Source organism: Chitinophaga sp. (genome assembly GCF_039596135.1).
Lineage (GTDB): Bacteria > Bacteroidota > Bacteroidia > Chitinophagales > Chitinophagaceae > Chitinophaga.
The window spans coordinates 57672-106345 of sequence record NZ_JBCNKH010000016.1; the positions used below are offsets into that span (position 1 = coordinate 57672).

At 46.4% G+C, this 48674-nt stretch carries 39 protein-coding genes (1 of these 39 only partly in view); 16 read left to right on the forward strand and 23 right to left on the reverse strand.

Annotated features, from left to right (window positions below):
• Both ABDW16_RS12625 and ABDW16_RS12630 read left to right on the forward strand, forming a co-directional pair.
• A protein-coding gene (locus ABDW16_RS12625) for a histidine kinase (RefSeq protein ID WP_343670162.1) crosses the window boundary here: on the forward strand, window positions 1-2477 show its 3' portion. 400 nt of this gene lie to the left of the window's left edge; only the last 2477 of its 2877 coding nucleotides appear in the window; its start codon lies off the left edge, out of view; it ends in the stop codon at window positions 2475-2477.
• A complete protein-coding gene (locus ABDW16_RS12630; protein ID WP_146967894.1) occupies window positions 2474-3235 on the forward strand; it encodes a LytTR family DNA-binding domain-containing protein in 762 nt (253 codons plus the stop codon). The genes ABDW16_RS12625 and ABDW16_RS12630 overlap by 4 nt, the downstream gene beginning before the upstream one ends.
• A 358-nt stretch (window positions 3236-3593) precedes the next feature.
• Here ABDW16_RS12630 and ABDW16_RS12635 read toward each other — a convergent pair whose 3' ends face one another.
• Together ABDW16_RS12635 and ABDW16_RS12640 are read right to left on the reverse strand one after the other, a co-directional pair.
• Window positions 3594-5132 carry a trypsin-like peptidase domain-containing protein gene (locus ABDW16_RS12635; protein WP_343670165.1) on the reverse strand — a complete coding sequence of 513 codons (1539 nt, stop codon included), beginning with the start codon at window positions 5130-5132 and terminating at the stop codon, window positions 3594-3596.
• A 651-nt stretch (window positions 5133-5783) separates the two neighbouring features.
• On the reverse strand, window positions 5784-6782 hold the full coding sequence (locus ABDW16_RS12640) for an acyl-CoA reductase (protein ID WP_343670166.1): 999 nt from the start codon (window positions 6780-6782) through the stop codon (window positions 5784-5786).
• A gap of 92 nt (window positions 6783-6874) precedes the next feature.
• Here ABDW16_RS12640 and ABDW16_RS12645 point away from each other — a divergent pair, with 92 nt between their 5' ends.
• From ABDW16_RS12645 to ABDW16_RS12660, 4 genes are all read left to right on the forward strand, one after another.
• A complete protein-coding gene (locus ABDW16_RS12645; RefSeq protein WP_343670167.1) occupies window positions 6875-7222 on the forward strand; it encodes a 4Fe-4S dicluster domain-containing protein in 348 nt (115 codons plus the stop codon).
• A 177-nt stretch (window positions 7223-7399) separates the two neighbouring features.
• Window positions 7400-8389, forward strand: coding sequence for a D-alanine--D-alanine ligase (locus ABDW16_RS12650; RefSeq protein WP_343670169.1), 990 nt, complete (start codon window positions 7400-7402; stop codon window positions 8387-8389).
• 45 nt (window positions 8390-8434) lie between these two features.
• Window positions 8435-9247 carry a PASTA domain-containing protein gene (locus ABDW16_RS12655; RefSeq protein WP_343670171.1) on the forward strand — a complete coding sequence of 271 codons (813 nt, stop codon included), beginning with the start codon at window positions 8435-8437 and terminating at the stop codon, window positions 9245-9247.
• A 43-nt stretch (window positions 9248-9290) separates the two neighbouring features.
• On the forward strand, window positions 9291-9599 hold the full coding sequence (locus ABDW16_RS12660; RefSeq protein ID WP_343670173.1) for a rhodanese-like domain-containing protein: 309 nt from the start codon (window positions 9291-9293) through the stop codon (window positions 9597-9599).
• Between the two features lie 72 nt (window positions 9600-9671).
• On the opposite strand, the gene ABDW16_RS12665 is transcribed toward ABDW16_RS12660, so the two are convergent.
• The 6 genes from ABDW16_RS12665 to ABDW16_RS12690 all read right to left on the reverse strand — a co-directional run bounded on the left by ABDW16_RS12665 (window position 9672) and on the right by ABDW16_RS12690 (window position 18211).
• Window positions 9672-10850, reverse strand: a complete 1179-nt coding sequence (locus tag ABDW16_RS12665; protein ID WP_343670174.1) for a hypothetical protein — start codon at window positions 10848-10850, stop codon at window positions 9672-9674.
• A complete protein-coding gene (locus ABDW16_RS12670; protein ID WP_343670175.1) occupies window positions 10847-11626 on the reverse strand; it encodes a GMP synthase in 780 nt (259 codons plus the stop codon). Before ABDW16_RS12670 ends, ABDW16_RS12665 begins: the two co-directional genes overlap by 4 nt.
• Before the next feature lie 3 nt (window positions 11627-11629).
• On the reverse strand, window positions 11630-12730 hold the full coding sequence (locus tag ABDW16_RS12675) for a carboxylate-amine ligase (RefSeq protein WP_343670177.1): 1101 nt from the start codon (window positions 12728-12730) through the stop codon (window positions 11630-11632).
• A gap of 315 nt (window positions 12731-13045) precedes the next feature.
• Entirely contained in the window at window positions 13046-14158 is a 1113-nt protein-coding gene (locus ABDW16_RS12680; protein ID WP_343670178.1) for a hypothetical protein, read from the reverse strand.
• 91 nt (window positions 14159-14249) lie between these two features.
• A complete protein-coding gene (locus tag ABDW16_RS12685; protein WP_343670179.1) occupies window positions 14250-14957 on the reverse strand; it encodes an alpha/beta hydrolase-fold protein in 708 nt (235 codons plus the stop codon).
• 71 nt (window positions 14958-15028) lie between these two features.
• Window positions 15029-18211 (reverse strand): TonB-dependent receptor, encoded by a 3183-nt coding sequence (locus ABDW16_RS12690; protein WP_343670180.1) that lies wholly within the window; start codon window positions 18209-18211, stop codon window positions 15029-15031.
• Between the two features lie 471 nt (window positions 18212-18682).
• Here ABDW16_RS12690 and ABDW16_RS12695 point away from each other — a divergent pair, with 471 nt between their 5' ends.
• The gene (locus tag ABDW16_RS12695; RefSeq protein ID WP_343670181.1) at window positions 18683-19885 is read left to right on the forward strand and encodes a bifunctional 3,4-dihydroxy-2-butanone-4-phosphate synthase/GTP cyclohydrolase II; all 1203 of its coding nucleotides are present in this window, start codon (window positions 18683-18685) and stop codon (window positions 19883-19885) included.
• A 67-nt stretch (window positions 19886-19952) separates the two neighbouring features.
• Here the strand turns inward: ABDW16_RS12695 and ABDW16_RS12700 are convergent, their stop codons facing one another.
• Window positions 19953-24704, reverse strand: a complete 4752-nt coding sequence (locus tag ABDW16_RS12700) for a translocation/assembly module TamB domain-containing protein (protein ID WP_343670183.1) — start codon at window positions 24702-24704, stop codon at window positions 19953-19955.
• A gap of 225 nt (window positions 24705-24929) precedes the next feature.
• Between ABDW16_RS12700 and ABDW16_RS12705 the strand changes: the two genes are divergently transcribed.
• From ABDW16_RS12705 to pstB, 4 genes are all read left to right on the forward strand, one after another.
• Window positions 24930-25757 carry a PstS family phosphate ABC transporter substrate-binding protein gene (locus ABDW16_RS12705; RefSeq protein ID WP_343670184.1) on the forward strand — a complete coding sequence of 276 codons (828 nt, stop codon included), beginning with the start codon at window positions 24930-24932 and terminating at the stop codon, window positions 25755-25757.
• A gap of 125 nt (window positions 25758-25882) precedes the next feature.
• The gene (pstC, locus tag ABDW16_RS12710) at window positions 25883-26770 is read left to right on the forward strand and encodes a phosphate ABC transporter permease subunit PstC (RefSeq protein WP_343670186.1); all 888 of its coding nucleotides are present in this window, start codon (window positions 25883-25885) and stop codon (window positions 26768-26770) included.
• The gene (pstA, locus tag ABDW16_RS12715) at window positions 26767-27600 is read left to right on the forward strand and encodes a phosphate ABC transporter permease PstA (RefSeq protein ID WP_343670188.1); all 834 of its coding nucleotides are present in this window, start codon (window positions 26767-26769) and stop codon (window positions 27598-27600) included. Before pstC ends, pstA begins: the two co-directional genes overlap by 4 nt.
• 2 nt (window positions 27601-27602) lie before the next feature.
• Window positions 27603-28358, forward strand: a complete 756-nt coding sequence (gene pstB / locus ABDW16_RS12720) for a phosphate ABC transporter ATP-binding protein PstB (RefSeq protein WP_343670190.1) — start codon at window positions 27603-27605, stop codon at window positions 28356-28358.
• A gap of 3 nt (window positions 28359-28361) precedes the next feature.
• On the opposite strand, the gene ABDW16_RS12725 is transcribed toward pstB, so the two are convergent.
• From ABDW16_RS12725 to ggt, 4 genes are all read right to left on the reverse strand, one after another.
• Window positions 28362-29213 (reverse strand): TraB/GumN family protein, encoded by an 852-nt coding sequence (locus tag ABDW16_RS12725; RefSeq protein WP_343670191.1) that lies wholly within the window; start codon window positions 29211-29213, stop codon window positions 28362-28364.
• Window positions 29214-29215: 2 nt separating this feature from the next.
• Entirely contained in the window at window positions 29216-30265 is a 1050-nt protein-coding gene (locus tag ABDW16_RS12730; RefSeq protein WP_343670193.1) for a hypothetical protein, read from the reverse strand.
• A complete protein-coding gene (locus ABDW16_RS12735) occupies window positions 30266-30670 on the reverse strand; it encodes a hypothetical protein (protein WP_343670196.1) in 405 nt (134 codons plus the stop codon).
• Window positions 30671-30745: 75 nt separating this feature from the next.
• Complete coding sequence (ggt, locus tag ABDW16_RS12740; protein ID WP_343670198.1) at window positions 30746-32431, reverse strand: gamma-glutamyltransferase; 1686 nt, start codon at window positions 32429-32431, stop codon at window positions 30746-30748.
• A 190-nt stretch (window positions 32432-32621) separates the two neighbouring features.
• Here ggt and ABDW16_RS12745 point away from each other — a divergent pair, with 190 nt between their 5' ends.
• The 4 genes from ABDW16_RS12745 to ABDW16_RS12760 are packed head-to-tail and all read left to right on the forward strand — an operon-like array spanning window position 32622 to window position 38508.
• A complete protein-coding gene (locus ABDW16_RS12745; RefSeq protein ID WP_343670199.1) occupies window positions 32622-35324 on the forward strand; it encodes a TonB-dependent receptor in 2703 nt (900 codons plus the stop codon).
• A 14-nt stretch (window positions 35325-35338) separates the two neighbouring features.
• A complete protein-coding gene (locus ABDW16_RS12750; protein WP_343670200.1) occupies window positions 35339-35515 on the forward strand; it encodes a hypothetical protein in 177 nt (58 codons plus the stop codon).
• Window positions 35516-35558: 43 nt separating this feature from the next.
• Window positions 35559-35945 carry a hypothetical protein gene (locus ABDW16_RS12755; RefSeq protein WP_343670201.1) on the forward strand — a complete coding sequence of 129 codons (387 nt, stop codon included), beginning with the start codon at window positions 35559-35561 and terminating at the stop codon, window positions 35943-35945.
• 40 nt (window positions 35946-35985) lie between these two features.
• Window positions 35986-38508, forward strand: a complete 2523-nt coding sequence (locus tag ABDW16_RS12760) for a M14 metallopeptidase family protein (RefSeq protein WP_343670202.1) — start codon at window positions 35986-35988, stop codon at window positions 38506-38508.
• 69 nt (window positions 38509-38577) lie between these two features.
• Here ABDW16_RS12760 and ABDW16_RS12765 read toward each other — a convergent pair whose 3' ends face one another.
• From ABDW16_RS12765 to ABDW16_RS12810, 10 genes are all read right to left on the reverse strand, one after another.
• Window positions 38578-39159: a redoxin domain-containing protein gene (locus ABDW16_RS12765; protein ID WP_343670204.1), complete on the reverse strand. Its 582-nt coding sequence runs from the start codon at window positions 39157-39159 to the stop codon at window positions 38578-38580.
• 55 nt (window positions 39160-39214) lie between these two features.
• Complete coding sequence (locus ABDW16_RS12770; protein ID WP_343670205.1) at window positions 39215-40138, reverse strand: YihY/virulence factor BrkB family protein; 924 nt, start codon at window positions 40136-40138, stop codon at window positions 39215-39217.
• Between the two features lie 42 nt (window positions 40139-40180).
• Window positions 40181-41245, reverse strand: a complete 1065-nt coding sequence (gene mltG, locus ABDW16_RS12775; protein WP_343670207.1) for an endolytic transglycosylase MltG — start codon at window positions 41243-41245, stop codon at window positions 40181-40183.
• A 65-nt stretch (window positions 41246-41310) separates the two neighbouring features.
• Window positions 41311-41661 (reverse strand): preprotein translocase subunit SecG, encoded by a 351-nt coding sequence (gene secG, locus ABDW16_RS12780; RefSeq protein ID WP_343670208.1) that lies wholly within the window; start codon window positions 41659-41661, stop codon window positions 41311-41313.
• 10 nt (window positions 41662-41671) lie between these two features.
• The gene (locus ABDW16_RS12785) at window positions 41672-42685 is read right to left on the reverse strand and encodes a hypothetical protein (protein ID WP_343670210.1); all 1014 of its coding nucleotides are present in this window, start codon (window positions 42683-42685) and stop codon (window positions 41672-41674) included.
• A gap of 45 nt (window positions 42686-42730) precedes the next feature.
• A complete protein-coding gene (lptE, locus tag ABDW16_RS12790; RefSeq protein ID WP_343670211.1) occupies window positions 42731-43246 on the reverse strand; it encodes an LPS assembly lipoprotein LptE in 516 nt (171 codons plus the stop codon).
• A 9-nt stretch (window positions 43247-43255) separates the two neighbouring features.
• On the reverse strand, window positions 43256-44512 hold the full coding sequence (locus ABDW16_RS12795; protein WP_343670213.1) for a sigma-54 dependent transcriptional regulator: 1257 nt from the start codon (window positions 44510-44512) through the stop codon (window positions 43256-43258).
• Between the two features lie 58 nt (window positions 44513-44570).
• Window positions 44571-45992: a tRNA (N6-isopentenyl adenosine(37)-C2)-methylthiotransferase MiaB gene (gene miaB, locus ABDW16_RS12800; protein ID WP_343670214.1), complete on the reverse strand. Its 1422-nt coding sequence runs from the start codon at window positions 45990-45992 to the stop codon at window positions 44571-44573.
• A 15-nt stretch (window positions 45993-46007) separates the two neighbouring features.
• Window positions 46008-46676 carry a response regulator transcription factor gene (locus ABDW16_RS12805; protein ID WP_343670215.1) on the reverse strand — a complete coding sequence of 223 codons (669 nt, stop codon included), beginning with the start codon at window positions 46674-46676 and terminating at the stop codon, window positions 46008-46010.
• Window positions 46666-47493 carry an ATP-binding protein gene (locus ABDW16_RS12810; RefSeq protein WP_343670216.1) on the reverse strand — a complete coding sequence of 276 codons (828 nt, stop codon included), beginning with the start codon at window positions 47491-47493 and terminating at the stop codon, window positions 46666-46668. Before ABDW16_RS12810 ends, ABDW16_RS12805 begins: the two co-directional genes overlap by 11 nt.
• A gap of 181 nt (window positions 47494-47674) precedes the next feature.
• Between ABDW16_RS12810 and ABDW16_RS12815 the strand changes: the two genes are divergently transcribed.
• The gene (locus ABDW16_RS12815) at window positions 47675-48475 is read left to right on the forward strand and encodes a helix-turn-helix transcriptional regulator (RefSeq protein ID WP_343670217.1); all 801 of its coding nucleotides are present in this window, start codon (window positions 47675-47677) and stop codon (window positions 48473-48475) included.
• The last annotated feature ends 199 nt before the right edge of the window (window positions 48476-48674 follow it).

A 48674-nucleotide genomic window follows, 5' to 3' on the forward strand; every position in this document is an offset into this window, starting at 1 on the left:
GGATCATCCAGTACAGCGGCAGGAAAACAGAATATAAGCAAGGCCATGTCGACCTTTTTCACTTGCTGCGCAACGATACTATCTACAGGCGCCTCCAGAATTACTTTAACCTCGGCAGCCTGACAGATATCAATAACCCCAATATAAAGATATTCCTTTCTTCTCCCTATCCCATAGACGATGATGTATTCATTGGCAGGATCCGGAAGAACCCGATCGTCATTCTCAAAAATACGGTCTATACCTATAGCTATAAAGAAGCCACCTGTTTCTTCAACGGTCCTGACTGGGGTATCAACGATGAAATCAGTAATGTATGCCTGGACAACGATGACCTGTGGATCGGCACTCCCCGTGCATTGTATTACCTGAAAGACTTTTTCAAAGGCGCCCGGCATATTAATAAGTTGCTCGATAATCACTATATCACTTCTGTACTGAAAGATCGTGATGGCAACATCTGGATTACCACCTTTGGTGATGGTGTGTACAACATCCCTTACAAAAACTTTTATTTTAATTACCTCGATAATACAAACGGGCTGTATTCCCACTCTATCTTTAGCATATGCAAAGACCGCAAAACCGGCATCCTGCTGGTAGGCCAGAATGCCGGTGTACTCAATACAATCGATAGTAACAACGTGATCCGGCGTTTTAACCTGGATAACACCAGTGGCCGGAACAGCATTCTCAGTATATTACCTTATAAAGACAATGAGATACTGATTGGTGCAGACAATGGACTGTTTACCTTCAATACCCTGCAGCAGCAGATATCCGTATTACTGCCTATCAGGAATATGAAGGATGTGGACGTAGGGCCAAATGGCAAAATCAGGGCAGTGTCGAAAGACCAGGTGATAGAAGAGAACTATTCAGTGGCGGTACCGGATGTACAGATTACTTCTATCGCCAGCGTAAGCGATTCATCTTACTATGTAGGTACAGGTTCCGGCTTGTTTTATGGCAAAGACGGATCGGCCAAAGTAGTGATTCCGGGCACAGAGGTAGAACTGCACCAACCTGTCAAAGACCTGAAATATATAGACGGCTACCTGTGGATAGGTACGGCAGATCAGGGATTGTACGTACTAAAGAACAATCGTGTGGTAAAGCATATTGGCTCTGCCGACAAACTGGTGAGCGACATCTGCCAGCAACTGTATTACGATGGAGTGGGCCGGTTGTATGTTTCTACTAACAAAGGTGTGTCAGTCATTGATGCACATACACAGACCCTGATCCGGAATATTACCAGCAACGATGGTTTGATGAGTGACGATACCAGGGGAGTATACTACCAGCATGGGGTATTGTACATTGCGACTTCCAACGGACTCAGTTATTTCAGTGATAACAATTTGCCGGTAGATACGGTGCCGCCTCCGGTGTACCTGAGCCATATCAGGTATGGCGACAGTACCTATCTGCCCTCTAAAAAGATTACCTTGCTGTACCAGCGCAAGGCTTCGTTCGAAGTGGAATTTGGTGCGATCGCCTACGATTTGCCGGACCTGGTCGAGTACCAATACAATTTTTCCAGCGATACGGGCAGTGGCTGGATCACGACAATGTCGAATATCGTACCTTTCCCCGACCTGCAGCCCGGTACCTATGAATTGCAGATCAGGGCCAGGAAGTATAAGAGCGAGTGGAGCCAGCCGGTGGCCATTACGATGACGATACTACCGCGGTGGTACCAGCAATGGTGGGCAAGGGGAATCGTGATCCTGCTGGCATTACTGCTGGTTGCGTTTATACTCCGGTATATCTTCCTGCGGTTCAAGGACGGGGAAAAACGAAAGACGGAATACAACAGGCGGATTGCAGAACTGGAGGCCAAAGCCCTGACCAACCAGATGAATCCACACTTTATATTCAACTCGCTGAACAGTGTGCAGCACCTGATCATGGAAAAAGAGGAGAAGCAGGCCCTGAATTTCTTAGCAGATTTCGCTACCTTGATGCGGCAAATGCTCAATAATTCCAGGAAGTCCTATATCTCGCTGGATGAAGAAATTGCCTTCCTCACCCGTTATATTGAGTTGGAGAAGATTAGATTTGCAAATGTCTTCACCTACCACTTTGCGATAGAAGATGCATTGAAGGATTATACGATCTATATACCCCCTATGATTATCCAGCCGATCGTGGAGAACGCGATCAAGCATGGCCTGGCACCTAAGAACGGCAGTGGGCACCTGGAGGTAAAACTGATGCTGAAAGGAGATATGCTTTACTGTTCTGTAGACGATGATGGAATAGGTTGGGACAGGGCAAATGAGCTGAAGAGCGGACGCCTGATAAAGCACGAATCTACGGCGCTGAGCGTGATCAGGGAGCGGTTGCAGATTATAAAATCTTTTAATGGAAATGTTGGAAAGTTAGAAATTATTGATAAATTTAAGTCAGGTTTCGGCAATAAAGAGGGTACGCTCGTTGAAATTCTGATTCCCATTGTTAAGATGTTATGAGTAATATAAAAGCTGCGATCGTAGACGATGAAGTCCGCAACATCCACATTTTGCGAAATATTCTTGAAAATTACTGTAAGGATGTTACGGTAGTCGGGGAGGCGCAGAACATTCATGACGCGGCGGAAATGATTAAAAATACCCAGATCGATGTACTGTTTCTGGATATTGAAATGCCGCCACATAATGGATTCCAGTTATTGGAAATGTTTCCTGTGTTGAACTTCGAAGTCATCTTCATCACTGCATTCCAGGAATATGCTTTGCAGGCAATTAAGTTTGCCGCGTTGGATTATCTGCTCAAGCCTATTAAGGTGAGTGAGGTGGAGGATGCATTGGAGAAGGTGAAGAAGAGTAAGAAAGGGAGGTTGAATGAGCTGGCGTCTATACTGAAGGATTATGTGAAGAATAATGACAATGCTTTTTCTAAGATAGTGATTCCGGTGAATGATGGGTACAATGTGATAGATCTGAAGGATATTATTTATTGTGAAGCGTTTGATAGTTATACGAAGATTCAGTTGATCAATAATGTATCGCATTTGATATCCAAGTCACTGAAGGAGTATGAGGAGATGTTGAGTGATAAAGGGTTTTATAGGGTGCATAAGTCTTTTTTGATTAATATTCATCATATTGTGAAGATTATAAAGGGGTTGGGAACGGCTGTGGTGATGAGCGATCAGAAGAATATACCGATTAGTTCGAGGAAGAAGGATGAGTTTTTTGCGCAGTTGAAGGGGGTGATTAATTTGTAAATTTGGTTTTTTAAAAGATATGAATGCCTGGCGGGAGCCGGGCATTTTTTTTATTGGCCTGCGGCAGCAAGGAAGTTTTCTCTTTTTTTCGGCTGCCGCCGATTTTAGGAACGTCTTATCTCTACAGGCCGATGCAGATGTTGGAAGTTTTACCTCTTTCGGTTGATGCCAATGTCAGGAAGTCCTACCTCTTTCGGCTGATGCCAATGTCACAAAGATCCCTTCTCCCCATCGGCGCCAGCCGAACAAATAAAGCTCTTCCTTGCTGCCGCAGGCCAATCTCAAAAAAAGAAAAGCCCCGGTCTTTCAACCAGAGCCCTTCTCTCCTTAACTTATAAACCTATATGAAAAACGATAACTAAAAATCAGTACTATTCGTCAAATCAATATTATAATAGTACACCCCATTCAACTCAGGATACACCCCTTCCAACTGCACCTTCTTCTGTTTCTCAAGAATCCCTCTCAGCTGCTCCACTGAAGTCACCGCCTGATCACCTGCTTTCATAATAATAAAAGAAGGTTTCATATTCGTTTGTTTCTTCAACACCCCACTACTGATATTATCTACATACACACCACCACGAATCCCAATCTTCGCCGCATCACTTTTTTCCAGTGTCACCAGGTCTGCGCCCAGCGCATCAATCACCGTTGCTTTCACAATATTGGTATTCCCATCTATATTCTTCAGCACTGCATTTGCTGTCCGCGCCTTATCTCCACGCAGGTAGTTGATGCTAATCTTATCACCAGGTTTAAACCTTGCAATCTGCTCCGTCATCTGCGGAATAGAAGGAGTATTGATACCATTAATACCAGTAATCACATCACCCTTCTGTATGCCTGCATCCGCCGCTGCACCACTTGCTACCACATCTGTCACTACCACACCATTCACATCTCTTCTTATACCATATTCTCCCCATTTCTCTTCAGGAATAGCATTCGGATCCTGGTACCTGATACCGAGGTAAGCACGTTGTACATTACCATACTTCATGATATCATTCACTACTTTCTTCACCAGGTTCACCGGAATCGCATAAGAGTAACCTGCATATGCACCGGTAGGAGAGGCGATGGCAGAGTTAATACCAATCAGTTCACCTGCGGTATTGATCAGTGCACCACCACTGTTACCCTGGTTCACAGCAGCATCTGTCTGAATAAAAGATTCGATCGCGTTTCTCTTCGCCTGCTTGTTGATACCGATAGAACGCGCTTTCGCACTCACGATACCTGCAGTCACGGTAGTTTCCAGGTTTAATGGATAACCGATAGCGAGTACCCACTGCCCGATTTCAACATCGTCAGAGCTGCCATACAGCAGGTAAGGCAGGTTCTTCGCATCTATTTTGATTACTGCGAGGTCGGTGTTAGGATCGGTACCGATCACTTTTGCTTTGTAAGTTTTGTAGTCATTGAGTGTAACGGTGATTTCGTCCGCGTCGTCAACAACGTGGTTGTTGGTTACGATATAACCATCGTCAGAGATGAGTACGCCGGAGCCGGAAGCCATCTGGCCGGGAACATAATATTTACGTCCGCCGCCGCCACCCTGGAATTCATCCCCAAAGAAGTCATCGCCGAAGAGGTCTTCGAGTACGCTTCTTCTCCTTTGCAGGTTGTTTGTGACCTGGCGGGGATTGATTTTCGTCTTAATGTGAACTACACCCGGAACGGCCAGTTTAGCTGCCGCTGAAAAGTCTGTAGGTGGAGTGAGGTTTCTGTGTTCTGTACCAGGCATGTAGCTGGTATAGTTTACTGGGATGTTGTCTGATCCATTTTGATAGGGACCTGCCTGCCGGGGCTGAAATTTGCTGTAAACAAATACGCTGGCAAAGGCAGTGGCCGCGCTGATTAGAACAGTTGCCGCAATTTGCCGGAATTTCATATTTTTTGTGTTTAGGTTTTTTTTGAACTTGATATAAGGAACATAACAATTTTAGTGCCTCTGATACAAATTTAAGGGGGGAGATGATTCATACAACCAGTGCTATTGTTACTTTAACAGTTTATTATATGAAAGGTTAATGCCATCTTAAAGGATGGGTGACAAAGTAACGGAGGTACTGACAAAATAACGATGGAATCGGACAAAATGTTATTTGAGGGGCATTCGCTTCGCGAAAGATGTAGGGGTTTTTTATTCAAAATAAGGGGCGGCTTTCTTTGAAACCGTAAGGTCAACGGTCTTTTCTCAAAATAAAAGGGTTACCTTCTTCGAAACGGTAGCGCCAATGGTCTTTTCTCAAAATAAAAGGGTTACCTTCTTGGAAACGGTAGCGCCGACGGTCTTTTCTCAAAATAAAAGGGTTACCTTCTTGGAAACGGTAGCGCCGACGGTCTTTTCTCAAAATAAAAAGGGTTACCTTCTTGGAAACGGTAGCGCCGACGGTCTTTTCTCAAAATAAAAAGGGTTACCTTCTTGGAAACGGTAACGCCGACGGTCTTTTCTTAAATAAAGAGGCTACTTTCTTCAAAAGATAGTCCCGCCCGCTCTTTCTCAAAACAAAGGGGCGACCTATCCGATCGCCCCCTCTATCTATAATTTACTCAAAAACTCCATCGTATCCACCCCATCCGCATAATCCGTCAACAACGGCTGCTGTGCCGTTCCAAACGGCGTAAACCCCCTTCCCACCAGGCACTGCAAATCCTCACTCACCTGCAACTCAGCCGCCAGCGCATCTTTATCAGTATAATACCCATAGTTCAGCACGCTCAGCGGGGAGAACAGCGGCGCTGCCTCCTGCAATAACACACTCTCATTCGTCATAAAAGGACTATTGTTGAGCAGGATCAAAGCCAGGTTATAATCGTAATTATTCTTATACTTATGATGATCGGCAAGATAACTATACTTGCGCAGCGCTTCCAGCAAAGCGGTGAAATCATACCCCTGGGGTACATACACCTTAGTTACATTGCGGCAACCCAGTCCAAAGTAAATACTAATATCATCCGCCAGCCCTTCCAGCTCTCCCTGGGTTTCTTCCCCCGTAAGGATAGCTACCGATGTCCGGTTCCGGCGAATAATGTGCGGATACTGCGCAAAGTAATACTGAAAATAACGGGAAGAATTGTTGCTACCCGTTGCAATATAGGCATCACAGTTCTTCAGCATATCCTGCACCGTAGTCTGCTCTGCCCATTCGGGGTGCCATTCATTCATCTTATCAAGCACATGCTGCATCAGTATTACATCTTTCGACGACAGCTTGAGGCGAACGTTGTGGCCGCTCACGAAACCGCAGAGCCAGTCATGAAAGCCAACGAGGGGGATGTTACCAGCGGTAACAATGCCCACTGTACGGGCAGGTTTGCCATTGTTCAATTCCGGATAGGCATTGATCCAGCTGTTGAGGCGCGCTGCATCCAGGAAATTGTCACTAATCTGGCGAAGCGCCAGGTCAATAAACTCCGGGGTGAACCAGCCATTCGCCTGAAAAGCCCTTTCCTTAACTGTTTCCAGCGCCGGATCATCGCTTGTCAGGTATTGACCTAAACGTACCAGGGCCGCTACTTTTTCTGTACTGCTCATGAATCTATATAAATAATTAACTTTTTAAAGCGAGATATTCTATTTTTGTCTGCAAAATTAATGGCTTACTTCTTAAACAAAAAGTTTATAACATGGCAATCAAAATAACAGATGAATGTATTAATTGTGGAGCTTGTGAACCTGAGTGCCCAAATAACGCAATCTACGAAGGTGGCGTTGAGTGGGCAATGGCAGATGGCACTACAATTAAAGGTTCTTATGTGCTGATGGATGGATCTTCTATCGATGCCGACCAGCGTAATGCTCCCCTGGCTGTTGACAGCTATTATATTGTTCCAAATAAATGTACTGAGTGTCAAGGCTTTCACGAGGAGCCACAATGTGCGGCAGTATGTCCGGTAGACTGTTGTGTACCAGACGAAATGTACCAGGAGTCTGAAGAAGAACTGCTGGCTAAGAAGAATAAATTACATATTTAATCAGGAAGCATAAGGAATTATCGGTAACTGGTCGTCAGCCTTAAATCGCTGGCACGCATACCGAACCTAAAAGGGGAGAAAGGGTAGAAATTGCCTTTTCTCCCCTTCTTTTTAGGGTAAAAAAGTTTACATCCCCCATTTTTCTATTAACTTTATCCGCTTATTATTAATTATCATATGAAAAAGAATATCGCCCTTGTTGCCGGCGGATACTCAGGAGAATATGTCATCTCCGTACAAAGTGCCGTAACAATTGAGAAAAACCTGGATAGCAGCAAATACAATGTGTATAAAATAGTTATTACAAAAGATGGCTGGAATTATACGGGGGACGATGGGCAGGCGATAGCAGTCGATAAGAACGATTTTTCATTGACTATCAAGGGGGAAAAGATAACTTTTGATGCAGTTTTCATCGGCATTCACGGTACACCTGGTGAAGATGGCCGCCTGCAGGGATATTTTGAAATGCTGGGAATTCCATTTACCAGCTGCGGCATGGTGACCTCCGCCCTGACCTTCAATAAGAGCTATTGCAATAAGGTAGTGGCCGCCCTGAATGTAGTGAATGTATCCAAATCTGTGCATATCTTCAGTAATCAGCCATACGATACCAAACAAATATTAGCACAACTCAGGCTGCCCGTATTTGTGAAACCTGCTGAAGGCGGTAGCAGCATCGGTATGTCTAAAGTAAATACCGCTGAAGAACTGCAACCTGCCATCGACAAGGCTTTCAAAGAAGATGTGCAGATCCTGATCGAAGAGTTTATCAAAGGCAGGGAAATTACCTGCGGTTTATATAAAGTAAATGGCGAACTCACTGTTTTGCCCCTCACAGAAATCGTGAGCAGCAAAGAATTCTTTGATTATGAGGCGAAATATACGCCCGGTATTACCAAAGAAATCACCCCTGCACCAGCACCAGACGATGTATGTGAGCTGATCAGGAATACTGCCAAAGAACTGTACAACAAGTTGAATTGCAGAGGTATTGTGCGTGCAGATTTCATTTACGAAGAAGCAAACAACCGCCTGTTCTTCCTGGAAGTAAATACCATGCCTGGTCAGAGCGAGAACAGCCTCGTGCCCCAGCAGGTAAGAGCTGCCGGTAAGACCCTGCAGGAGTTTTACGGCACATTAATTGAAGAGTGCCTGAGGAAATAACAAAGCGGTATAAGATAACGCTATCTTTAAGTTAAAATATAATCTGTGTTCAATCAAATTACAAAACGCTCCTTTGGGTTTAACCTGGCCGTAGCGGTAGGGTTATTCCTGGTATTGGGGCTGATTTTCTTCATGCTGCTGGGGGTGATTACTAAGCATGGAGAAACCCTGACTGTGCCTGACGTATATCGCAAGAGTGTGAAAGATGCTACCAAACAGCTGGAAGATGCCGGGTTCAACGTAGATGTAAGAGACTCCATTTTTATTGATAGCCTGCCTGCCCTGGCTGTATGGGAGCAAACCCCTGCCAAAGGTGCAGTAGTGAAAGTGGGAAGAACTATTTATCTGACTATCAATAAGGTAGTACCGCCAATGGTGGATATGCCCGACCTGGTAGGTCTCACTTTTCGTAGTGCTGAAATGACCCTGCATAGCCGCAGGCTGAATGTAGGAGATACGATTTATAAACCGGACTTTGCCACCAATACCGTATTGCAGCAGCTGCTGAATGGTAAACTGGTAAAAGCCGGCAGACAGGTTCCCGAAGGTAGCAGTATCACACTGGTACTGAGTAGCGGTACAGGCAGTATAGAGAACCCCGTACCGGACCTGATCGGGATGACCTTCCAGGAAGCCAAGGTAACCCTGAGTGGCAGAAACCTGAACCTGGGTACCGTCATGGTAGATCCTTCGGTGACAGATACCGCCAATGCATTTGTGGTCAAACAGGATCCAATGCCAAGAAATTCACTGCAGGAGCTGAGCATGGTGAGGGCAGGAGAAGTGGTGGACATCTGGTTGTCGCCCACCGCACCTGCGAAAGGTGGAAGCGATTCAACCCCTGAGCCGGAAAAATAAAGTAGTATACCCCATAATCGTTTAACATATAAAATTTACAGCGATGGAAAATATAACTGCTGAAGAACTGAAACAACGTATTGATAATGGTGAATCCCTGCACATCGTGGATGTAAGAGAACCACACGAGCATGCAGAGTTTAATATCGGTGGCATCCTGGTGCCACTGGGCGAAATAAGAGCCATGCAAGTAGATGAGCTGGAAGACTTGAAAAATGAAGAAGTGATTGTGTATTGCAGAAGCGGTGGCAGAAGCAGCCAGGCAGCCATGATCCTGGAAACAATGGGATTTCAGAATGTAAAGAACCTGACCGGTGGTATGTTGTACTGGCAGGATAAGTTCGGGAAATAAAAGAATTAAAGAGGCTGACCAGAACTGAAGTGCCCCAAAAAGTTAGGCACTTGAGTTCTGGTCAGCCTTTCTTTATTGTTCAAAATAGGCGCAGGTTCCGCCTACCCAGGTATGAGTTTTATCCTTCGTCACCCCAATCATTTTACTCTTACTAATCCGCGCCAGGTTATGCACCAATAATGGCCGGGGTGCGCCATCCTTCCACAAATACATCATCCTGATCTCGCAATAAGCAGGTCCATCCGGTGTTACAATTGCTGGTGCATATTGTACTTTGCGCTGTAAAATCCAGTTCTCAGGGTCTGTAATCCCGGCTATATCCGAAGGTGTCACATCAATCACTACCCCCTGACCTGCAAATGAAAAAAGTGGTTTCAGCACATAGTTCTCCAGGTCGGCTGGCAATTCCTTTGCATTCAGAAACCAGCTCTCCGGTGCAAATTCACTATGAATAAAAGGCAGCGTGTACTTACTGATCCGGTAAAACCAGTTCGGATGGGTAATCCACTCCACCTCAAAATCCTGGAACAAAGACACATGTGCAGGCAATGCAGCCGATTGTCTTTCCAGGTCATCAAAGATCACCCGGTTGTAAATGCGTTTAATTAAAGTATCCTTATAATATAATTGATTGCCCCTTTGTTCCAGGTCTGTAATACAGATCAGGGGTATTCCCAGCACCTTTTGGGTATAGTAAAAATCAATACGTGTCTTTTGCTCATGCGGCTTTACTTCCAGCAATACCACTTCTTCCGGCTGATAAGGGCCTACAATAATTTCTTTTAGCAAGGCTAAATAACTGCTGTCATCATACCCATTAAAATAGTTATTCACTGTATCCGGCACCTGGAAATGGCGTTTAAATTCCTTTGCCATCAGCTCCTGGAATGCATACAACGAAGGAAAGCCCTGCAACTCTATCAGCTGTGGCTGCAACACTCCCGCCGCATTTTGGCACACGGCAAAATCAATGATCACAAAATGTGCATGCTCATTTTCGCCCGGCACTTTCATACCCGGTGGAAAAGACGCTTCGCTACTGGCTTTAAAGTCAGGCTGCGTAATCACATCTATAATCGCTTCGCTGGTATCAATCAATTGCCTGGTCAGCGCAGCTGGCACAAATACAGGTGTTTCCGCTACTTTAAAAGCAGGTGCTTCGCCGGCAGCAGCAGCCATTGATTGAACAAATGCCGCGTATTTCTCCGCAGTAAAATTGTCGTTATAATATTTGCGTAAAGAAGGAATCATGATTGAGCAGATAAAGCATTGTCCAGGAATGCAGGAATAAAAGTATCATAGGTGAGCATGATCTTATCCGGATCTGAAAGCTGTTCCAGCATGCTGTAGTATTTTTCAGCACCATAGTTGGTAAGCACCTGATCTTTCTTTTCTTTTTGCAGCAGGTACATCCGCATCCCGGTGGCATCCGCTTCCGGATGGAATTGTGTACCGATCATATAAGGGCTGAAACGAATCGCCATCGTCGCTCTTTCCAGTGGCACATGGGGGCGTTCTTTTTCAATCGCCAACACAGTGGCGCCCATAGCTGCCATGCGGTCGTGGTCCAATCCAATCACCTGCCAGTTGCGGCTATCTACGATGTAAAAGGGATCAGGCAGCCGTTCAAAAATCTTTTCTTCTGCAGCTTTTATATGCACAGGAAAAACACCAAATGCAGGCGACCGGCGTCTGCACACATTGCCCAGTTGCAGGTACCGACACATCAGCTGAAAGGAATGGCAGATCAGCAGCACTGGTTTCTGCGCTGCCATCAGGGCTTCCATCAGGTTGAAATAATGTTGTTCCCACTCACTGCCTTCGCTATCCAGCGGTGAACCGGGTCCCCCTGTAGAAATGTAAATATCGTAAGAAAGATCAGGTACCTGGGCAGAAAGGCGAACTTCATATTCATCACACTGCAATGCCAGCGAATGACGCGCAGCATATGCCGCGAGTATTTCCCTGATGCAACGCATCCCTTCGTTCGGGACTCCCTCATACATGTCCAGTATGGCTACTTTCATGTGCTAGCAGTCTTTGAGGAATTGTTGAATAATGAAGTCAGCTACGCTGTGCAGGTTCTTGTTTTCTTTGAAAACAGCCAGCTGCTTGTCAGCGCCGGTACCATGCTGTAAGATTTCTTTCGTATACTCGATGTAAGGACGGCTACCCAGTTCATCGACCACATCGTCCACAAATTCCAGCAGTTCAAAGATGAGCGAACGGGTATTCACTTCCGCTTCTTTACCAAAGTCAATGAGGTTGCCATCTATGCCATAGCGGCTGGCTCTCCATTTATTTTCATTGACCAGCGCACGGTTGTAGATAATGAAGTTCAGATTTTGCATGCGCAGTTTATAAATCTTTGCACAGAGCGCCTGGAAGATGGCTGCAATGGTACAGGTTTCCTGCAGGGTGAGTGGTACATCACAGATCCGGAATTCTACCGTATCGTAAAAAGGATGTACACGCAGGTCCCACCAAACCTTGCGGGCATTGTCAATACACTTGGTCTTGACCAGTAATTGTATATAGCGATCGTATTCTTCTATACTGGCAAAGTAATCAGGGATGCCGGTGCGGGGAAACTTATCAAAAACCTTTGTTCTGTAAGATTTAAAGCCTGTATTTCGACCCTCCCAGAAAGGAGAATTGGTACTAAGGGCAAAAACATGTGGCAGAAAATAACGAACAGAATTCGCAATATGCAGGGCCATTTCCCTGTTCTCCATGCCCACATGCACATGCAGACCAAAGATTAGGTTAGACCTGGCGGCATCCTGCATTTCATTTACGATTTCGAAATACCGGGGATGGTCTGTGATAAGCTGGGCTTCCCATTTGGAAAAGGGATGGGTGCCTGAAGCACCGATGCTATACCCCAGGTCACCGGCAATCTGTGCCACCGTTTTGCGAAGGTGGGCCACATCTGCACGGGCTTCGTCGATATTGCCACAGATGTGGGTACCGACTTCTACGACTGCCTGGTGAAATTCGGCTTTTACTTTTTCCGGGATGACTTTGTGGGCCTGTTCTACAATTTTTTGTTCATGGGAGCATAGTTCGAGCGTTCGAGGGTCCATGACCATGTATTCTTCTTCAATGCCTAGTGTGAAATTCCGGAGCATAGATGGTAATTAGGGAGCCAAGATAAGAAGAATATGGAAAAAGGCCTGCGGCAGCAAGGAAAAGTGCCCTTTTTATGGCTAACGCCATAGAAATACAGAATTGAAACAAAAATGCCTGCAACAGCAGGGAAAAGTGCTCTTTTTATGGCTAACGCCATAGAAATACAGAATTGAAACAAAAATGCCTGCAACAGCAGGGAAAAGTGCTCTTTTTATGGCTGACGCCATAGAAATGCAGAATTGAAACAAAATGGCCTGCATACCAACTGAGGGGAGAAAGCTCGTAATGCAGGCCGGTTGTATAAAACAAACAACCTATTCTTTGGCCTTTGCTTTTTTAGTAGTTGTTTTCTTAGTAGCTGCCTCTTTTTTAGAAGTTGCTTCTTTTTTAACAGCCGCCTCTTTTTTGGCCGCACTCTTTTTCTCAACCGGCGTTGCCGACTTCTTCGCCGTCGTCTTTTTCACCCCCGGTACAATCGCCGTCTGTTGCCCTGGCACCGCATGGGTCATAAACACCCCCCAGGTCAGGTTATCCGTTCCCGGCAACTGCCGCAGGGCCCTTTCAATCGCATAATTCGCCGCTGTCTCTACCACCCACTCAAAGTTCTCCGCACCAATTGCACCTTCATCAGCTTCCGGGGCCGGGTTCCAGAAGTCGATCACATATGGAATGCCACTACGCACGGCTATTTCAACCGTATTGAAGTCATACCCCAGGTAGCGGTTCAGGTTGGCTACCTGTTCTGAGATCACACCTTTCAGGTCATCGTCACCCTGCGATTTATCGAGGTAACGCTGATAGGGAGGTTGATACGGATCGTAAGGAATGACACGTACATACTTGCCCCCAATGCAATAACAACGATAATAAGAATCATATTCAATCTCTTCCTGCAGCATCATCACGAGCTGGCCGGTGTGCGCATGTTGTGCAAAGAATTCCTCAGGACTATTGACTTTGTAGACATGTTTCCAGCCTCCGCCATTATAAGGTTTCATATAAGCGGGGAAACCAATATGCGCGAAAATGCTGGCCCAGTCAAAAGGATATACCAGGTTCCGGAACGACTGACCAGTCGTGTTATCAGGCAGGTCGCGGGAGGGGAGCAATGCTGTTTTAGGAACATTGACACCCGTACGTGCAGCCAGTTCATTGTTCACAAATTTATCATCCGCGCTCCACCAAAAAGGATTGTTGATAACCGCGGTTCCTTCCAGGGCAGCCTGTTTGAGCCAGGTGCGATAGAAAGGAACATCCTGCGAAATGCGGTCCAGGATCACGGCGTATTTATTGGGAACCCCCTGAATCACTTTGTCGATGGATACAAATTCAGCAGCGACGTTGTTAACATTTTTAGCGTTTACGCGGTCAATGAATGCCTGGGGGAAACTGTTTTCCTGACCATAGAGAAGGCCTATTTTTTTCATCCTGAAAAAGGTTTTACGTTGAGTGTATCAATGATTCCGTTTACAGTAGAAGCGGTTGAGGATCAATATTCGCGCCAATGGATTGACCAGCTTATTTAATAAGGGAAAGGTAATATGGTAACATTTCGTTCCATACCGGCCAGTCGTGTTTTTTATTGGGCCTTATATCCAGCCAGTGACTGATTCCCTTGTGAGCGAGTATCCCTGACATCCGTTCGTTCTGGTGACGGGCTATATCTTCGTCAGCCACGCCCAGTATAATCCCCATGCGCCAGAGCGCTTCGTGCGGGTTGTCGCGCATGTAATCCATGGGATTATGAAAGTACACATTGTCATCATAATGGCCATCCAGGCGGGAGGTAATATCAAAAATGCCGCTGAGGCTAAAGAGGTAAGAGACCTGCTCCGGGTAGCGGAAGGCAAAGTTGGCGGCATGATACCCACCAAAGCTGCAGCCGGCTACAGCTACGCGGCGGATGCCGGTTTCGTGCATGACTCTTTCCAGCACCTCATGGCGCAGCAGGTTGTCGTAAGCAATATGGTTGAGGGCGCGCTGGGCAGGGGAGACCTGTTTGTTGTACCAGCTTCGGGCATCAATACTATCGGGGCAATAAACGCGTATAAGCTGGTGGTCTATGAACCATTGTAATGCCTGAATAAGGCCCCGTTCCTTATGTTCATAATGGCGCCCCATAGAGGTAGGGAAGAGGATGAGGGGATAACCTTCCTCTCCGAATACCAGCATCTCAAACTCACGGCCGAGATGAGGGGACTTCCATTTGTAATGTTGTTCATGCATTCATATAAATATAATAAAAAAACGCTTCGGCTGTTAGACCGAAGCGTTTTTTGTATCTGTGTATATGCAGATTAGAAGTTGTAGCGTACGCTCAGCTGACCTCTCCAGCGAGACAGGTAGTCGCTCACTGTATATGGTCTCAGGATACCGTTGATGTTGTTCATCTTTGTTTTATCAAAGGTGAATGTTGGGTTCTGAGTTTGAGATACGATGCTAAACAGGGATACAGACTGGTTGCTCAGGTAGTAAGACCAACCCCAGTTACGGTTCAGGAGGTTAGCCACGTTCAGGATGTCGAAACCAACTTCCAGTCTGTGTGTGTTTTTCAGGATGAAGTCCTGTGCGATCTTCAGGTCGAAGTGACTTTCCCATGGCATTCTTGCACCGTTACGGATAGTGCTTTTACCCAGGTTATCCTGCAGGTATTTGTTATTAGAAGCAAAATCCTTGAAGTCGGCCAGCTGCTGGTCAGGAGTTACTACAGTACCGTTAGACAGTGTCAGGTTTGTGAACTGGCTGGCATCTGTAGGCAGATATGCTAAGCTCGCAGAACCAGTTTTACCGGAAGCATCATCACCAGTCAGGTTGTAGTTATACAGGAATGAGTAGCGCTGACCGGTATAACCCTGGTAAACCAGACCGATAGTGGTAGACAGGTGGTTCTTGGCATAACGGAAAGTTTTGCTTGCGAAAGCAGTTACACGGTGACCGGGATCGTAGTTAGCACGAGCTACATCTACGTTGTTCAGGCCATTCTGGTTGTAAGCAAAACGCCAGTTAGAATAAGCGGTAGAAGAAGTACCGTCGTTCAATGAGGTAGATTTACCATAAGTATACGCGATACTACCAGCCCATCCGTGATCCAGCGGTTTCTGGATCTGGAAAGTGAAGTTATAAGCATAACCTTTGCTGGTGTTTTTCAGGTAAATTACGTCAGTATAGCTGCTGTTAGCGCGTTTGAAGTTGTACCATGGACGGGTAGTGTTACCTACAGCCACAGTACCCACCTGATCACCTACGTTCAGGTTTTGGTAAGAAATGTTGTTGATAGTCTTGGTATACAGACCTTCGATCGTACCAATCAGACCCCACCATGGCAGTTTCTGGTCAATAGCCAGGTTACCACGCAGTACCTGGGGATATTTGAAGTCCTTGTCAGTTACGTCAACTTCAGTTGGCGCCGCTGCAGTAGTTGGGATATAAGCACCCAGGTGTACATCAGATGGATCGTAGTTGAAACGAACAGAAGGATCAGGCGTACCACTGAATTTAGTGAAGGCAACACCTGTGTTAGAGTAAGCGTTAGAGATCCATACCAGAGGTACACGACCAGTGAACAGACCAACACCACCTCTCAGCTGGGTAGTACCATCGCCATTCACGTCGTAGTTGAAGGCAACTCTTGGTGCGAACAGCAGTTTAGACTTAGGCACTACGTTGTTCTGAACGTTGTATTTAGCAGCGATATCAGAAGCGTTGAATCCGGTGTTTGCGTCAGGTTTGTTGAAGAATACAGGCAGATCGATACGGAGACCATAGGTCAGGCGGAACCTGTCGTTGATATCCCATACATCCTGGCCATATAAGCTGAACTGACCTGCATGGATCTTACCTGGAGCCAGGTCATCGCCACCCTTAGCGGAGTAGCTGATACCATAGGAAGAAGGTGCAGCAGAGTTAGCGAGGAAAGAGCTCAGGCTTCTGTAAGTATAGTAACCGTAGTAGTACTGCAGGAACACGTTGTTCGTATTGAAGAACTGGTTGTCAGTACCAAAGGTCAGGGTGTGTTTTTTCTTCTGAAGGGTCAGGTTATCCACGATAGTGAAGTTATCCTGGCCCAGTGAGTTACGTGCAGAAGAGTAATCAGCACCTGCGTTGTAGTTCAGACTGCTTTCAGTGATATAGATAGAAGGGAAAGCAGAAGTATTACGTCTGTCGCGGATACGGTTGTAAGTCACACGCAGCACGTTGGATGTAGTGGCATTGAAGTTACTGTTCAGTTCAGCTACAGAAGAGTTGGTAGTGCTGAGCATATAGTAACCGCTGTTACCAAAGGTCATAGTAGTGGCGCTACGGGAAATTACGTAGTTGCTACCATCTACATAGCTATGACGCAGGGTCAGCTTATGCTTGTCATTGATGTTCCAGTCAATACGTCCGAATACGGAAGTCGCATAACCTTTGGAACTGATATCAGTGTAGCTACCTGGATCGTAACCATAGTTGGTCATCAGGTAGTTACGGATAGAATCCAGTCTTGCAGTGCTGAATTTAGAACCTGAACTCGCATCAGCCGGGTTATAAGGCAGCGGAGTTTTGTAGTCGTTTCTTTCAGCATTTACGAAGAAGAATGCTTTATTCTTAATGATAGGACCACCTAAGCTGGCACCCCATGTTGTATTATTATAAGTTGCGTATTTCACATCGCTCTGTACGTTGTGACCTACAAAACCCTGGTTCTGGTTCAGGAAATAAGCGGAACCATGGAACTGGTTAGTACCTGATTTGGTTACAGCGTTAATACCACCACCAGTGAAGTTACTCTGGGTCACATCGTAAGGAGACAGTACAACCTGTACTTCCTGTACAGATTCCAGCGGAACAGCATTTACGTTTGCCTGACCACCGTTGGTACCGGTAGCAGTCAGACCGAATACGTCGTTTGCACTGGCGCCATCAACTGTGAATTGGTTGAATTTGTTGCTCTGGCCAGCAAAGGAGATACCCAATGGGCTACCGTTTGAGCTGCTGTAAGTAGATACAGCCTGTGGGGTCAAACGGGCAAAATCCTGGATGCTGCGGCCTACAGTTGGCAACTCGGTCAGCTGGCGCTGGCCGATGTTAGTCTGTGTACCGGTGCGGTTTGAACTGATAATACTGTTTCTCTGGCCAACAACGGTTATTTCGCTCAGAGATTTGCTGGCATCCTCGAGTTTTACGTTTTGGGTCAATGCAGTACCCAGGCTAAGATACAGGTCTTTAATGTTTTGTTCCTGGTAGCCAACATAAGTAATAGTAATGGTATAAGGCCCCCCTACACGCATGTTAGGGATATTGTAACGACCCCCCTGTTGAGTTGTGGTACCGTAAACGGTTCCGGTTGGAACGTGAACGGCTTTAACTGTGGCCCCAATCAGGCCTTCCCCCTTTGCATCTTTTACCAGACCGGTAACAGCACTCGTTGTTACCTGTGCAAAAGAGTAGCAAAAGCTAAGCAAGACAATGAAAGTTAACAGTAGTTTTTTACATCCCATATTTGAGCAGTTTGATTTATTAGAGCGCAAAGGTTAGAAAATTTTTATTACGAACTTTAACTTGAAATTAACAAATTGTTAAGCCATATTAAAAGATTGAGTATATCGGCAGGTTAATTCGAAACTATATGGGAAAACAGCCTTTAAATCGAGTTTGTTCAACTAATAGGTGAAGAAATTCTAATATTTCGAATAAGATTTAGTTGAAATACTTAAATCTCTGTCGGGCAAGGGCCGTTTTTATATTAGATTTCAGGTAAATGTTTATATGATTATATTTTATATATGATAAGAGGTGGAGAAAAACAGGGGAATGGTAGTGAGTTTGAGGGTAATTGAGAAAATATAGGACAATCGATGCCTGTTACCGGACAATTTTTGTGCTGTCAAAAGGGCGTAAAATCCGGGATTAGTCCAATGTTTAGTGCCTCTTTTTACCCTAACTTTGCTATTCAATATAACAACAGTGATATGTTAGACACAATAGAGTCAGCCATAGAAGATATAAAGAAGGGTAAACTGGTCATAGTAGTAGACGACGAGGACAGGGAGAATGAGGGCGATTTCATCACAGCTGCGAGGAATGTGACTCCGGAGATTATCAACTTTATGAGCCGTTACGGCCGTGGATTAATATGTGCACCATTAATTGAAGAAAGATGCGAGGAGCTCGGCCTGGAAATGATGGTGCGTGATAATACAGCTTTACATCAAACTCCCTTTACGGTTTCTGTAGATTTACTGGGGCATGGTTGTACCACCGGTATCTCTGCCCATGACAGGGCTAAAACTGTACAGGCCCTGATCGACCCCAATATTCGTTCCGAAGAATTAGGCAAGCCCGGGCATATTTTCCCTTTGAAAGCAAAGAAAGGGGGAGTGCTGCGCCGTACAGGACATACGGAAGCTACTATCGATCTGGCCCGGTTAGCAGGATTTGAGCCTGCTGGCGTGCTGGTAGAGATCATGAATGAAGATGGCTCCATGGCCAGACTGCCGGAACTGAAGGAGATTGCAGTGAAGTTCGACCTGAAACTGATTTCCATCAAAGACCTGATTGAATACAGGCTGAAAAAAGAATCCCTGATTGAAGAACAGGTAAGGGTACATATGCCAACTGAATATGGTGATTTTGAATTGATTGCGTTCAAGCAACTGAATTCAGGCGAGACCCATATGGCGCTGAAGAAGGGGGATTGGAAGAAAGATGAGCCGGTACTGGTACGGATCCACTCTTCCTGTGTGACAGGGGATATTTTGCATAGCCTGAGATGTGATTGTGGCCCACAGCTCCATAAGGCCATGCAGATGGTGGAAAAGGAAGGGAAAGGACTTATATTATATATGAACCAGGAAGGAAGAGGAATTGGCCTGCTGAATAAACTGAAGGCGTATAAATTACAGGAGGAGGGGAGAGATACTGTGGAGGCGAACCTGGAATTAGGTTTTCAGATGGATGAGAGAGATTATGGTGTAGGTGCGCAGATTTTGAGGCATTTGAATATTACTAAGATGAGGTTGATTTCGAATAATCCGAAGAAGAGAGCAGGGATGAAGGGGTATGGGTTGGAAGTGGTGGAGAATGTGCCGATTGAGATTCATCCGAATCCGCATAATGAGGTGTATTTGAAGACGAAGAGAGATAAAATGGGTCATGAGATCTTAAAAGGATAAAGAAAAAGGGCTTTTGTTTATGACAAAAGCCCTTTTTTAATGAGGTAATTGGCCTGCGGCAAACTCTTTAATGCGTCGTATCCCTCACCGGCTTCCCCGTCGAATCCCTCTCCTCCTGCCGCAACATCTCCGCCCGCCTCATACTATCTATCAACCGCTTTCTCGACCTTTCATTAAACAACTCCTTAAACTTATTATACTCACGTACATAAGATATACCCAACCCCGCCTTATTCCTGTTCACCAAATTATATACATCATAATCCGACTTGCTAAACGCATTGATACGCAACCTGCCTTCCGGTGTCAACAAATACTCTGCCCTGAAGTCACCCGCCAGCCGGTTCGTATTCGCCGATGTAGACGCCTTCCCCCAATCATAGTCACCACCCACATACAACCGTACCCTGTTATTATAGAAGTTACTCGTAATCCCTGCACTCACCTGGTTCCTATCCATCGCCGTATTATCCTGGTTGCCAATATTATAAGCCCTATAGTTCACATTCACCCCAATCCCACTGTTTTTCAGCAGCGCCCCCGTAATATTATTCAGAATCGCCTGCGCCTGCGCACTCAAAGCCTGTCCCACACTATTCTTACCAGTTATCGCCACATTCGCACCTGCCGCATTCGGATCTTCCGGCAGGAACTGGTTGAACAGCAGCAAACCCGCCATCTGTTGCAACGCCTTATTCTGATCCTGGTTTATTTCCTTCAGTTTTGCCGCCACCCCACTTTCATACGCCAGTGACCCCACCTCAGGCAGGTTGATCTCGTAAGAGATATCCGGTTTCATCAGTTCCCCCCGCAGGTTAATGAGAATATCCACTCTCTCTGTACGGGTCGCCAGCTTATCAGTCGCCGTAGAAGCCGTTCCCACCAGGTTGTACAAACTTACCTTCGGCAATGAATACTTTGCATGAATATCTACTTTCGCCGCCTGCGGATCCCCATTCCAGGTAATAGAACTGCTCTTATCAATATCAAACTTCCAGCTGGTCAGCCTTTGCAAGGTAAAGTTGTAACTACCCAGGTTGATCTCATAGTTGCCAAACATGGTAAAATCCCCATCCAGGTTCACATTGATCTGAAGATTACCGGTACCATTCGCCGAAATCATATCACCACTCGCCGCATCCATGATCACATCAATCTGTGCATCAGGCGTTGCGGAGATATCCAGTTTTACATTCAGCTTCACATTATCCTTCTTCTTTTTCTTCTCTTCCTTCATTTCCGTACCATAGGTCTTGAAGGTAATGTAGTCCGACTTACCAATATCTTTACTGTCAGACAACGGCAGGTAGAAGTGCGTACCCCTGCCAGGTCTTGCCTGTACTCTCAATAACATATCTTCCATCGGTCCCTGAAAGTACACCTTACCATCGGCAATCACATCTCCATAAAAGAGATCACTATCTGCAGCACCCGTACCTAAAAAGACAAAGTTCCTCGCCGTCACATCAAAGTCGAAGTTCAGGTTATTAAAATGGTCGTGAGAAATATACCCACTACCAGTCGCCTTACTGTTATTCTTATCGATGATGGTAAAGTTGCCAAATTCTATCAGGTTATCATCAATATTGATGTTCAGCTTAGGAATGGTGTAATTCGTTCCCAGGTACAATACCCTTACCTTTGCGCTATCCACCTTCAGATTGCCCTTCACCGAAGGCAGGTCCGTAGTACCACTTACATTAAGTACCCCATTTGCCTGTCCTTTCAGGTCTGTCACATAATCTTTTACAAACCGGTCCAGCAATACCAGGTCTACCCCCTTCAGGTTCACTGTACCTTCCAGGTTTTTATTTTCTTTTGTTAAACCCACACTCCCTTTGGCATCCAGGTTTTTGCCGGCATTATCGCTATGCACCTCAAAAGTCGCTTCGCCGGTACCCTGGCTATATCCACCTGCAAAAGTGACTAGACCGATGGAGTCATTGTCCAGTCGCAGTTCTTTTGTTGTAATATCGGCATCTACATCCAGGTTTCGCATGGGATCTGTAATCAGGATCTTACCATCTGCCAGGCCCTCTATGCGCATCGGCGTCAGTTGTGCCGGAATCACATCTGCCAGGTTCAGGTTCTTCAGCGTGATCATGAATGTAGATTCGTCCGGGTTATATTCGTTCGTTTCTACAGACACACTCTGTTCATTGCGGGTCACTTTCAGGTTATGTACAGTGAGGAAGTCCTTGCTCCAATAAATTTCATTTCCCGGTGTCACATTCCACTGTCGTTCATTCACAGTAAAGGCACTGTTCAGGAAATTGATCTTCACCCCGTCAGATACCGTTACCACTCTTGCATAGAAACCATCCAGGGAAGAGGTGTCCTGTGCCTGCAGATCTACTTTCAGGTAAGAAGTATCCCTGCCGGAGCTGGCCAGTATCAATGGATTCTGCAAGATGACCTTATCCCCGCTGGTCACCCTGCCTATACTGGTACTAATGTCAATCTTGTTAAAGTTGCCGGAGCTCTTCAGTTGCAGGTCATTTACGGTATACCCGCCATACATGGCCTGTGGTACAAATACATTCAGAGACAGGTTGCCATTCACGGTATTCAGCGATCCATCTATTTTAGACTGGTCAAAGCCGGTCACCTTATCCGTAAATCCCCTGATCAGCTTATCCACGTCTCCCATCTGGAATGCAAATGAGAAGTCCTGCTTAATTTCTTTGGTAGGCGTCGTAGGGAAGTAACTGGGGTAATACTTATTGAGCAATAATTTGAAAGCATCAGGCAGGTCCATAAAGCTATAGTTCCCTTTCACAAACCCGCTGATCTCGCTACCCTGTATGGCCAGTACCTTGGTATTGTTCTCCAGGTGGGTGGATACATTCAGTGAGTCAAATTCCAGCCTGTGTAGCTTGCGGTACAGCGACACATCGTATACACGGGCAGAACCATCGAAGTTGTCAATAGTGCTACCTGCAAAGTTCAGGTCCAGCTTGGCCTGGAAGGTGAGTGAGTCGTCTGTAAGGCGCATGGCCTTCAGGTTACTATGGCGAATATCAGCATCAAAACGGAATACCGGCACGGGTGCATTGAAATCAATAGTTCCGGCAAAGTCCATATCCAGGTTAGGGTCACCCACTGCAAGCGAGCCATTGAAGAACTTCTTGTTCATCTCACCCTTTGTCTTGATATTGGTATAAGTGTAATCGTAGAGCGTGATTTTCTGTACATCTGCATCTACGGTGGCATTCAGTGTCTTAAAGTTGAAACCGGCCCCGTTTACCTTCGCATTCAGCGATACGGTTGAGAGCCGGGGTACATCCAGCAGTGCACCCATGTTGAAATCATTCGTGGTCAGGCTACCGGAGTATACCGGTACATCTTTGCTGGTCTTGAAGTTCAGGTCAGAGTTCAGGCTACCCATGTTGGTCTGGAACTTACCATAGGCCACAAAGTCATTGATAAACCCGGTAAAGCTACCCTGGAAGAGGATGTTGCTCAGCCTGTCTATACGCAACTGCGGAACATTCCGCAGAGAAGGGGCTATGCTCAAAATCTCTCCGCCATTCGTAGTCAGTTCATCGGCATGGAAGTCAATGAAGGTTTCATCAATATCCGGCAATCCACGCATTTCCACCCCACCTTTCAGGTGTGTACCGCCATTGTCAGAGAGTTCTATATTATTGGCTTTCAGGTTCGACACCGGCCCGCGGGCATCGCCAGAGATGGTGACTACCTTTTTCCAGTCGCTCAGTTCGGGTGCAAAAAAAGCAATATCGTCAGAAGATAATTTACTGTTCACAATATGTGCACGCATGAATACCAGGTCGATATATTTATTCATATCACTGATATCAGCATATTGCATGGTGTAATAATCGCGAAGGTGGCTGTTGTTCGTCAGAAGGTCCATGTGAGAGAACTCCATTTCCACTGGCGACATCTTAAAGCGTGCCGTGAGTTTCTTTACTTCAAATCCGCTACGTTCTTTAGTACTGAATGCCAGGTCGCCCAGGATACTGTCTTTTACTAAGGTCGTATTGGTCAGTTGCAGGTTTATTTTCTGGAAGCGTATATGATTGGGTGCAAAATAACCGGCTGTTACAGCAGTGGTATCCTCCGGGTCGTCTACGCCAAAGAGACCGTCTTTGATCGAGACTTCTTTTACCAGCAGTTTCCAGTTAGCACTGTTCCAGCGCAATTCAGGAATGGCGGTGGTATCATTCAGCGCTTCTTTTTCGGCTTTTGGTTTTTTATGACGCAGTGGCGAGGATTTATAACTGGAAATGATAAATGATGGTTTATCCAGTTTCAGCTCCTGTATGTCAATATTGTGTTGCTGCAGGTCCAGGTTCTTAGCATCCAGGTAAATCTGTCTGGCAGCAATGTAGTAGTCTTCACCCACCCACTGGTCCACCTGGTTTATTCTGACATTGGTAAGGTCGATCTTACGAAGGTCGAGAGATATACCTCCGGAAGGCTTCTTTGTTTTCGACGTATCTGGTGCGCTGCTAAAGGCGTCGACGATGAAAGCATAGTTCCAGAGAGAATCTTTGCGGGTACGTACCAGGTTAACGGTGGCATTATCGAGGCCGATATATTTGAGTACCGGCTTATCCTGGAAGAAGAACCAGTCGGTGATCCGCACCTGGGCAGTACCTGCATAGAGCAGGGTATCTTTGTTCCGGTCTTCGATGTAAAGCCCTTCGAGGCGAAGGCTGTTGAAAAGACGAATGTCTACATGCTCGAGGTCTACCCTGGTTTTCAGCTGGTGCGAGAGCCGGGTGATTGCTTGCTGAACAAGGAAATTCTGTACTGCAGGAATGTTGACAAGGATACCCAGCAGGATAGCCAAACCCAGTATACTCAGAAGAACAATCGTGATTATTTTACGTACCTTTTTCAGCGCAGCAGTGTTTAAGCGGCAAATTTAATTGAATAAGTTGAAAATACCGGGCTCTTGGAGCAATCAGGTTAGCAATTTTTCACAAGTGACATGCTCATGTTTTTACAAGTTTAATTAATAGTAAGTTAATACAGTTGTTAAAGTTTTTGGATTGGGAATTGATATCTTATAAGTATGAAGTATTCATTCCTCATACTGGCTATTGTGTTGTTATCCTGCTCGGGTAACAAGACGGTGAAAGTGAAAGGATCAGATACAGAAGTTAACCTTGCCGTACAGTTTGCAGAGGCCTTTCATCGTTACAAACCTTCTTTATTCGTTTCCGTATCCGGTGGTGGTTCCGGATTAGGTATCGCCTCCCTGCTGAATGGTACGGCAGATATTGCCAACGCCTCCCGGCGGATTAATGATAAGGAGCTGGCCCTGTTCCGGGAGAAAGGCATTGCGCTCGATTCATTCATTTTTGCACAGGATGCGATCGCTTTCATTGTATCTGACGATCTTCCACTGGCATCTATCAGTACCCGGCAACTGGCCGATGTGCTGAGTGGAAAGGCCCGGAATTGGGAGCAGATTACTGGAAAGCGCCTGCCGGTGAATATCTATGGGCGTCAAAGCAATTCCGGGACCCACGATTTTGTAAAAGATCGTTTGCACATCTCGTTCTCTCCACAGGCAAAACAAATGAATGGCAATGCACAGATCCTGGAAGCCATTCGTGCAGATCACTCCGGCATAGGCTACGTAGGTGCCGGATATGTGATTCACGGTGCCAACAGAGGCATAAAAGTATTACCTGTTTATACTACAGACAAAGCTGCGGCAGTGTCACCCTTAGATGCTGCAAAAATTGCAGCGGGGAAGTATTTTTTTCAGCGACCCTTATTCCAATATTTTAGAGCAAAAGATTCAATACAGGTACGGCCTTTTATCGCTTTTGAACAAAGCCCCGAAGGGCAAAAGATCATTAACGTAGGTGGTTATTATCCGGCTAAAAAATAGAAGTTGTATATGCTTTCTTCGACGCTTCTTCGACGCTTCTTCGACGCTTCTTCGACGCTTCTTCGATGCTTCTTCGACGCTTCTATAACCGGCTATTGATTTTCAAACTGTTATAATTATCTTTTATGGATATCAAAAGGCGGGAAAGAACAGACTGGCTCATGAAGCAGGTGTTCAAAACAACTGGCTTACTCACGATTGCCTTGCTGGCAGGAATTTTCATTATGTTGTTTTACAACAGCGTGAGCTTCTTTTTCGATGTGCCTCCCATTGACTTCTTTACAGGTGCCCAGTGGGATCCTGACAGTTCCAAAAATGCCTACAGCATCATGCCCCTGCTGGTGAGCACGGGGCTAGTGGCATTTGGGTCCATGGTCATTGCGGTGCCATTGGGCATACTATGTGCCGCTTTCCTGTCAGAACTGGCGCCACGAAAACTACAGGCCATTTTAAAACCCGTTATCGAAATGCTGGCCGCCATTCCTTCTGTAGCCATCGGTTTCCTGGGCATTACACTGGTAGGCCCCGGCATTGCCAAAATATTCGGTATTCAGAATGGATTGAATGCCCTGAATGGTTCTATCTTATTGGCTGTAATGGCCTTGCCCACCATCATTACCATCAGCGAAGATGCCATCAATGCCATACCCCGCAGTCACCGCGAAGCCTCGCTGGCATTAGGGGCCAACCAGTGGCAAACCCTGTACCGGGTAGTAATACCCGCTGCCTACCCGGGACTGATAGCCGCCGTGTTGTTAGGATTGGGCCGGGCCCTGGGCGAAACCATGACTGTGCTGATGGCCACCGGCAATACTGCAGAGATGCCTAAAGGTTTCCTGGATTCGATCAGAACTATCACCGCCACCATTGCGATCGAAATGGGAGAGGTACCCTACCGTACCACCCACTACTTTGCCCTGTTCGCCATCGCCGCAGTGCTGTTTTTAATTACATTACTCATCAACCTCGTTGGGGAATATGCCGCTAACAGGTTGAGAAAATTTCAGGCATGAGAAAGTGGTTAAACTGGATCATATTAACAGGCAGTACATTCCTCGTGTGCTTATTCCTGGGTATCATCATATGGGATATCTTTTCAAAAGGGCTGCCTGTTTTATCCTGGCAATTTGTAAGCACCCCCCCGGTTGCCGCTATGACCAAAGGCGGTATCCTGCCCGCTATTACCGGTACATTGTTACTCACCTTTGTCACTACATTATTCTCAGTACCTTTTGGCATCGCCTGCGCCGTATACCTGAATGAATATGCCAGACCTTCCCTGCTTACAAATGTGATCCGGGGTTCTATCAGGAACCTGTCAGGCATTCCTTCTATCATTTATGGTTTGTTCGGACTGGCGCTTTTCGTACAGACCTTCAGGTTGGGTACCTCCGTGCTGGCAGCCGGACTTACATTAGGGCTCTTGTCGTTACCTTATATCATTACCACCACCGAAGAGGCCCTGAAGCGGGTACCTGCCGGCATGCGCGAAGCCACGCTGGCTATGGGCATCACACAGTTCGAAACCATCCGGGATGTGGTATTGCCCAAGGCCCTGCCAGGTATTCTCACGGGTGTCATCCTCACTTTGTCAAGAGCAGCGGGCGAAACCGCCCCTATCTTATTTACCGGTGTTGCTTTTTATATCAATGGTATGACAACGGCCCTGGATCAGGAGTTCATGGCATTGCCCTATCACCTGTACATGTTGTGCACACAACATCAGTCTATCGAAGAAGTGCGGCCGCTGGCATATGGAACGGCTGTGGTATTGATTATACTCGTGTTCCTTTTGAACATCATCGCTTTTTATTTCAGGTTTAAACAAAGAACGCAGGATTGATTATGGATAAGATCAAATTGTCAGCACACCATATGGACCTGTATTTTGGAAACAAGCAGATCCTGAAGCAGATAAATATCGACTTCCTTCAAAACAAAGTCACAGCCCTTATCGGGCCTTCCGGATGTGGAAAGTCTACCCTGCTCCGTTCATTTAACCGTATGCACGATTTGTCTCCCGATGCAAAGATCACCGGGGAGATCCAACTGGATAGCCAGGATATTTATGACCACCAGCTCTCTGTCAATGAAGTGCGGAAAAGGATAGGGATGGTGTTTCAAAAAGCTAACCCTTTACCAAAGAGTATCTTTGATAACCTCGCTTACCCACTACGGATCCATGGATTTCCCAGGCATGAGATTCCCGGTCTGGTACAGCGTGCGCTGGAAGAAAGTTACCTGTGGGACGAAGTCAAAGATGAGTTGAAGAAGCCTGCCGTAAAATTGTCCGGCGGGCAGCAACAAAGACTATGTATAGCAAGAGCCGTCGTATTGCGACCAGAGGTTATCCTGATGGACGAACCCTGTTCTGCACTCGACCCTATCAGCACCCATAAAATAGAAGAGTTAATCCTGCGCCTGAAAAGTGATTATACCATTGTAATCGTTACCCACAATATGCAGCAGGCCCAGCGCATTTCAGATAAAGTGGCCTTTATGTACCTGGGCGAACTGGTTGAATATGGTGATACCGAACAGGTATTCCATTCTCCCCAACAGGATCTCACGAAGAATTATGTAACCGGACATTTTGGATAATCCTTACATTACCACAGGTTCTACTGTATAGCCAGCTTTCCTGAGCAGGGCGATGACCCCGCCCTTGCCGGCCAGGTGACCAGCACCACAGGCAAAGAAAGAAGGTGTCTGCTGTATTTGTTTGGTGATAACCGGTATCCAGTTGTTGTTACGATCATCCAGCATGAGCTTTTGGTAGCGGACTACATCTTCTTCCTGTAAAATAAGGTGCAGAAGCTGGTTCAGGTTGGCTGCATAATAAGCATCCAGCAATTGCTGATATTCCACCCTGTTCGCTGCCATCTCCTTCACGGTCTTTACCAGGCTGGCAGCTTCTTCTTTATCCGGAATACTATCAAAGATGGCGATCTGGTCTTCTGCCTTTTCCAGCCCATGGATGGTGAGGCCCTGGTCTTTGGCGAGCAGCAGCAGCATATTTTCGCAGGAGACCGGGTTTGGACAGGTAGCGGTTTTTTCCATCAGCATAGACATGAGGAGCATGGGTTTCATCCTGTCCAGCGATTGCAATGGTACCCCGATAGAATCGCGGAAGTAATTGCTAAGCAGGGTATAATCGTCGGCAGGTAACAGTGCTTTGAATGAATAGCCTTCGGGCATCATCATTTCGCCGGCTATGCGGTTCATGGCTTCGGTATCGTCCATGTTGAATTCCATGTAAAAGGCTTTGGTTTCCTTAATAGCTTTGCCGATGGCGACGGAAAAAGGGAGATCATCGGTACAGAGCATGTGGATGGTGCCAAAAAGGTAAGAAGGCTTTGACAGGCCATGGCCGGTGATTTTCCAGAGCAGGGAAGAAGAATCTTTCTGTGCTACCGGCATAAAAGTCGTGAACAGGCAGAGTAAAGTAGTAAACATAATCAGGCAGTTTTGAAGGCTTGTTTTAATTGCTGTTGCAATGTTTCCAGCTGTGGGGTTTGATGCAGTGCAGTCACGATAATGCGGTTAATGGCCGGGCTGTCCGGATCAGGATAGCCAAAAGAGGAGATGATGGTTCCTTTACGTTCCAGCTCCTTTTCAATAGGAGCTTTGACTAAAAATATCGGCAATTGAAATGGATTATACACCTGGGGCATAGCAGCTGTCAATGCTGCAAACTCAGCGATGCGGTGCTGCATGAGTTTCCGTTGGTGGCGGTGCAGGGTTTTGCTTTGCAAAAATGCCCAGGCGCTGGCAGGCATCAATGAAGTACCTGCGGTAAAGGCGGGTGTTTTTTTAATAGCGATAATGTCTTCCAGTCTACCCGAGACCACGCCCCCCTGTGTGCTAAATGCCTTTGCCAGCGAGGCAGAAAGTAAATAGCGGAGAGGTGGATGTTGTGGCAGCGCGTGAACAATGCCCCCACCATCCGGCCCTAATATACCAAAGCCATGCGAGTCGTCAATCACCACCATCACTTCTTTATTGATGCCATTCAGCCAGTTAAAATCATTGATAGTGCTGGTGAGCGGGTTCACACTATCGGCCACGATCACAAAGGTACGATCGGGCCAGGCGTTCACTTTTTCAATTGTTTGTGCCGTCCACTCCTCCCAGGTCAGGTTGGGTAAACTGGCTTTACCAAAGCGCAGCGAAGGATGAGTGAAAGGAGAGTAGCAGAGTTCACCCAGTGTGGCAGCATATTGAACAGCTGCCTGTGAGGCGAGGTAGCCGGAAGAAAAGGAGGCTGCCGCCGGCTGTTTCAGCATATCAGCCAGGGTATCGTCCAGTTCTTCATATAGATCAAGGCGTAAGTTAGCAATGCGGGAAGACACAAATACGGTTCCGTAAAGGTCGATGCCGTTGCGGAGCGCCTCTTTATAATGGGGATGCGCGTGCAGGCCCAGGTAAGAGAAGCCGGAGAAGAAGAGGTATTCCTTTCCGCCGATGTAGGTAACGCTGTCAGGGGTCGAATTTGTGTGCAAATGCATTTATTCAGCCTTTGTTTTCAAAATGAAGTAGTAATCGCCGGATTTCACTTTCATGTCAAAGTGGGTATCGTCGAGGGTCACAACGGTAACAAGATTTTCGTAGGCCCGGTCTCCATTGTTGGCAGTGATGGAGATCACTTTGCCGGCGCTGAGCATCTTGTATTTGCCGGAATCAGGTTTGTTATCGATGGTGGCAACAAAGAGGTTGTTGTCGAGGAACTGGTAGTACACATTGGTGTAGTAACCCCTTTTCAGTTCCGTTGCCTGGTTAATTTGCGTGATGTCGTAACCGGAACCGGGTGGAACGACTACATCGTACACTCTCCATTTTTTATGGAGGAGTTGTTTATCGCCGGCACCACAGGAGCAGAGGAATATGATTGCAAATGGAGCGATATATTTCACGGGTGATAAATTTTTATGCGGACAAGTTACGGCAATTTGCGTTACTGGCAGCTGCCAGTAACGCAAACAATTGTATTAAAAACCAGCAGCACTATCGTCACCGCGTTTATCACCCACAGCATTCATCTGTCCATTCGCGTTTACTTTAATGACTTCAGTGCGGCCTATGTGCCCTCTTGTAGTAATTTTGTACCCCATTTTTTCCAGGTCTGGCAATGGTGTTTTCTCAAAATCTTCTTCTACCACTACTTCATCCGGCAGCCACTGATGATGGAATTTAGGTGCATCTACCGCCTCTTTCGGCGTTAGGTTAAACTCCAGCAGGTTCATTAAAGTCTGGAACACAGACGTGATAATAGTAGAACCACCCGGTGTACCGGCTACAATGTAGGGTTGTTGATTTTTTAATACAATGGTGGGCGTCATAGAGCTCAGCATTCTTTTGCCCGGTGCAATGGCATTGGCTTCATTCCCTACCAGGCCGTACATATTAGGTACACCCGGTTTCACGCTAAAGTCATCCATTTCATTATTCAGCAGAAAGCCTGCACTACCTACTACTACTTTAGAACCATAGCCGCCATTCAGTGTAGTGGTTACGGACACTGCATTGCCTTCAGCATCCATTACAGACAGGTGGGTAGTCTCATCACTTTCATGAATATTGCCGGCTTTCACTACCTGGCTGGAACCCGCCTTGGTCGAGTCAAAGTCATGCATACGTGATCGGATATAAGCAGCATCAGTCAATTGCTTTACCGGTACTTTTACAAAGTCAGGATCACCCAGGAACTGTGCCCTGTCAGCATAAGCACGTCTTTCTGCCTCTATCATCAGCTGTATGGATTTTACAGAATGGAACCCCCATGCAGTTAACGGATAAGGAGCTACCATGCCCATCAGCTGTTGCAAAGCTATACCACCACTGCTAGGCAGCGGCATGGTCACGATCTGGTATTGTTTATAATTGAACACAACGGGTGTTCTGTCTATAGCACGGTAAGACTTCAGGTCATCCAGCGTGATCAATCCATTCGCTCTTTCCATTTCATCTACGATCATCTGGGCAGTTTCGCCTTCATAGAATCCTTCGCGGCCTTTGTCCCTGATCCTTTTCAGTGTATTGGCCAGGTCTTCCTGGACCAGGATATCCCCTTCTTTCCAGGGAGTGCTGCGCATAAATGCGTTATCCTCAGTATTGAGTTTTTTAAATTGTGCCTGTGTTGCATTGAGGCTGCGTGCTTCTGCCGCAGTAATTGCAAAGCCTTTTTCCGCCAGGCGGATCGCTGGCGCAATCAGTTTTTTCATAGGTAGTTTGGCATAAGGCAGGGAAGCATACAGCCCTGCAACAGTACCCGGCACGCCGCAGGCCAGGTGGCCATCTATGCTGAGAGACTTAATGGGATTACCGGCTGAATCCAGGTACATGTCCCGTGAAGCTGCTGCCGGTGCAGCTTCACGATAATCGATCGTTACGTTTTTGCCCGTTTTCAGGTGTGCCACCATAAATCCGCCACCACCCAGGTTACCCGCAGCCGGGTATACTACAGCCAGTGCCAGCTGTGTGGCAATGGCAGCATCTATGGCATTGCCACCTTGTTTCATAACCTCAATTCCTGCCTGGCTGGCAAGGGGATGAGCCGAGACTACCGCACCATGAGAAGCATTTGTTTCTTTTTCAATTTTGTAGTGAAAAGCGTCGTCCTGTGCATAAATACTGGTGCAGGAGAACAACGTAAGCGTGAGTAGTACTGTGCGCATCTGAAACGTATTTTATTCTTATGTATCTATTTAGTATTTTGGTTAATAGCCTAAAGTGTGTAGCCCATATTCGCCCACTTCAAAGAACAAATCTAAATATAAAACCCAAAATCTAACTCGTATGATTCACCCAGTTAACCATTTTAGGGGGCTATTCCTCCTTTTTTCTCTATTAGTCTTTTCGGCACAATTGGCATTTTCCCAAACTGCAGGCATCATTACAGGCATTGTCAAAGATGGCAGTGGCACTGTATTGGCAGGTGCCACTGTACAAATTGAACGTACCAACAAAGGTGGTTATACCAATGCACAGGGCCGGTTTTCGCTGGAGACTATTCCCGGCAATTACACCGTGCTGGTAAGTTATGTTGGATTTGTAACGCAACATCAACCTGTTACTGTAAAGGCAGGAGAAGCTGTGGTACTGAACATTTCACTGGTAGCCAGTACTACGATGAATGAACTGGTAGTACTGGGTTCCCGCAGTTTACCACGCAGCCAGACAGAAACCCCCGTACCTGTAGATGTCATAGACATCAAACGGGTGGCGGAAGATGCCCCACAGGTAAGTGTCAACCAGATCCTGAATTATGTAGCCCCTTCTTTCAGCTCCGGCGTGCAAACGGTAGCAGATGGTACCGATCACATAGACCCTGCCTCCCTGCGGGGCTTAGGCCCTGACCAGGTATTGGTATTGGTGAATGGCAAGCGGAGGTATACGACTGCACTCGTCAATGTAAACGGTACCTTTGGCCGGGGTGCAGTAGGTACAGATATGAATGCTATTCCTACTGCTGCCATCGATCGTATCGAAATACTAAGGGATGGTGCTGCGGCACAATATGGCTCTGATGCCATTGCAGGTGTGATCAACATTATCCTGAAGAGTAGCGTGAACCAGTTAGGCGTGAGCGTTACCACCGGTGGTAATGTCACCTCGCAGGCAGATCATAATTTAGATGGGCAAACGGTGCAAACCGGTGTCAATTATGGTATTCCCCTTGGTAATAAAGGAGGCTATATCAACTTTGGTGGTTCTTACGATTTCAGGAATTATACCAATCGCTCTGGTCCATGGGTAGGCACTATTTACAAAGCTTACCCCGGTGGTGTGGATCGGACTGATAGTTTCCTGGTGGCGAACCACATTACCCGCAATGATATCCGGATGCGGGCAGGGCAGTCAAAACTACGCAGTGCACAGCTTTTTGTCAATGCAAATCTGCCGTTGGAGAATAATGGTGAAATTTACTTCTTTGGTGGTATTGGTTACAGGGCTGGTAATGCAGCAGGTGTGTACCGCCTGCCCAATGATAGCCGCAATGTGATAGCGATCTATCCGCTGGGTTTCCTGCCAGAGATCAATAGTGATATTTACGATCGCTCTTTTGGCGCAGGTATCAGGGGTAGTCTTGGTGAATGGAAGGTGGATTTCAGCAATACTTATGGCCGGAATGAATTTGATTTCTCCGTACAGCATTCACTGAATGCATCGCTGGAGACGGCATCTCCAACCAGGTTTACCTGTGGTGGACCCATCTTTGCACAGAATACCACGAACCTCGATTTCTCAAGAAGAGTGGATATTTTTGATATCGCCTTTGGTGCAGAGCATCGTTTTGAAAAATACCAGTTGGTAGCTGGTGCAGAGAACTCGTATACCGACTATGGCCGTGCATCCAAAATCGGTGTAGATGCCAACGGGAATGATATTCTCATCCCGGATCCACAAGGCCCTATCAATACTATCTTTGGCCCTGATGGCACAGCGAGGGCCGGTGGAGCACAGGTATTCCCCGGGTTCAGACCAGAGAATGCCATTACAGCCACACGATCGGCCATTGCAGCCTACCTGGATGTAGAAGCAAACTTGAGCAGGGCCTTCTTATTAGGTGGTGCCATCCGTTTTGAAAACTACAGCGATTTTGGCAGCACCACGAATGGCAAGATCACTGCCCGCTATAAACTCAGTGAAGGCACTGCCATTCGTGGATCGGCCAGTACCGGTTTCAGAGCACCTTCCTTACATCAGCAGTATTATTCTTCCACAAGTACCTTGTTTGTAGATGGCGTACCCTATGAAGTAGGCACCTTTACAAATGACAGTCGTCCTGCGCAACTGCTGGGTATTCCAAAACTTAAACCCGAGAAATCAAAGAGCCTGAGTGCCGGGTTCACTACCATCGCGGGCAAATTCAGTTTCACACTGGATGGATACTATACCCGCATCAATGACAGGATCGTATATACCGATCAGTTTTCAGGCAGTAATGCAGATACCGCTTCTGCTATAGATAAGGAAATATACCAGTTGCTCTCCCTGGCCAATGCCAACAGGGCGGCGTTCTTTGCGAATGCTATCAATTCTGAAACAAAGGGGGTAGACCTTGTAGCTACTTACAGTACCCGGCTGGGCAAAGGCACTTTCCGCACAGACCTTTCCGGCACCTATAGTTACACCCAACAGGTAGGTGATATTCATTCATCTGCTAAGCTGAAAGGCAAGGAGAATATCTATTTCAGCCGTGCCAGCAGAATTTATCTCGAAAGGAGTGTACCCAGGATAAAGATGAACCTCACCCTGGCGTATACTGTCAATAAATTGAACCTGTTTGTAAGGAATGTGTATTTCGGTAGTGTGGAAGAAGCTACCAATGATCCTGCATTTTACCAGACTTACGGCGGCAAAGTGATCACCGATGTGGCGGTGGGATACAGGCTATGTAAGGAAGTCAAAGTAAGCATTGGCTCCAACAATGTACTGGACATCTACCCTGACCTGGTGAAAAACCCGGCCAATACTACCAATAACCAGTTCAGGTATAGCCGCCGGGCCACCCAGTTTGGGTATAATGGCCGGTTTTTATTTGCAAGGATAGAGTTGAAATTGTAACAAAACATTCGTGAATGAGGGATTTCCCCAACGGGGATGAAATCTATTTCAAGAATGGTATCACCATCCTTCATTCCGCGTTGGATGAAATCTATTTCCAGAATGGTATCACCATCCTTCATTCCGCGTTGAATGAAATCTATTTCCAGCAAAAGGGGGAGGCCCGCCTCACCCCTTTCGTGTTATTTTGATTTAGCTATTTTTTACATATGTTTGTAAGGGACATAATACCTTATGAGAACAGCTATAAAATGCACGGGCACTTTATTGCTGTTTATAATTGCAGTGCACTGTAATAACCAGCAACCCGACAATGCGACCTTGAAACAGATTATGCGGGATGAAGATGGCACCGTATACAAACGCGTATTTACATTATCGATGGACCCCAACAGGGAACGGGTGGAGATTTATTTCCCCTCCGGTGGCCTGAAGGAGCGCTATTTCCGTATGGATGGCAGGCTGGATGGCCCGCGTCAGCTATTTTATATCAATGGTGTGCTGTCAGAATCCGGCAACTGGCGGAATGATCGTCGTATAGGGGAGTTCCGTTATTACCGCGAAGACGGGCAGCTGGACTGCGTGCAGTACTATGGTTTGTTGGGCGATGGTAGCAGGTGATACTTATATTTCATATCTTCATGTAGTAATTCTACAACAGATGAAATACCGTTTACTGACACTGGTTATTGCAGTCCTTGCCACTACTTTTTCCCTTTCTGCTCAAACACTGCCTTCGCCGGATCAGTTTCTTGGATATCCCATAGGCGCACAGTTTACACCACATTACAAGGTGTTAGAATATTTCAGGGCAGTAGCAACCGCTACACCCAATATGCAGCTCGAACAATATGGTACTACGTACGAAGGCCGGCCGCTGATGATGGCAATCATTACATCGCCTGCAAACTTTGCCCGGCTCGACCAGATCAGGCAGCATAATATACAGCTGGTAAGCGGAGAAGCAAAGGTGGCAGGCAACGATCCGGTCATTGTGTGGCTCAGTTACAATGTACATGGAAACGAAGCAGTATCTACAGAAGCTGCCATGAAAACCCTGTACACACTGGCGAACAAAAGCAATACACAGCAACAGCAATGGCTGGAAAACACCGTGGTGATCATCGACCCCTGCCTGAACCCGGATGGACGTGAGCGTTATGTGAACTATTACAACCAGGTGCATACCCTCCTTCCTGACCCGGTGCTATCCGGCAGGGAGCATAAAGAACCCTGGCCAGGTGGCAGGGCGAACCACTATTACTTTGACCTGAACCGTGACTGGGCCTGGCAAACACAGACCGAATCACAGGCCCGGGTAGCACAATACAACCGCTGGATGCCACAGGTGCATGTGGATTTTCATGAACAAAGCATAGATGCTCCTTACTACTTTGCACCTGCAGCAGAACCTTTGCACGATATCATTAAACCATGGCAAAGAGATATGCTCAAGCTGATTGGAAAGAATAATGCAAAGTATTTTGATAAGGAAGGCTGGTTGTACTTTACAAAGGAAACATTCGATATGTTTTATCCCAGCTATGGTGATACATATCCTACTTATAATGGTGCTATTGGCATGACGTATGAGCAGGGTGGTGGCGGCCGCGCAGGTGTCATGGCCCTGAAGCAGGATGGTGATACACTGACGCTGGCACAGCGTATAGCACACCACTATACCACCGGTATGTCTACCATAGAAGTGGCTGCCGGTCAGGGACAACAGTTGCTGAAAGATTTTTCCAATTACTTCTACGAAGCAAGTCATAACCCGGATGGTCCTTATAAAGCATATGTGATCAAATCTGGTGGCAATGCAGAAAAATTAGCGGCACTGGCCCTGTTGCTGAAACGTAATAATATCAAATTCGGGTATGGCGCAAATGGTGCGAAAGCCACTGGCTTCAACTATTTCAATGGTAAAACCGAAAGCTTTGCTATCGATAAGGAAGATATGGTGATCAATGCCATGCAAACCCGTTCCAACCTGCTGAAAGTATTGTTTGAACCAGATAGCCGGCTCACTGATTCTATCACCTACGATATCACAGCATGGGCATTGCCTTATGCATACGGATTACAATCTTATGCAGTGAAAGAGCCGTTGAATCCTGAACGCGATACCTTACTGATTCCGGTAGCGGCACCCGTGAACTCAGAGCGGAGTTATGCATACCTCGCCCGGTGGAATAGTGTAAGAGATGCACGTTTCTTATCTGCATTATTAAAAAGAAAAATAAGAGTACGATTTGCTGAAGGGCCGTTTACAGCAGGGGGAAAATCTTATCCTGCCGGCACCCTGATTATTACAAGAGCAGGGAATGAAGCAGCAGGAGAGGGCTTCGATGTGATGGTGACCGGACTGGCCAAAACAGTGGGTGTAACGCTGGATGTGGCAAGTACCGGATTTGTAGATAAGGGTGTGGATTTTGGTTCTGAAAAGGTACATTATATCAAACCGATGCGGGTAGTGCTGGCCATGGGAAGCGGTGTTTCTTCACTGGCGGCAGGTGAGATCTGGTATTATTTTGAACAGCAGATCGGCTACCCGCTTACAATAGTGGACGAGAGTAACCTGGGGCAGGTAAACTGGAAGGATGTAGACGTGCTGATTTTACCTGATGGTAATTATAAATTCCTGGCAGATAAGGAAAATGCCGGCAAACTGAAAGACTGGTTAAGTAATGGTGGCAAACTGATTGCGTTGCAGGATGCACTGTTCCAGGTGGCGCAGCAGGATTGGGGGATAAAAGTGAAGAAAGATGCAACGCCGGGACTGGATGATAAGAAAGATGAATATACACTGTTGAAGAGTTATGCAAACAGGGAGCGGGATGGGGTTAAACAGGCCATTCCGGGTGCTATTTACAAGGTACAGCTGGATAATACCCATCCGTTGGCTTTTGGGTTTTCAGAGACTTATTATACCCTGAAGCAGGATGACAGAATCTATGAATTTATGGATGGTGGGGGATGGAATGTAGGAATACTGAAAAAGGATAATTACCTCAGTGGTTTTGTAGGTACAGATACACGCAAGCGCCTCAGGGATGGCGTATTATTTGGCGTGAAGGAAGTAGGGAACGGAAAGGTGGTGATGCTGGCAGACGATCCCCTGTTCCGCAGTTTCTGGGAAAATGGGAAATTGCTGTTTGGCAATGCGTTGTTTATGGTATTTTAAAAGCGTTTGATATTACAATCGAGTGCCGGTGTGGTGTTGACTTCTAATGATTTTTTTGCCAACAGATCATTAAAAGCGTTTAATATTACAACCGAGTGCCGGCGTAGTGTTGACTTTAGGTGATTTTTGAGCCAGTAAATCATTGATGGCGTTGTTGAGATGACGGGTTTTAACAGCGTCTGCATTACCCGGACTGTCATCAATACCGCCTTTGTACACAAGGATACCGCTTTGGTTAAAAAGGTAGCACTCCGGCATGTGAGAAGCCTGAAATGCCTCGGCAATAGCAGCAGCAGGATCGGCTACATAGTACCAGTTGTATTGCTGGGAGAGGGCGTAGGTTTTCATCGCTTCCAGCGTGGTATTGGCATTTGAGTTGACGAGGACTACGCCGATCTGGTTGGAGAGGGCGTAGCGGCATATTTCGATGGTTCTGGCTTTGTTTCGTTCTACATATGGGCAATCATTGCCCGAAAACATGACCAAAAGACCATTGGTTTGTTTGGCTTTGTTGAGTGTAATTTCTTTTCCGGAAATGTCTTTGAGTGCCTGATCACCTTTTGGGATAGGGGCCCCTATTTCCAAAGGAAGTACCGCCACCCGCATGGCGGTGAGCACAAAGCATAATACCAGGTAGTGAGACTTTATCATAAATATAGGTTTACAGGGGCAACGGTTGAACTAAAGATAATACTTATGTGTTAAATTAATTTAATCTATTGGATGAGTGGTGGTGGGCCTCCTTTAAATACTTAATACTCGCATTGAGCTCAAAACCAATCAATAACGTCAGGGAGTTCAGGTAAACGGCAATCATCAATATCAGCAGTGTTCCCACGGACCCATAAATCTTATTATAATTACTAAAGTTATTCACAAACACTGAAAACCCAATAGTCACCAATATCATTAAGATAGTAGCCAGCGTACTGCCCGCTGTAATAAACTTCCACTTCTTGTTGGTAGCTGGCACGAACCGGTACAACACCGAGAGGATAGAATAAAATAAAAAGATAATCAACACCCACCGGGTCGTTTCTGCCAGTGAAATGATGGTTTTATTCTGGATTCCCAAGGTCTCAAAGATATAATGCAACACGGTACCCTGCGCAATAATCAATGCCACTGTCAGCAACAATAAAAACACCAGGATCGCTGTCAGTTGCAAAGCCAGCAATCTTTTCTGCCACCACTTCCTTTTCCTGAACCCCGGCTGCCTTCTGTTAAAAGAACGGGCCACCCCCATCACGGCATTCGAGGAGGCAAAAAAGCTCATCCCAAACGAGATGGACAGCAATCCATTGTGATGCGTATACAGGAAGTCATGAATCATATCCCGTACGATGATGTAAGTATTGTAATTCGGGGTTACGTCCTCCGCCAGCTCATACAAGGTAGCCTCCACATTGTTCATGGGAATATAAGGTACCAACGTAAACAAAAAGATAAAAAACGGTGGTATTGCCAGCAGGAAGTTGAAGGAAATGGCCGCAGCCCTTTCTCCGAGACTCTTGTTTTTAATCTCCCTGAAGAAATAATGAATCACATCATACAACGGCAACCCCTCAAACCCGGGCAATACGATGCTCTTGCTCCTATGGATAAGGAAGCTGATAGGTTTGATTGCCATTATGATAGACTCTATTTTCCTCATAGCTAAGCAGGTACGCCACTATATACCTCTTGCATTCAGGGCTGCCTGATATAAATGGGCATTTTTCATATGCTCTGCGTAGGTGGCCGCAAATGCATGATAACCAGAAAAATCAGATTTAGCGCAAAAATACAGGTAATCTGTCTCAGGTGTATTGAGTACAGCTTCCAGCGTTTTTACGGATGGTGTACAGATCGGGCCCGGAGGCAGACCTTCATACCTGTAGGTGTTATAGGGAGAATCAAATTGCAGGTGTCCTTCCCTGATTCTTTTCAATGCAAAATCCTGCAGGGCAAACTTCACAGTCGGATCGGCCTGCAGTCGCATCCCTTTCCTGAACCTGTTCAAATATACACTGGAAATCAATGGTTTTTCGTCATTCTTATTGGACTCTTCTTCTACAATAGAAGCCAGTATGGTCACCTGGTCGATAGACAGGTTCAAACGCTGTGCTTTCTCCTTTCTTTCTGAAGTCCAGAAATCTTCTCTTCCTTTTTCAATCTTCTTAAATGCATTCTCGGCAGAAGTGTTCCAGTAGAACTCGTAAGAATTCGGCATAATCGCACACATCACCGTATTGGTATCCAGCCCATACTGCCTGAGGTACACGTTGTCATTGATCAGCGCCTGGAAGGTGGCAGAATCTGCCTCCAGGTTAGTACAGATTTTACGAATCAGGTCTCTTTTGGTTCTGAGCTTGGTAATGGTGAGTACCACAGGCGTCTGCCGGCCGGAGCGGAGCAGTTTCACAATCTCAAAATTGCTCATACCCCTGGTTATTTTATACTTACCAGCCTTTACACGTTCCGGGTAACCCAGTTCCCGCGCCACCCAGTCAAAGCTGTTGCGGCTGCGTATAATCTCCTGGTCCATCAGGCCACTGAGTACGTCAGTATAAGTACTGCCGGTGCGGACATAAAAGAATTTGTTATCGCCAAATGCACGGGTATTTGGACCAAACAGGCGATATCCAAAATAGACGAGCGTTCCGGCGGCCAGGGCAATCACGACCACCAGGGCACGCCTGATCCATAGGCTTTTTTGTTGCTGTTGCTTTGATTTGCTTCTCTTTGTCTTTGCCATAAGAAGGATAGGTAACAAAAAACCTCGCTGGTTGGCGAGGTTCTATAATAGCTTAGTTAGCCAGGTTATTTAGGTTGCTGAGTAGCGCCACCCTGCGGTTGGATAGGTTGCTGCTGCTGTTGTTGCTGCAAGCCACCGGAAGCAGGTACGTTACGCTCAATCACTGACTTTTCCTGCTGTTTTACAGTACCTTTTGAAATAAAGATAGAAGAGGTCATGCAAAGTACAGCAATGATAGCAGCCAGGATCCAGGTACCTTTTTCGAGTACATCGGTAGTCTGGCGCACACCCATTACCTGATTACCAAAACCACCAAAAGAGCCGCTCAAACCGCCACCTTTTGGGTTTTGTATCAGCACAAAAAAGCCTAACAGCACGCAGGCCAGGATGATTAAAATACCGAAAATCAATAACATATTATATGTGTTAATTTTTGTCTGTTAGAATTTGTAATTCTTTGATCTTTTGCGCAAAATAAGCGCTTTTGGTGGGATTAAGCAAACTTAATTTCTGATATATCTGGATCGCTGTATTATACTGGTGTTGTTTCGCCCATATTTCAGCCAGCGTTTCGGTCACCATATCATTATTAAGTGTGATTGAATCCATCGCCATTTTCTCTACAGCCTCAGATACTTCAGGGTCTGCATCCTGGTAGCTCATGTTAATCTGCTGACGGTACCAGTCTTTACTGGCCTTTTCTGCAAAGCTGCTCTTCATTTCTTTCAGCCAGGAGGTGAAACTTTTCATCTCAGCTTTACCTTTCTCATTCAGTTCATCTGCTTTTTCAGGGTCTTTCAGGCGCTTGTAAGCAAAATAGTCGTCTGAATAAAGCGGTTGAAATGTTAAGGTCGAATTATCTTCAAGCGCTGGCATTTCCAGCGGGAAAATACGGATTGGCTCTTCTTCTTCGGCTGTGATGGTTACCGGAAGGTCAGACGCTACTATAATCGGTGCTGGTTCCATCTCTGGCGCTGCTGCTTTTATCTGTTCGTTTGTTATTTCCGGTGCTTTTACCTGTTCATCTATTACTTCCGGTTCTGGTTCTGGTGCTGTAACTGTCACATTATCAGGTGTCACGGTGATCTCATCGTCGGTAGTAAAGGTCGTTATTTCTTCCTCCACGGGTTCCTCGTATGCAGGCGTTTCCTGCTCAGGCGCCTCGTAAGCCGGCTCCGGCTTAGCTATTACCGGCGCCGCTACCACCTCATCTGTAGTGATAAAGCGGTAAAAATAATGCATATTATTACTGAACTGCTGTGCCTTCTTAACAGCTGGCGCCAGCAGGTTCTTTTGTTCGCTATATTGTTTCCTGGCTAATAATAGCCTGGCTGCCGTAAAGTATGGATACTGTGTTATAATCCATTCTAAACCTGGCTCGTCAACCTGCTTAATATCAGGCGTTTGGAAAATATGTTGAATGATCCTGTTTGCGGTCATATAGCTGCTAAAGTATGAAAAAAAATTAAATACGAAAGCTACATTTTACCAGTTGGCAAAGGCCTTATTGAAAATATCATCCACGACCTGGGGGAGAATTGTATTTTCTAACAGGCTGTTTTCCACCGCACTAGGCAACTGTGTGGCCGAGAAGTCAGCAGAACGGGTAAAGGCCTGGGTCCATCCTTTCTTATCACCCACCCTTTTTACAAAGGTAACGTTGATGGTCACTGTCAGTCGGGAAGTAGCCGCTTTATCCACATTCGTTACGGCAGCATTACTGAAAGCATACCCTGTCACCGCACCCCTGAACTCATAGTCGGTATTGTCTTCGTTGACCTGTACCAGCCTGGTTTGCGAAGTGACTTTTGTTCTCAGTTTTTCTGTAACGTTCTGGCTCAGGGTTGGGTTATTGATAGGCGCCCTGTTATCGATGAACCGTACATTCACTGTTTTTGCTCCCTGATCTATACTGGCGCCGTTGGCGGAGTATTTAATGGAGCATCCACCCATCATCAGCAACAGGCTGATGGCCATTATCCCCTGAAATAATCTGGTCATTGCAATACTTTATTCGTTAATGTTGTATTCCTTCAGTTTTCTATACAGTGTTCTCTCCGAAATGCCCAGATCAAGTGCGGCATCTTTTCTTTTGCCCTTGTGTTTTTTCAGTGCTTTTACGATCAGCTCCTTTTCCTTGTCGGCAATAGATAGTGTCTCTTCCACTTCTTCGTGGAGGTCTATCTTATTATTGTCCTGGAGAATGATCGGTTGTTGCGGTGCGGCAATAGCGGTAGATGTTACATTGGTATTTACCTCCGGCTGCGGATGAAAACTGTGCAGCATATGATTATCCTGGAAGTTGGCCGTAGCAGAATGAGCCAGGTTAGGATTTTGCAGTACTTCGAAGAACATCTTCTTCAGTTCTGTCACATCCTTCTTCATGTCGAAAAACAACTTGTAGAGGATATCCCTTTCGTTCGAAAAGTCACCGTTTGGCTTAGTCTGTGGTGCTGCAAGCATAGGCAGGCGGGGTGTTTCGGGCAGCTCCGGCAAAAAGCGTCTCAGTTCCTGGGCAGTGATCACTTTATCATGCGCCAGTACGGAGATCTGTTCCGCCATATTCTTTAGCTCGCGCACATTTCCTCTCCACTGGTAATTGACGAGGATATTACGTGCCTCATCATCCAGTTGTATGGAAGTGGTCTTGTATCTTTCAGCAAAGTCAAGGCAGAACTTGCGGAACAGGAGGGGAATATCTTCCTTCCTGTCGCGTAGCGAGGGTACCCGGATAGGTACGGTATTCAGGCGGTAGTACAGGTCTTCCCTGAACTTTCCCTGTTGGGTATGATCCAGCAGATCGCGGTTGGTAGCCGTGATCACGCGTACATCTGTTTTTTGCACTTTGGAGGAACCTACCCTGATGAATTCACCTGTTTCCAGTACACGGAGCAGGCGGGCCTGCGTGCCTAACGGCAATTCGCCAATTTCATCGAGGAAGATGGTACCACCGTTTACAGTTTCGAAATAACCTTTACGGCTATCGACAGCACCGGTAAACGATCCTTTTTCATGTCCGAACAGTTCGGAATCGATTGTTCCTTCGGGTATAGCACCGCAGTTGACAGCGATGAAAGGGTTATGTTTACGGGCACTTAATGAATGGATGATATTGGAAAACACTTCTTTACCAACGCCGCTTTCCCCGACTATCAATACTGTCAGGTCTGTATTGGCCACCTGGGCGGCCACCTGCAGGGCATAGTTGAGTACCGGTGAATTTCCTATAATGCCAAACCTGTTTTTAATGGACTGTATATTATCCATAGCCTTATTTTACGAGGCTGACGCTGTCAGTCCCGGCTGTTATCCAATTAATTTTTTCTTACGCTTTCCCTGTTGCGGTGCCGATTAAGGTGCCGGAGGTACAGCTGTCTACTTTCACCCAAACGTAGTCACATTTCTGGAAATTTTCCTTAGGAAAAACAATCACCTTGTTATGGCCGGTTCTTCCAAACAAATGCTCGGCTGACCTTTTGGAAGTACCTTCTACCAGCACTTTGAAGGTCTTGCCCACATCCTGCTGCATACTGGCCAGTGATTGCCCCCTGTGCAGTTCCACTACCTCTGCCAGTCTTCTCTTCTTCACATCATCCGGCACATCGTCCTGATAACGGCGGGCAGCCAGGGTACCCGGGCGCTCGGAGTAGAAGAACATGTAAGCGAGATCATAACCAGCATATGCCATTACTTCCAGGGTGTCTTTGTGATCTTCCTCCGTTTCGGTGCAGAAGCCGGTAATGACATCTGTAGAAATACCACAATCGGGAAGTATCTCGCGGATGCGGTCTACTTTTTTCATATACCACTCGCGGGTATAGGTACGGTTCATGAGCTGCAAAATCCTGTTGCTGCCACTCTGAACCGGCAGGTGAATGTAATTGCAGATGTTTTCGTACTTCGCCATCACGTGCAGTACTTCGTCCGTAATATCTTTCGGATGGGAGGTGCTGAAGCGAACCCTGAGGAGAGGGCTGATCTGCGCTACTTTTTCCATCAGGTTGGCAAAAGTGACGGTTTCAGCATCGTTCACGGGGTTTACCCAGTAGTAAGAATCTACGTTCTGGCCCAGGAGGGTTACTTCACGATAACCTCTCTGAAAGAGGTCTGTGGCTTCCTGCAGAATAGAGCGGTAGTCACGGCTGCGCTCACGACCACGTGTAAAAGGTACTACGCAGAAGGAACACATATTATTACAACCACGCATGATGGAGACAAAGGCAGTTACGCCATTTGAATCCAGTCTTACAGGGCTGATGTCGTCGTAGGTTTCCTCACGGCTCAGCAGTACATTCACTGCTTTCTGGCCGGTTTCGGCTTCTTCAATCAGGGCAGGGAGGGTACGGTAGGCATCCGGTCCTACGACCATGTCTACCAGTTTTTCTTCTTCTAACAGTTTGGCTTTCAGTCTTTCTGCCATACAGCCAAGTACGCCTACAAGGAGTTCGGGATTGCGCTGCTTTACCTTCTGGAACTCGGTGAGCCTTTTACGCACAGTCGTTTCCGCTTTTTCCCTGATGGAACAGGTATTGAGCAGTACAAGGCTGGCCTCTTCCACGTTGCGGGTAGGGCCATAACCTTCTTCTTTCAGGATGGAAGCCACGATCTCACTATCGTTGAAGTTCATCTGGCAACCATAACTTTCTATGTAGAATTTCCTGGTATAAGTCTGAATATCTGCAGCCTCCGGAGCGAAAGCCTCGCCCTGCCGGTTTTCGTCATGCACTTTTGTTACCTGATCCAGCATTCTTTTCTAATCATTTTAGGAAAGCAAAACTAAGCAATAAAATCCGAAAATGACAGAATGGCATGGATGAGTCAATATAAACTTCATGAGAGCCGCCGGGGTTTTGAGTTGTAGTTTTTTCATAATGTTTTTCCGGTGGGTTTCAATGGTATATATACTAAGGTGCAGGTGGTCGGCTACCTGTTGATTGGTATGTTGTCTGCTGATGAGCTGGAGAATTTCTTTTTCCCTGCGGGTGAGGTTAAATTGTTGCAGAAAGGCGTTGTCTGTGTCGAAGTTCTGAACGGGGAGGTGGGGGCGGAAGGGGAAGCTGGTCTGCCCCGAGTTCACCAGGTGAATGGTATGAAAAAGGTCGTCGGCGTTACAGTCTTTCAAAAGGTAACCCCGTGCCCCGGCGTGCATGGCTTCCGAAATGAGGTGGGCATCGTTGTACCCGCTTACGATAATAACTTTCACCCTGGGATACCGGTCCCTGATCAGCCGGGTGGCTTCCAGGCCGTTCATGACAGGCATATTGATGTCTATCAGCACGATATCGGGGAGTCGCACACAGAGCAGGTCCAGGAGTTCCTGGCCATTGGTGGCTACATGGGTGACCCTGAGGGCGGGGTCAGTAGTAAGAAGAGTGCGGATTCCGGTGGTAAAAAGCCGGTGATCGTCCGCCAGCATGATGTTAACAGGCATGTTCGCAGCTTAGGGGTACATGAATGATAAAGGTAGTACCACACCTTCCGCTGTCTGTGTGAATTTGTCCGCCCAGTGACCTGACCCGGGTATGTACACTGGTGAGCCCAATGCCTTGTTGAAATGCGGCCGGAAGGCCAATACCATTGTCTTCTACCATTATTTCGAGGTAATCAGGGCAGAAGAGAATCTGTACGGTGGCTTCCGAAGCTTTTGCATGCCTGATAATGTTGTGGGTGAGTTCCATGACAATGCGGTAAAGCAGTAATTCCTGTCTTGAAGTAAAGTGATGCTGGTAGGCATTGCAATAATAATGAAAGGCGATCGTGCCCCGGGAATCGAGGGAAGAAAAATACGATTGTAATATAGACGTAAAGGGAGTGGTTTCGAAGTGGGGCGGAATGAGGTTGTGGGTGGCCCGCCGTACGTTCTGACTGGTTTGGTCTACCAGTTCCAGCAGGGAGGTAGCACGTTGTTCATCGTGTACGGAGCTGTAGCGAAGGCTTTGCAGGTTCATTTTGATAGCGGCGAGACTGCTGCCTATTTCATCATGCAGGTCGGCGGCAATACGGCGGCGTTCTGCTTCCTGGATGTCCAGTTCATGTTCCTGTTGTTCGTGAATGCGGTTGAGGAGAATGAATTCTTTCTTTTTGTAACTTTCAATTTTGTACAACATGAGGATGAGTATAAAAATGATACTCCATGTGCCGAGCAAGGGCAGCATACCGGTAGCATCCCCTGATTTGTGCTCAATAAAATACATAGCCGCTTGTAACGGTGTTGAGGGGATAAAGTGTGTGAACAGATGAGTGCTCATAGTTACAGAGAATAAGGGGTCAGATCCTGTTAATTATGAGAGAAGTAGAAAAGTTTGTCCCAATTTTTCTACAATTCTAAGGAAAAAAAGGGTTGCAACGTTGGTTTGGATAAAAATAATTTTCAGGTGGTCAGCTATGTGGGATTGTTTATATTTATTGTAATAATCAATTAAGGAATAAATGATAATGCAACAAAGTCCTGTTCAGATGGAGAAAGGTACGTATGTGGGCCGTACGGTTCAGGAACATATCTTTAACCATATAATTACCACAGAAACGACTTATGCCAGGGACTTTACTTCTGAGTGGCATTACCATGCGAATCCGCATTTCTCACATATTCTTTGTGGTGGTAGTAAAGAGTTGACGGAGAGGCAGTCGGATATCAATGTAGTGGGAGAGGGGTTGTATTATTACCCGGGTATTGCGCATCAGAATACGGGATACCAGGAGGGGACGAGGATTTTCAATCTTGAGCTGGAACCTGGATTTTTTAAACAATATGACCTGGAAGTGCCACCGCCAGCCCTGATGTTTGATGCGGAGGCACAGTTGAATGCAAGAGGGTTAATCAGGGCGATGAAGGAGCATTACCTGTATGATGCGCAGAGCCAGATGGCGATAGAGCAGATTTGTATCAGCCTGATACAACCGGATGAAAAACTATTTCCTGAATGGGTGCCTAAAATAAAAGCAGTGATGCAGGAGTATTGGGATCAGCCCTTGTCATTGCCACAATTATCAAAGGAACTAGGTTTGCACCCGGTTACGATCTCTAAATATTTCTCAAAATATTTTAATTGTTCTGCGGGAGAATACCTGCGTCGTATTAAAGTAGAGAGGGCGGTAGGGATGATTCGTAGTGGTCAATATTCACTGACATCTGTAGCTTACCAATGTGGCTTTGCGGACCAGGCGCATTTTACAAAGACTTTTCAACGCATAACAGGGATGTTGCCGAGGCAATATGAGAAATTGTAAAGAGAATTTGTCAGCAAAAAAAGAAAACATCCTTTAGTCCCTGCTCTCATTTCCCCTCCACCGGCGTCAGCCAAAATGCAGCCACATGCGCTAGCCCCAAAAGAAAACTTCTTTTAGTCCCTGCCGTCATTTCCGCTCCACCGGCGCCAGCCAAAACGCCCTCCCCAGGCGCCAGCCAAAAAAAAGAGAGCACTTCCTT

Coding starts and splice junctions, on each gene's coding strand:
- ABDW16_RS12660 (WP_343670173.1), top strand. CDS start 9,291: ATGGAAAATATAACTGCTGAAGAACTGAAACAACGTATTGATAATGGT.
- ABDW16_RS12705 (WP_343670184.1), top strand. CDS start 24,930: ATGAAGTATTCATTCCTCATACTGGCTATTGTGTTGTTATCCTGCTCG.
- ABDW16_RS12730 (WP_343670193.1), bottom strand. CDS start 30,265: ATGCATTTGCACACAAATTCGACCCCTGACAGCGTTACCTACATCGGC.
- secG (WP_343670208.1), bottom strand. CDS start 41,661: ATGTTATTGATTTTCGGTATTTTAATCATCCTGGCCTGCGTGCTGTTA.
- ABDW16_RS12815 (WP_343670217.1), top strand. CDS start 47,675: ATGATAATGCAACAAAGTCCTGTTCAGATGGAGAAAGGTACGTATGTG.
- ABDW16_RS12725 (WP_343670191.1), bottom strand. CDS start 29,213: ATGTTTACTACTTTACTCTGCCTGTTCACGACTTTTATGCCGGTAGCA.
- ABDW16_RS12650 (WP_343670169.1), top strand. CDS start 7,400: ATGAAAAAGAATATCGCCCTTGTTGCCGGCGGATACTCAGGAGAATAT.
- ABDW16_RS12755 (WP_343670201.1), top strand. CDS start 35,559: ATGAGAACAGCTATAAAATGCACGGGCACTTTATTGCTGTTTATAATT.
- ABDW16_RS12685 (WP_343670179.1), bottom strand. CDS start 14,957: ATGCATGAACAACATTACAAATGGAAGTCCCCTCATCTCGGCCGTGAG.
- ABDW16_RS12635 (WP_343670165.1), bottom strand. CDS start 5,132: ATGAAATTCCGGCAAATTGCGGCAACTGTTCTAATCAGCGCGGCCACT.
- pstB (WP_343670190.1), top strand. CDS start 27,603: ATGGATAAGATCAAATTGTCAGCACACCATATGGACCTGTATTTTGGA.
- ABDW16_RS12665 (WP_343670174.1), bottom strand. CDS start 10,850: ATGATTCCTTCTTTACGCAAATATTATAACGACAATTTTACTGCGGAG.
- ggt (WP_343670198.1), bottom strand. CDS start 32,431: ATGCGCACAGTACTACTCACGCTTACGTTGTTCTCCTGCACCAGTATT.
- ABDW16_RS12690 (WP_343670180.1), bottom strand. CDS start 18,211: ATGGGATGTAAAAAACTACTGTTAACTTTCATTGTCTTGCTTAGCTTT.
- ABDW16_RS12680 (WP_343670178.1), bottom strand. CDS start 14,158: ATGAAAAAAATAGGCCTTCTCTATGGTCAGGAAAACAGTTTCCCCCAG.
- ABDW16_RS12760 (WP_343670202.1), top strand. CDS start 35,986: ATGAAATACCGTTTACTGACACTGGTTATTGCAGTCCTTGCCACTACT.
- ABDW16_RS12765 (WP_343670204.1), bottom strand. CDS start 39,159: ATGATAAAGTCTCACTACCTGGTATTATGCTTTGTGCTCACCGCCATG.
- ABDW16_RS12695 (WP_343670181.1), top strand. CDS start 18,683: ATGTTAGACACAATAGAGTCAGCCATAGAAGATATAAAGAAGGGTAAA.
- ABDW16_RS12645 (WP_343670167.1), top strand. CDS start 6,875: ATGGCAATCAAAATAACAGATGAATGTATTAATTGTGGAGCTTGTGAA.
- ABDW16_RS12795 (WP_343670213.1), bottom strand. CDS start 44,512: ATGGATAATATACAGTCCATTAAAAACAGGTTTGGCATTATAGGAAAT.
- ABDW16_RS12750 (WP_343670200.1), top strand. CDS start 35,339: ATGAGGGATTTCCCCAACGGGGATGAAATCTATTTCAAGAATGGTATC.
- pstC (WP_343670186.1), top strand. CDS start 25,883: ATGGATATCAAAAGGCGGGAAAGAACAGACTGGCTCATGAAGCAGGTG.
- ABDW16_RS12630 (WP_146967894.1), top strand. CDS start 2,474: ATGAGTAATATAAAAGCTGCGATCGTAGACGATGAAGTCCGCAACATC.
- ABDW16_RS12805 (WP_343670215.1), bottom strand. CDS start 46,676: ATGCCTGTTAACATCATGCTGGCGGACGATCACCGGCTTTTTACCACC.
- lptE (WP_343670211.1), bottom strand. CDS start 43,246: ATGACCAGATTATTTCAGGGGATAATGGCCATCAGCCTGTTGCTGATG.
- ABDW16_RS12810 (WP_343670216.1), bottom strand. CDS start 47,493: ATGAGCACTCATCTGTTCACACACTTTATCCCCTCAACACCGTTACAA.
- pstA (WP_343670188.1), top strand. CDS start 26,767: ATGAGAAAGTGGTTAAACTGGATCATATTAACAGGCAGTACATTCCTC.
- ABDW16_RS12675 (WP_343670177.1), bottom strand. CDS start 12,730: ATGCTCCGGAATTTCACACTAGGCATTGAAGAAGAATACATGGTCATG.
- ABDW16_RS12640 (WP_343670166.1), bottom strand. CDS start 6,782: ATGAGCAGTACAGAAAAAGTAGCGGCCCTGGTACGTTTAGGTCAATAC.
- mltG (WP_343670207.1), bottom strand. CDS start 41,245: ATGGCAAAGACAAAGAGAAGCAAATCAAAGCAACAGCAACAAAAAAGC.
- ABDW16_RS12785 (WP_343670210.1), bottom strand. CDS start 42,685: ATGACCGCAAACAGGATCATTCAACATATTTTCCAAACGCCTGATATT.
- ABDW16_RS12670 (WP_343670175.1), bottom strand. CDS start 11,626: ATGAAAGTAGCCATACTGGACATGTATGAGGGAGTCCCGAACGAAGGG.
- miaB (WP_343670214.1), bottom strand. CDS start 45,992: ATGCTGGATCAGGTAACAAAAGTGCATGACGAAAACCGGCAGGGCGAG.
- ABDW16_RS12770 (WP_343670205.1), bottom strand. CDS start 40,138: ATGGCAATCAAACCTATCAGCTTCCTTATCCATAGGAGCAAGAGCATC.